Origin of the sequence: Halorubellus sp. JP-L1, from assembly GCF_011440375.1 — an archaeon.
Classification (GTDB): Archaea; Halobacteriota; Halobacteria; order Halobacteriales; family Natrialbaceae; genus Halorubellus.
The window spans coordinates 1228615-1282842 of the sequence record NZ_JAAOIR010000001.1 but is presented as its reverse complement, the minus strand read 5'-3'; the positions used below and the strand labels follow the sequence as shown (position 1 = coordinate 1282842).

66 protein-coding genes and 2 tRNA genes are annotated in these 54228 nt (G+C 67.0%); 40 read left to right on the top strand and 28 right to left on the bottom strand.

From position 1 onward, the window contains the following. Positions 1-62: 62 nt before the first annotated feature. Positions 63-398 (bottom strand): hypothetical protein, encoded by a 336-nt coding sequence (locus G9C85_RS06455; protein ID WP_166038077.1) that lies wholly within the window; start codon positions 396-398, stop codon positions 63-65. 290 nt (positions 399-688) lie between these two features. On the opposite strand from G9C85_RS06455, the gene G9C85_RS06450 reads away from it, so the two are divergent. Together G9C85_RS06450 and G9C85_RS06445 are read left to right on the top strand one after the other, a co-directional pair. Continuing rightward, entirely contained in the window at positions 689-2572 is a 1884-nt protein-coding gene (locus G9C85_RS06450; RefSeq protein WP_166038075.1) for an ATP-binding protein, read from the top strand. Between the two features lie 112 nt (positions 2573-2684). Beyond that, a complete protein-coding gene (locus tag G9C85_RS06445) occupies positions 2685-3197 on the top strand; it encodes a universal stress protein (protein ID WP_166038073.1) in 513 nt (170 codons plus the stop codon). Between the two features lies 1 nt (position 3198). Here G9C85_RS06445 and G9C85_RS06440 read toward each other — a convergent pair whose 3' ends face one another. The 5 genes from G9C85_RS06440 to G9C85_RS06420 form a co-directional block, all read right to left on the bottom strand. Next, positions 3199-4929, bottom strand: a complete 1731-nt coding sequence (locus tag G9C85_RS06440; RefSeq protein WP_166038071.1) for a right-handed parallel beta-helix repeat-containing protein — start codon at positions 4927-4929, stop codon at positions 3199-3201. A 124-nt stretch (positions 4930-5053) separates the two neighbouring features. After that, positions 5054-5545, bottom strand: a complete 492-nt coding sequence (locus G9C85_RS06435) for a hypothetical protein (RefSeq protein WP_166038069.1) — start codon at positions 5543-5545, stop codon at positions 5054-5056. A gap of 6 nt (positions 5546-5551) precedes the next feature. Beyond that, positions 5552-6487, bottom strand: coding sequence for a methenyltetrahydromethanopterin cyclohydrolase (gene mch / locus G9C85_RS06430; protein WP_166038067.1), 936 nt, complete (start codon positions 6485-6487; stop codon positions 5552-5554). Positions 6488-6603: 116 nt separating this feature from the next. Continuing rightward, a complete protein-coding gene (locus G9C85_RS06425) occupies positions 6604-6918 on the bottom strand; it encodes a thiamine-binding protein (RefSeq protein ID WP_166038064.1) in 315 nt (104 codons plus the stop codon). 104 nt (positions 6919-7022) lie between these two features. Beyond that, a complete protein-coding gene (locus G9C85_RS06420) occupies positions 7023-7478 on the bottom strand; it encodes a universal stress protein (protein ID WP_166038062.1) in 456 nt (151 codons plus the stop codon). Between the two features lie 277 nt (positions 7479-7755). Here G9C85_RS06420 and G9C85_RS06415 point away from each other — a divergent pair, with 277 nt between their 5' ends. Continuing rightward, positions 7756-8742 carry a plastocyanin/azurin family copper-binding protein gene (locus G9C85_RS06415; RefSeq protein WP_166038060.1) on the top strand — a complete coding sequence of 329 codons (987 nt, stop codon included), beginning with the start codon at positions 7756-7758 and terminating at the stop codon, positions 8740-8742. A 329-nt stretch (positions 8743-9071) separates the two neighbouring features. On the opposite strand, the gene G9C85_RS06410 is transcribed toward G9C85_RS06415, so the two are convergent. After that, positions 9072-9142 (bottom strand) — tRNA-Gly (locus tag G9C85_RS06410). A gap of 499 nt (positions 9143-9641) precedes the next feature. Between G9C85_RS06410 and G9C85_RS06405 the strand changes: the two genes are divergently transcribed. From G9C85_RS06405 to secY, 25 genes are read left to right on the top strand one after another with little or no spacing between them, the layout of a single operon-like run. Then, on the top strand, positions 9642-10487 hold the full coding sequence (locus G9C85_RS06405) for a putative RNA uridine N3 methyltransferase (RefSeq protein WP_166038058.1): 846 nt from the start codon (positions 9642-9644) through the stop codon (positions 10485-10487). Positions 10488-10491: 4 nt separating this feature from the next. Beyond that, entirely contained in the window at positions 10492-11508 is a 1017-nt protein-coding gene (locus G9C85_RS06400) for a 50S ribosomal protein L3 (protein ID WP_166038056.1), read from the top strand. A 3-nt stretch (positions 11509-11511) separates the two neighbouring features. Further along, complete coding sequence (gene rpl4p, locus G9C85_RS06395) at positions 11512-12264, top strand: 50S ribosomal protein L4 (protein WP_166038054.1); 753 nt, start codon at positions 11512-11514, stop codon at positions 12262-12264. Next, a complete protein-coding gene (locus G9C85_RS06390; RefSeq protein ID WP_166038052.1) occupies positions 12261-12518 on the top strand; it encodes a 50S ribosomal protein L23 in 258 nt (85 codons plus the stop codon). The genes rpl4p and G9C85_RS06390 overlap by 4 nt, the downstream gene beginning before the upstream one ends. Positions 12519-12520: 2 nt before the next feature. Next, the gene (locus G9C85_RS06385; RefSeq protein WP_166038051.1) at positions 12521-13243 is read left to right on the top strand and encodes a 50S ribosomal protein L2; all 723 of its coding nucleotides are present in this window, start codon (positions 12521-12523) and stop codon (positions 13241-13243) included. Next, the gene (locus tag G9C85_RS06380; protein ID WP_166038049.1) at positions 13240-13671 is read left to right on the top strand and encodes a 30S ribosomal protein S19; all 432 of its coding nucleotides are present in this window, start codon (positions 13240-13242) and stop codon (positions 13669-13671) included. Before G9C85_RS06385 ends, G9C85_RS06380 begins: the two co-directional genes overlap by 4 nt. A 3-nt stretch (positions 13672-13674) precedes the next feature. Continuing rightward, positions 13675-14136, top strand: coding sequence for a 50S ribosomal protein L22 (locus G9C85_RS06375; protein ID WP_166038046.1), 462 nt, complete (start codon positions 13675-13677; stop codon positions 14134-14136). Further along, positions 14136-15086, top strand: coding sequence for a 30S ribosomal protein S3 (locus tag G9C85_RS06370; RefSeq protein WP_166038044.1), 951 nt, complete (start codon positions 14136-14138; stop codon positions 15084-15086). The genes G9C85_RS06375 and G9C85_RS06370 overlap by 1 nt, the downstream gene beginning before the upstream one ends. Before the next feature lie 3 nt (positions 15087-15089). Continuing rightward, the gene (gene rpmC / locus G9C85_RS06365) at positions 15090-15296 is read left to right on the top strand and encodes a 50S ribosomal protein L29 (RefSeq protein ID WP_166038042.1); all 207 of its coding nucleotides are present in this window, start codon (positions 15090-15092) and stop codon (positions 15294-15296) included. Positions 15297-15302: 6 nt separating this feature from the next. Next, positions 15303-15698, top strand: coding sequence for a ribonuclease P protein component 1 (locus G9C85_RS06360; protein ID WP_166038040.1), 396 nt, complete (start codon positions 15303-15305; stop codon positions 15696-15698). Beyond that, a complete protein-coding gene (locus G9C85_RS06355) occupies positions 15689-16021 on the top strand; it encodes a 30S ribosomal protein S17 (protein WP_166038038.1) in 333 nt (110 codons plus the stop codon). The genes G9C85_RS06360 and G9C85_RS06355 overlap by 10 nt, the downstream gene beginning before the upstream one ends. Beyond that, on the top strand, positions 16021-16419 hold the full coding sequence (locus G9C85_RS06350; protein WP_166038036.1) for a 50S ribosomal protein L14: 399 nt from the start codon (positions 16021-16023) through the stop codon (positions 16417-16419). Before G9C85_RS06355 ends, G9C85_RS06350 begins: the two co-directional genes overlap by 1 nt. After that, complete coding sequence (gene rplX / locus G9C85_RS06345) at positions 16416-16772, top strand: 50S ribosomal protein L24 (RefSeq protein ID WP_166038034.1); 357 nt, start codon at positions 16416-16418, stop codon at positions 16770-16772. The genes G9C85_RS06350 and rplX overlap by 4 nt, the downstream gene beginning before the upstream one ends. Then, a complete protein-coding gene (locus G9C85_RS06340; RefSeq protein ID WP_166038032.1) occupies positions 16769-17479 on the top strand; it encodes a 30S ribosomal protein S4e in 711 nt (236 codons plus the stop codon). Before rplX ends, G9C85_RS06340 begins: the two co-directional genes overlap by 4 nt. Continuing rightward, positions 17479-18009 carry a 50S ribosomal protein L5 gene (locus G9C85_RS06335; protein ID WP_166038031.1) on the top strand — a complete coding sequence of 177 codons (531 nt, stop codon included), beginning with the start codon at positions 17479-17481 and terminating at the stop codon, positions 18007-18009. The genes G9C85_RS06340 and G9C85_RS06335 overlap by 1 nt, the downstream gene beginning before the upstream one ends. Beyond that, the gene (locus G9C85_RS06330) at positions 18002-18184 is read left to right on the top strand and encodes a 30S ribosomal protein S14 (protein WP_166038029.1); all 183 of its coding nucleotides are present in this window, start codon (positions 18002-18004) and stop codon (positions 18182-18184) included. Before G9C85_RS06335 ends, G9C85_RS06330 begins: the two co-directional genes overlap by 8 nt. A 2-nt stretch (positions 18185-18186) precedes the next feature. Next, positions 18187-18579, top strand: coding sequence for a 30S ribosomal protein S8 (locus G9C85_RS06325; RefSeq protein WP_166038027.1), 393 nt, complete (start codon positions 18187-18189; stop codon positions 18577-18579). After that, positions 18580-19116, top strand: a complete 537-nt coding sequence (locus tag G9C85_RS06320) for a 50S ribosomal protein L6 (protein WP_369680783.1) — start codon at positions 18580-18582, stop codon at positions 19114-19116. 3 nt (positions 19117-19119) lie between these two features. Beyond that, positions 19120-19827 (top strand): 50S ribosomal protein L32e, encoded by a 708-nt coding sequence (locus G9C85_RS06315; protein ID WP_166038023.1) that lies wholly within the window; start codon positions 19120-19122, stop codon positions 19825-19827. Next, entirely contained in the window at positions 19820-20269 is a 450-nt protein-coding gene (locus tag G9C85_RS06310) for a 50S ribosomal protein L19e (RefSeq protein WP_166038021.1), read from the top strand. The genes G9C85_RS06315 and G9C85_RS06310 overlap by 8 nt, the downstream gene beginning before the upstream one ends. After that, positions 20269-20820: a 50S ribosomal protein L18 gene (locus G9C85_RS06305; protein ID WP_166038019.1), complete on the top strand. Its 552-nt coding sequence runs from the start codon at positions 20269-20271 to the stop codon at positions 20818-20820. Before G9C85_RS06310 ends, G9C85_RS06305 begins: the two co-directional genes overlap by 1 nt. Then, complete coding sequence (locus tag G9C85_RS06300) at positions 20817-21473, top strand: 30S ribosomal protein S5 (RefSeq protein WP_166038017.1); 657 nt, start codon at positions 20817-20819, stop codon at positions 21471-21473. Before G9C85_RS06305 ends, G9C85_RS06300 begins: the two co-directional genes overlap by 4 nt. Beyond that, complete coding sequence (gene rpmD / locus G9C85_RS06295; protein WP_166038015.1) at positions 21470-21934, top strand: 50S ribosomal protein L30; 465 nt, start codon at positions 21470-21472, stop codon at positions 21932-21934. Before G9C85_RS06300 ends, rpmD begins: the two co-directional genes overlap by 4 nt. A gap of 2 nt (positions 21935-21936) precedes the next feature. Beyond that, on the top strand, positions 21937-22431 hold the full coding sequence (locus G9C85_RS06290) for an uL15m family ribosomal protein (RefSeq protein ID WP_166038013.1): 495 nt from the start codon (positions 21937-21939) through the stop codon (positions 22429-22431). Between the two features lie 3 nt (positions 22432-22434). Continuing rightward, entirely contained in the window at positions 22435-23919 is a 1485-nt protein-coding gene (secY, locus tag G9C85_RS06285) for a preprotein translocase subunit SecY (RefSeq protein WP_166038011.1), read from the top strand. Between the two features lie 468 nt (positions 23920-24387). On the opposite strand, the gene G9C85_RS06280 is transcribed toward secY, so the two are convergent. The 3 genes from G9C85_RS06280 to G9C85_RS06270 form a co-directional block, all read right to left on the bottom strand. Then, positions 24388-26622 carry an amino acid permease gene (locus G9C85_RS06280; RefSeq protein WP_166038009.1) on the bottom strand — a complete coding sequence of 745 codons (2235 nt, stop codon included), beginning with the start codon at positions 26620-26622 and terminating at the stop codon, positions 24388-24390. After that, positions 26615-27079 (bottom strand): universal stress protein, encoded by a 465-nt coding sequence (locus G9C85_RS06275; protein WP_166038008.1) that lies wholly within the window; start codon positions 27077-27079, stop codon positions 26615-26617. The genes G9C85_RS06280 and G9C85_RS06275 overlap by 8 nt, the downstream gene beginning before the upstream one ends. Before the next feature lie 337 nt (positions 27080-27416). Further along, the gene (locus G9C85_RS06270) at positions 27417-27641 is read right to left on the bottom strand and encodes a hypothetical protein (RefSeq protein WP_166038006.1); all 225 of its coding nucleotides are present in this window, start codon (positions 27639-27641) and stop codon (positions 27417-27419) included. A gap of 12 nt (positions 27642-27653) precedes the next feature. On the opposite strand from G9C85_RS06270, the gene G9C85_RS06265 reads away from it, so the two are divergent. From G9C85_RS06265 to G9C85_RS18820, 5 genes are all read left to right on the top strand, one after another. Then, positions 27654-27797: a hypothetical protein gene (locus G9C85_RS06265; RefSeq protein WP_166038004.1), complete on the top strand. Its 144-nt coding sequence runs from the start codon at positions 27654-27656 to the stop codon at positions 27795-27797. After that, complete coding sequence (locus tag G9C85_RS06260; RefSeq protein WP_166038002.1) at positions 27787-28935, top strand: hypothetical protein; 1149 nt, start codon at positions 27787-27789, stop codon at positions 28933-28935. The genes G9C85_RS06265 and G9C85_RS06260 overlap by 11 nt, the downstream gene beginning before the upstream one ends. A gap of 265 nt (positions 28936-29200) precedes the next feature. After that, positions 29201-29575, top strand: a complete 375-nt coding sequence (locus G9C85_RS06255) for a S24 family peptidase (protein ID WP_205254311.1) — start codon at positions 29201-29203, stop codon at positions 29573-29575. Positions 29576-29684: 109 nt separating this feature from the next. Next, positions 29685-30716 (top strand): hypothetical protein, encoded by a 1032-nt coding sequence (locus G9C85_RS06250; protein ID WP_166037998.1) that lies wholly within the window; start codon positions 29685-29687, stop codon positions 30714-30716. Between the two features lie 170 nt (positions 30717-30886). Next, a complete protein-coding gene (locus G9C85_RS18820) occupies positions 30887-31195 on the top strand; it encodes a tyrosine-type recombinase/integrase (RefSeq protein WP_369680772.1) in 309 nt (102 codons plus the stop codon). A 60-nt stretch (positions 31196-31255) separates the two neighbouring features. Here the strand turns inward: G9C85_RS18820 and G9C85_RS06240 are convergent, their stop codons facing one another. Genes G9C85_RS06240 through G9C85_RS06225 form a run of 4 tightly spaced genes read right to left on the bottom strand, consistent with a single transcriptional unit; the run spans position 31256 to position 33113 of the window. Next, positions 31256-31735, bottom strand: coding sequence for a type IV pilin (locus G9C85_RS06240; protein WP_166037996.1), 480 nt, complete (start codon positions 31733-31735; stop codon positions 31256-31258). A gap of 48 nt (positions 31736-31783) precedes the next feature. Continuing rightward, the gene (locus tag G9C85_RS06235; protein ID WP_166037995.1) at positions 31784-32218 is read right to left on the bottom strand and encodes a type IV pilin; all 435 of its coding nucleotides are present in this window, start codon (positions 32216-32218) and stop codon (positions 31784-31786) included. 4 nt (positions 32219-32222) lie between these two features. After that, positions 32223-32702, bottom strand: coding sequence for a type IV pilin (locus G9C85_RS06230; protein ID WP_166037993.1), 480 nt, complete (start codon positions 32700-32702; stop codon positions 32223-32225). A 3-nt stretch (positions 32703-32705) separates the two neighbouring features. Further along, positions 32706-33113: a type IV pilin gene (locus G9C85_RS06225; RefSeq protein ID WP_166037992.1), complete on the bottom strand. Its 408-nt coding sequence runs from the start codon at positions 33111-33113 to the stop codon at positions 32706-32708. Positions 33114-33535: 422 nt separating this feature from the next. Here G9C85_RS06225 and G9C85_RS06220 point away from each other — a divergent pair, with 422 nt between their 5' ends. After that, on the top strand, positions 33536-34321 hold the full coding sequence (locus G9C85_RS06220; RefSeq protein WP_166037990.1) for a hypothetical protein: 786 nt from the start codon (positions 33536-33538) through the stop codon (positions 34319-34321). Between the two features lie 217 nt (positions 34322-34538). Here the strand turns inward: G9C85_RS06220 and G9C85_RS06215 are convergent. From G9C85_RS06215 to G9C85_RS06195, 5 genes are all read right to left on the bottom strand, one after another. Further along, positions 34539-34609, bottom strand: a tRNA-Pro gene (locus tag G9C85_RS06215). A gap of 62 nt (positions 34610-34671) precedes the next feature. Next, positions 34672-35598: an RNA-guided pseudouridylation complex pseudouridine synthase subunit Cbf5 gene (locus tag G9C85_RS06210; protein WP_166038955.1), complete on the bottom strand. Its 927-nt coding sequence runs from the start codon at positions 35596-35598 to the stop codon at positions 34672-34674. Then, positions 35595-36170: a (d)CMP kinase gene (cmk, locus tag G9C85_RS06205; protein WP_166037988.1), complete on the bottom strand. Its 576-nt coding sequence runs from the start codon at positions 36168-36170 to the stop codon at positions 35595-35597. Before cmk ends, G9C85_RS06210 begins: the two co-directional genes overlap by 4 nt. A 49-nt stretch (positions 36171-36219) precedes the next feature. Then, positions 36220-37140: a DUF106 domain-containing protein gene (locus tag G9C85_RS06200; RefSeq protein WP_166037986.1), complete on the bottom strand. Its 921-nt coding sequence runs from the start codon at positions 37138-37140 to the stop codon at positions 36220-36222. Positions 37141-37272: 132 nt separating this feature from the next. After that, complete coding sequence (locus tag G9C85_RS06195) at positions 37273-37920, bottom strand: adenylate kinase (RefSeq protein WP_166037984.1); 648 nt, start codon at positions 37918-37920, stop codon at positions 37273-37275. A gap of 186 nt (positions 37921-38106) precedes the next feature. Here G9C85_RS06195 and gpmI point away from each other — a divergent pair, with 186 nt between their 5' ends. The 3 genes from gpmI to G9C85_RS06180 all read left to right on the top strand — a co-directional run bounded on the left by gpmI (position 38107) and on the right by G9C85_RS06180 (position 41407). Beyond that, positions 38107-39657, top strand: a complete 1551-nt coding sequence (gene gpmI / locus G9C85_RS06190) for a 2,3-bisphosphoglycerate-independent phosphoglycerate mutase (protein ID WP_166037982.1) — start codon at positions 38107-38109, stop codon at positions 39655-39657. Between the two features lie 178 nt (positions 39658-39835). Beyond that, positions 39836-40459, top strand: coding sequence for a ferredoxin Fer (gene fer, locus G9C85_RS06185; protein ID WP_166037980.1), 624 nt, complete (start codon positions 39836-39838; stop codon positions 40457-40459). 90 nt (positions 40460-40549) lie between these two features. Continuing rightward, positions 40550-41407, top strand: a complete 858-nt coding sequence (locus G9C85_RS06180) for a hypothetical protein (protein WP_166037978.1) — start codon at positions 40550-40552, stop codon at positions 41405-41407. Here G9C85_RS06180 and G9C85_RS06175 read toward each other — a convergent pair. Further along, positions 41404-41838 (bottom strand): GNAT family N-acetyltransferase, encoded by a 435-nt coding sequence (locus G9C85_RS06175; protein ID WP_166037976.1) that lies wholly within the window; start codon positions 41836-41838, stop codon positions 41404-41406. The genes G9C85_RS06180 and G9C85_RS06175 overlap by 4 nt on opposite strands. Positions 41839-41979: 141 nt before the next feature. Between G9C85_RS06175 and G9C85_RS06170 the strand changes: the two genes are divergently transcribed. Beyond that, a complete protein-coding gene (locus G9C85_RS06170) occupies positions 41980-42459 on the top strand; it encodes a methylated-DNA--[protein]-cysteine S-methyltransferase (protein ID WP_166037974.1) in 480 nt (159 codons plus the stop codon). Between the two features lie 60 nt (positions 42460-42519). Here G9C85_RS06170 and nadC read toward each other — a convergent pair whose 3' ends face one another. The 5 genes from nadC to G9C85_RS06145 all read right to left on the bottom strand — a co-directional run bounded on the left by nadC (position 42520) and on the right by G9C85_RS06145 (position 48440). After that, on the bottom strand, positions 42520-43350 hold the full coding sequence (gene nadC / locus G9C85_RS06165) for a carboxylating nicotinate-nucleotide diphosphorylase (RefSeq protein WP_166037972.1): 831 nt from the start codon (positions 43348-43350) through the stop codon (positions 42520-42522). A 2-nt stretch (positions 43351-43352) separates the two neighbouring features. Then, entirely contained in the window at positions 43353-44993 is a 1641-nt protein-coding gene (locus G9C85_RS06160; RefSeq protein WP_166037970.1) for an L-aspartate oxidase, read from the bottom strand. A gap of 3 nt (positions 44994-44996) precedes the next feature. Continuing rightward, complete coding sequence (gene nadA / locus G9C85_RS06155) at positions 44997-46121, bottom strand: quinolinate synthase NadA (RefSeq protein WP_193570664.1); 1125 nt, start codon at positions 46119-46121, stop codon at positions 44997-44999. Positions 46122-46301: 180 nt separating this feature from the next. After that, positions 46302-46769, bottom strand: coding sequence for a hypothetical protein (locus G9C85_RS06150; RefSeq protein ID WP_166037966.1), 468 nt, complete (start codon positions 46767-46769; stop codon positions 46302-46304). A gap of 93 nt (positions 46770-46862) precedes the next feature. Further along, the gene (locus tag G9C85_RS06145; RefSeq protein ID WP_166037964.1) at positions 46863-48440 is read right to left on the bottom strand and encodes an amidohydrolase; all 1578 of its coding nucleotides are present in this window, start codon (positions 48438-48440) and stop codon (positions 46863-46865) included. A gap of 215 nt (positions 48441-48655) precedes the next feature. Between G9C85_RS06145 and G9C85_RS06140 the strand changes: the two genes are divergently transcribed. Together G9C85_RS06140 and hmgA are read left to right on the top strand one after the other, a co-directional pair. Beyond that, positions 48656-51337, top strand: a complete 2682-nt coding sequence (locus tag G9C85_RS06140; protein WP_166037963.1) for a VWA domain-containing protein — start codon at positions 48656-48658, stop codon at positions 51335-51337. A gap of 87 nt (positions 51338-51424) precedes the next feature. After that, entirely contained in the window at positions 51425-52639 is a 1215-nt protein-coding gene (hmgA, locus tag G9C85_RS06135) for a hydroxymethylglutaryl-CoA reductase (NADPH) (RefSeq protein ID WP_166037961.1), read from the top strand. A gap of 42 nt (positions 52640-52681) precedes the next feature. Here the strand turns inward: hmgA and G9C85_RS06130 are convergent, their stop codons facing one another. The 3 genes from G9C85_RS06130 to G9C85_RS06120 all read right to left on the bottom strand — a co-directional run bounded on the left by G9C85_RS06130 (position 52682) and on the right by G9C85_RS06120 (position 54112). Further along, on the bottom strand, positions 52682-53041 hold the full coding sequence (locus tag G9C85_RS06130) for a hypothetical protein (protein WP_166037959.1): 360 nt from the start codon (positions 53039-53041) through the stop codon (positions 52682-52684). A 110-nt stretch (positions 53042-53151) separates the two neighbouring features. Beyond that, positions 53152-53517 (bottom strand): hypothetical protein, encoded by a 366-nt coding sequence (locus G9C85_RS06125; RefSeq protein WP_166037957.1) that lies wholly within the window; start codon positions 53515-53517, stop codon positions 53152-53154. A 64-nt stretch (positions 53518-53581) separates the two neighbouring features. Beyond that, positions 53582-54112 (bottom strand): DUF5817 domain-containing protein, encoded by a 531-nt coding sequence (locus G9C85_RS06120; protein ID WP_166037955.1) that lies wholly within the window; start codon positions 54110-54112, stop codon positions 53582-53584. Between the last annotated feature and the right edge of the window lie 116 nt (positions 54113-54228).

The following is a 54228-nucleotide window of genomic DNA, read 5'->3' as shown; positions in this document are numbered from 1 at the left end:
GCTGGCGTTCGATCGCCGAATTCCGGTGCGTGTAGGCACTTCGACGCCGTCGGCTCCGTCGGTTAGGCGTGCTCGGCTTTCTCGACTGCTACTTCGACCTCGTCGGGGTCGACGCCGATGCGCGCGAACTGGGTGCGGACGTGCTCCCGGGCCGCCTCGACGGCCTGGTCGCGCGTGTCGAACCCGCGCGGCATCGGCGAGTCGAACGCCACGTGGACCTCGCGGCCGTCGACCTCCTGAATGGAGCCGCCGCTCTCGACCTCGTAGAACTCGTCGCAGACCCACACGTACGGCGCGTCCTCGTCGGGTGCGCCCCGGAACTGCGGCGCGCGCTCCCCGCGCTCGTAGACCGTGCCGGTGAGCTCGGTCCCCCCGGCAGCGCCGCGTACAAGTAACATACCCGGACGTTCGACGGCCAGCGGAATAAGGGGCGTGGCTTGCACTGCCCGCACGAGCGTACGGCGGCCGCCAGGCCGGCGTTTCGGCTGCACTGCCCGCACGAGCATACGGCGGCCGCCAGGCCGGCGTTTCGGCTGCACTGCCCGCACGAGCATACGGCGGCCGCCAGACCGTCGTTTCGGGAGAACGCTCTGCCCGCACGAGCATACGAGCTGGCGTGTTGGTGGTTCGTGTACGCGCAGTCAAGTCTTCAACAAGTGGTATGGTGCTCGGCGTCAGAGAGTGCTGCATGACCGACCTCGGGGACTTCGGTGAGTTCACCGAAGACGACGATGCGGGTGGTGATGTTGCGAGTGGTGAGGCTGCGAGTGGGAGGACGGGTTCGTCGGGGAGCGACGGTGGCGGCGCCGACGTGCAGGACGACGACTTCGAGCGCGTGGACGTGTCGCCGGCGGGCGAGGACGACGGAGTTGGGACGGTGGCGGTGTCGGCGGGCCTCCAGATCGCGGAGCGCGAGGAGGACACGCAGCTGCGGGCGTACGTGACGACGGGGAATCGGCCGCGGGTGCGCATCGGGAAGTACTTGCTCGTGCCGTATCCGGACGGCGAGAAGCTGTTCTGTCGCATCACGGGACTGGAGTACGAGCAGGCGTTCGTGAGCGACGACGCGAACGAGATCCACTCGCGGCGGGCGATGCGGCGGGACGGGATCGACGAGGCGGACTACAAGTTCATGGCGACGCTCGAGCCGATGAGTATCATCTTCGAGGACGGCGCGGCGTCGGAGATGCCGCGGGAAGACGGTGACGCCGACGGAAGCGACGGCGAGCTGAAGCGGCGGATGGTCGACCGGGTGCCGAAGCCCGAGACCGTCGTCCGCGAGGCGAGCGACACCGAGGAGATCAAGACCGGGTTGAAGATGCCGGACGACGGCGTGTTCCTCGGGCACCTCTCCGTGGGCGGGGAGAAGGTGCGGACGGCGGCGGAGCCGCCGACGATCGACTACCGCTTGAAGGACGACTACAGCGATGGCGACCCGCTGTTGTTCCGGCACACGCTCGTCGCCGGCGGGACGGGGAGCGGGAAGACTCACGGCGCGAAGAACGTCCTCCGGCAGTTCCTCGCCGAGGACCGCACGTACCCGATGGCGGACGGGCGCGAGTCGCGGCCGGCGGTCGTGATGTTCGACCCGCAGGACGAGTACGCGCAGATGCACGACGACAACCCCGACGTCGACGACGCGTTCCGGCGGCGACTGGAGCGCGAGGGCGTCGCGCACGGCGGCGTGGAGGACTGCAAGGCGTTCGTACCGAAGGTCGGCGAAGCGACGTACGCGGCCGACCACCATCGCGCGGAGCAGGTCGAGTTCACGATCCCGTTCTCGATGGTGCGCTCGCGGCCGTGGCTCGTCGCCAGTGCGGGCCTGAACGACAACCAGTATCCGGCGCTCAAGTACCTCCTGAAGCGTTTCTTCGACGATCACGGTCACTCGGGGACGTACTCGCAGTTCCGGTCGTTCCTCGACGACCCGGCGCTGAAGGAGGAACTCGACGAGGCAGGGCGCGTGCACGAGGCGACGTTCGACGCGATCAAGCGCCGGACGTACGGGTTCGGGGACGTGTTCGACCAGAGCGCGCGCTCGATCACGGACGTCGTCCACGAGTTCGTGCGGCCTGGCGGCATGAGCGTCGTGCCGACGTATCACGTGACGGATTCGCGCCAGACGACGACGGTCGTGCTCGCGCTCGCCAGTCTGCTCGTCGACCAGAAGCTCTCGAACGACCCCGTCCACGACCGCATCAAGGAGACGCCGCTCGTCCTCGGGATGGACGAGGCGCACAACTTCCTCACGGACGCCGAGGACGTGCAGGCGCGGAAGGTCATCTCGAAGTTCACGGACGCCGCCAAGCAGGGCCGGAAGGAACGCCTCGGCCTGTTCCTTATCACGCAGGACCCGCAGGACGTCGCCGACCCCGTGTTCAAGCAGGTGAACTCGACGGTCGTCCTGAACCTCGGCGACGAGGACGCGATCTCGGCGGTGAACATCCCCGCGAACCTCGAGGACAAGGTGCCGTACATGGAGAAGGGCCAGATGGTCGTGTACTCGCCGGACAACTCCGAACCCGTCGAGATCGTCGGGCTCTCCAAGTGCCTGACGAAGCACGGGCGCTGACCGTCGAGCGCGTCGAGCAGGCCGGGCCGTCGGTGGCGTTCGCGCGACGCGAAGCGTTCACGGCGCGTGAACGGTCGAATCCCTTATCCACGGGGCCGTGTTACATGTTACCATGTCGTCTCACGTGCTTGTGGCGTACGACGACTCCCCCCAGGCCGAGCAGGCCCTGTCGTTCGCCCGCGAAGCGTTCCCCGACGCCGATCTGACCCTCCTGACAGTCATCGACCCCGCCGACGCCGGATCGCGACGGCGGCTCTCCCTCCCCCCACTGGGCGACGAGTGGCTCGAACGCGCACGCGAAGACGCTCGCGAACATCTCACGGCCGCCGTCGACCGCGTCGAGGACCCCGACCGCAGCGTCCAGACTGCGATCGAGATCGGGCGGCCGACGAACGCCGTCGTCGACTACGCCGACGCGCACGACGTCGACCACGTCGTCATGGGGAGCCACGGCCGCTCCGGCGTCACCCGCATCCTCCTCGGGAGCGTCGCCGAGAGCGTCATCCGTCGGTCGCCCGTCCCCGTCACCGTCACACGCGGCAAGACGAACGCGCCCGAGGACTCCTCGGACGGTACCTCCGAGAACGGACCGACCGGCGAGACGCCCGAGGGAGGCCCCGCCTGACTCACGCCGAACGGTCCCCAGCCGCTGCTGACGCGATCACCGGTTCGGTCGCCGTCTCGTTCCCGGCCGTGGTGGCGACGACCGTTCGCTCGCCGTCGTGGACGTGCACGACCTCGACGGCCCCCGGTGGCCCCGACAGCGAGACGACGGCCCGGTAGGGGACCTCCGTGATGACCTGTGCGCACGCCGTGTCTGTCGAGGCATTCGCCTGCGTCGCCTCGACGGCCACCGTCAGGACGTCCCCGGCCGAGTCGTACTCGACGGCAGAAAGCGCGGCGGTGTAGCACGCGTTCGGCGCCCAGATCGTGCCCGAGACGGCCACTCGGTCGCCGTCGACGGCGATCGACGCGTCCTCGAACTCCGTACCGGGCGTGCCGTTCTCCGCGGAGAACGAGGTGTTCGTCACGCCCACCGGCCGGCCGCTCCCCCACGACGTCGACAGGTCGACGAACGCGTCCCGCGTGGTGTTCGTCGCGACGACGCCCTGCCCGAGGCCGAAGGCGCCGTCCGCCGGGCTCGCGTCGTCCAGTGCGTCGACGCTCCCGACCGCGACGTCCGCACCGCCGAACGATACCGGTCCCGAGCTACCGTCGACGTCGATCTCGGAGACCGTCACCGCGCCGACGCCCGACGCCTCGGGCCCGGACTCGGACTCGGACTCGGTCTCGTTCGGGCACGTACCGTTCCCGTTCGCGCAGTCCGTGGCGTACACCGCCCACGAGTCGTCGTCGCGCGTCGCCGAATCCAGGACCGTCGCGTTCGACACGCCGACGAACAGGTAGGACGCCGAGAACCCGAAGAGCCGGTCGTCGCCGCCGGACGACTCGACGGTCGAATCGGCGACGACGACGTCCGAGGACTGGACCGCCGCGATGCCGGCGATACCGCTCCCCGAAACCGTCGCGTTCGCCACGACCGGCGCCTCGTTCCCGCCAAAGAAGTTCACGCCCAGAAAGCCGTTCCCGTCGAACGACCCCCCGAGGACCGTCAGGTTCCGCGTCTCGCTCGCGTACAGGCCCGCGAAGCCGTTGTCGTCCGCGGTCGAGTTCGCGACGAGTCCGTCCGCACCGTCGAGGTACTCGATCCCGACGTTCGCGTTCGCGCTCGCGTTCACGTCCACCATCGACGTACTCGACGCGTTCGCGGCGAGCGCGCCGACGGCCCAGTTCGAGAGCGAGAGGTTCGACACCGTCACGTTCGAGAGCGCCGACCCGTTCGCGCCGCGGACGGCGACGCCGACCGGGAACTGCGAGCGCTCGCTCTCGTCGAACGACGACGCGACCGTCGCGTTCTCGGACTCGCTCGGGATCGCGTTCCCCGTCTCGTTCGCGGTCGTGGTCGTCGCGCTCCCGGTTTCGTTAGCGTATCCCTCGCCCTCGAGGACGTGACCGCCACCGTGCAGTTCGACGTCGCTCGACGCGATCAGGATGCACGCCCGGGCCGTGTCGTTCCCCGTCGAGATCCCGGTGTCCTGGGTCGCGCTCGCGTTCAGCACGTCCTCGCCGAGCACGTACACGCCCGGTTCCGCGATACGGGTACAGGAGTCGATCGTCGTCGGGGCGGCATCCGTCGCACTCGCCGTCGTCGCCGGTGCGTCGTCCGTCGCGCTCCCCGTCGTCGGCGTCCCGCCGGACGCGGGGCCCGCCGGAGCGGCGAGCGCGCCAGCCGAACCCGATACCACGAACATCGATGCGACCACGCCGAGGACGACCATTCGCTGCAAGCCACGCATACCGGTACGTCGCGGGTCGCCCCGATAGTTACAACCCGGTATCCCGATCGGACGCCGACGTAAGCCCTCGTTATCCGGCGACCGACGAACGCGACCGCTCCGCTCCGCCCCGCCCGGCGTCGCGCTACGCGAGCGCGTACCGGCCGTCGTCTGATTGCTCGAGTTCGCCCAGCAGCGCGAGCCAGTCGAGTTCGCGCGCGACAGTGTCGCCCCAGACCTCGCGCCACGAGTTCGGGTACTTGTTGCGCTCGTACTGCGGGACCCCGCTCGCGACCGCGTCGAACACCGCGTCCGCGGACGCGGGCTCGTCCGCGTTCGCGACGGCGTCGCGGACCGCGGGCGCGAGGTAGACGCCGTCGAGGAACCGGTCGGCGAGCGCGCTCGCCGGGACGTCCTCGCGCGTTCGCGCGTACCCCGACTCGTGCTCGGCGACGAGACCGAGCGCGCGGAGGAACGTCAACCACTTCGCTGCCTCGTCGCGCTCCGGGAACCCGACGCGCTCCATCAGGCGCGTACAGCAGTCGTCCTGGGTGTCCGGGACGAGCGGCACCGCTCGCCGAGCCTCGAACACGCGGTCGACCGACGCCGGCGCGCGCGGCACGTGCTTGAATCGCATCGGTCGCTACGCGAGGTCGAAGCTCTCCGCGAGCAGTTCCTCGTCCGTCTCCCCGTACGTCTCGGTCGGGCCGCCGCGGACGTCGATCGTGACCTTCGCCGGCGCGAACACGTCCTTCGGGATCTGCTGGAAGTTCCAGTCCTTCTCCTCGAACACCTCCGCGAACGGCTTCCCGTACGTGTCCGCGGCGGTGCTCGCGACCTCGTCGAACCGGTCGAACCCCTGGTCGACGACGACGTGGACTTCGCCGCCGTACGCGAGCGCGTCGTTCGTTCGCGCCATCGCCTCGTCCTCCGTGGGCGCGACCGGCGCGACCGGCGCTTCCGCGGTCACGGACAGCACGGACAGCGGGTCGTAGCCGAGTTCCGCGAGGCGGAACGTCGCGAGTTCCGCGGCGCGCGCCGCCATGCTCACGCTCCCCGCGACGCTCGCCGTCGGGAACGCCAGCAGGAACACGCTCTCGACGTTCGTCTCCGTCAACTCGGCGACGTGCTCGGCGACGGCCTCGCCCGGCAGCGCCTCCGTCTCGATCGCGAGCGCCGTCAGGTCGAACGCGTCGTGGTACCCGATCTGCCGGAACACGTCCTCCTCGCCGACGAGCGCGCGCGCCGGCCCGCTCCCCAGGCCCTCGAAGTCCTCGACGCTGACCTCCCAGCCCGCCTTCTGCGAGCACAGGAGCGCGTACGCCGGGTGGTCCGTCGTCACCTCGACGTGCGTCAACGGCGCCCCGGCGACGTCGCCGAGCGTCGACTGCACCGTCGCCAGCCCCGCGGTCTGGATCTCCGAGAGGAGGAGGCCGGCCTCGATGCCGCCGTCGAACTCCACGCCGAAGTCGAGCACTGTCGCCTCGTTGTCGAGTTCGAACGCTCCCACGTGCAACTGCTCCGCGAAGTCGATGGCCTCGTCGACGAGCTCGATGGCCATCCGGTTCAGGCTCTCCATACCCACGCTAGCGCGCCCTCACGAATAAAAGAAGTTAGTTGGCGCGACGACCGAAGTGAGTCGCTGGCAGTCGCTGTCAGTCGCTGGCAGTCGCTGGCAGTCGCTGGCAGTCGCGTTCAGTCGCGATTCGAGCGGGCTTCGTGGCCGAGTTCTTCTTCGACGCGGTCGACCTTGGACTCGGCGGTGGTGACGGCGGTGCGTTTGTCGTCGACCTTGAGGAACGTGGAGACGCGGTCGCCGTCGACGGCGTCGTGCGCGGCCTGGGCGGCGGCGAATACGGTGGCGGCGTCGTCGGCTTCGATGGTCGTCCCCATCGGCGTCGTCTCGTAGGCGACGTCGAAGTCGTCGAGGGCGGCGACGGCCTTCGCGACCTCGCTCGCCATGCTGTCTTCCGTCACCGGTGCGACCGAGAGGAACGCCACAGTCGTCATGCGAGCCCGTACGCGCTGTGGCGTCGAAAATGCACGGGTCGGGCGTGGCCGCGAGGTCTGCCGGGGTCCGGTCGCGCGGATTCGGGCGCGTAGACGAGCGCGAGTTACTTGTCGTGGAGCGAGACGGTGACCATGCCGTCGAAGTTCAGGAGGAGGCGTTGCGTGACGTCCCCGAAGAACGCCTTCCCGCTCGGCGAGCGGCGACGCCCGGAGACGAACAGGTGATCGCAGTTCCTCTGGTCGGCGACGTCGAGAGCGTCGTCGACGACGTGTCCGACGATCCCGACGAGTTCGTAGTCGACGTCGACGTCCGCGAACGCGTCGCGGGCGGCTTCCTTCGCGATGAACGTCGCCTCGCGTTCGGCCTCGTCTATCGAGAACGTGCCGCCGCCGCTCCCGGTCTCCATGCGGGACCCCATCCGGTCCTCGTACTCGTCTTCGGGCATCACGTGCAGGACGACGAGTTCCGCGTCGACGCCGGCGGCGAACTCGCCGGCTTCGCGGAGGAGTTCGGTCGTCGCGTCGGAATCGCGTCGCACGACTGCGAGTGCTTTGTCCATATCCACGTCCGTCACACGGTTGCCAGAAAAGCGTTTCCAGTACGCGTCACCATATCACGTGGTACCGTCGCTCGTGATAGGTCGCCGCGTGGTAACCCCCGACGACCAAGACCATGCTAGTTATTACCACACGATCGGGAGCATCGAGTAACGCAGGCCGATTCTCCGCGAGGACTCCAGAACCACCGAATAACAACCTGTACGTGCGTTCAATGTCGAAAGTGGGATGTCCCAAGACAATCCGACAGACCGGTTCGGTACCGCACGACGCACCGTCATGAAAGCACTCGGCGCCGGGACGGCCGCCGGCGCGCTCGGGTGGGCGACGCTCGGCGCTGGCGACGAAGGCGACGCAGTCGCCGGCATCGACGAGCACACCGAGGCCGTCCACGACGTCCAGACGCTCATCAGCGTCCCATCGACGAATCCAGACCGCCCAGCGGACTTCTTCTACGAACCCACCGGCCTCCACGTCCAGCCGGGAGACGTCGTCCGATGGCGGTTCACGACGCCGGACCACAACGTCGTCGGCATGCATCCCGCGTTCGGCATGCGTCGGCGCGTCCCGACCGGCGTCGAAGCGTTCTCCTCGCCGCTCCTCGGGTTCGATCCCGACACGATCCCCGGTGACATGATCGAACCACCAGCGCCGCCCGTCGCGGAGGGCGGCGGTGACGGCGGCGAGGGCGAACCGACGAACGCCACCACCGCGACCGAGATGGACGAGACGACGACCGCGACCGAGGACGCCACGACGACTAACGCGAACGCCACGACGACTACCGCGAACGCCACGACGACCGACGCGAACGCGACGATGGCCGAAGACGCCACCGCGACCACCGGCGCAGCGACCGCCGACGAGCAGGCCGGCCCCACACCGGACACGTGGCTGCTGTCGTTCGACACGCCCGGCGTCTACGACATCATCTGCTCGCCCCACGAGGCGTTCGGGATGGCGATGCGGATCGTCGTCGGCGACGAGACCAGCGCCGAGTTCGAGACCAGCGACCCCGAAGCACTCCCCGAACCGAGAGCCGGCCCCGTCGGACTCGCGCGAGTCACGCTCACCGACCCCGCGCTCGAGCCCGAAGCCATCGTCGAAGAAGGCACCGTCTCGTGGTCCGACCTCGAGGCGAACCAGTCCGGCGACGGCGGCGGTGAAGGCGAGGACGGCGGCGAGGGCGACGGCGGCGGTGAAGGCGAGGGCGACGACGGCGACGATGACGAAGGCACCGAGACCGGAACGACGACCAGCGCCTGACTCGCACCGCTACGCGATGCTCGTCGGCGATGTCCGTCGAGACCCAGACCGGGACTTGAACTCGGTCGCACGGTCCTCGCCTCGCCCGGCTGCGTGCCCCCACTCAAATTTTAGCTTCCGGATTTCGACATCTCCGACGACTCGCTACGCTCGTTATCGTTGAAGGTGCGAAAATGCGCAGACTGGGATTTGAACCGAAACCAGACTTGCTCGTTCACTTCGTTCACTGCGCGCGACTGGTAGGATTCAAATCCAGATTCCGACTTCCTCGACGACGTGCGTGACTCGCACCGCTACGCGGTGCTCGTCGGCGTTGTCGTCGAGAGAAGTGCGCAGACTGGGATTTGAACCCAGGTTGTGACCATGGCAAGGTCACGTGATACCACTACACTATCTGCGCTCGGTCGCGCTCTCGCGTACCTAATCGTAGTGGCCGGGCTACAAATAAGGGTTCCGAATCGGGGCGAGTTCGTGACGTGGAACCACCACACTGCGCCGGGGTCCAGACGGAACGATCATACTATTCACCCCGCACGCGAGCGCCCGCGCTGACTACGTCCTCGTAGGCCCCTCGACGACGACAGTCACCGCGTCGACCACGACCCGGTCGAGCACGAGGAGCTCGGCCGCTCCGATCGCTTCGGTCGACTACGAACGCTTCGGCCCACGACGATTACCTTCGCTCCGCGCGCCAGTCTGCCACCGAGCTACCCCACACCTAATCGCGCGCCAGCGTCCCGTCCCACAAACCGACACCAAACCCGTCGCCATGTGAACGCGAAACACGCGGCTAGCGGGCTGAGAGCGCCTCACAACCCGGAACCCATTCCGGCACCCTTTTATGGCGCGTTCGAATATAATCGGCACAGTCTAGTGACGAGACGAGTAAGCGTCACGGCATGACCACCAGCGTGCTCGTGCCGTCGTCCCTCACCCGGGAAGCCGAGGACAAACGCGAGGCAACTCGCAAACTCGGTTACGTCGCCCGCGCGGCGACCGTCTTCCGGGCCGACCGACTCGTCGTCTTCCCCGACGAAGACGGCGAACGGAAACGGGGCGGCGGGTTCGTACGCACCGTACTCGAATACGCCGCAACGCCCCCCTACCTCCGAAAGGAGGCCTGGGGCAAGCGGCCCGAACTGGAGTACGCGGGCGTCCTGCCGCCGCTACTCGCCACGTCACAGACCGGCTCCGAATCAAACGGTTCGGGGTCGTTAAGACAGGGAATCGTGACCGAGGTCGGACCTGAAGGGCGCGTCCGGGTCAATTGCGGACTGCAACACCCGATCTCCCTCAACGTCCCTCCGGCGATGGAGGTGGCTGAGGGAGAGCGCGTCACCGTCAGGGTCTCTTCGAGAAGACCGGTTCGTGCGCGACTCGTCGACGACCCCCTTCCGGGGCTCGACGTCTCGCAATCGACCATCTCGGCAGCACTCGGCCGTGAGGACGCGGGCGTGACGATCGCCGCCTCGCGACACGGAGAGGAGCTCTCCGTGTCCAGGCTGGACACGCTCGCCGGGCGCATTCAGACGGACGGAACGACCGTCGTCTTCGGAGCGCCCGAGAGAGGGCTGCCGCCGATCCTCGGCGTCGACGCCGACGCCGTGGGTACCGACGCAGTCGAATCCGGAAACCGACCCGGGTTCGACCTCTGGGTGAACTCGATTCCGAATCAGGGCAGCGAGGTGGTGCGAACCGAAGAGGCGATGTTCGCAACTCTCGCCTGCCTCACCCTAACGAGGTAACAGCATGCCACAACCAAGCAGACCACGCAAAGGTTCACTCGGATTCGGTCCGCGAGTGCGCGCGTCGAGCGAGACGCCGCGTTTCAACTCGTGGCCCGACGACGATGGACAGCCGACGCTGCAGGGATTCGCCGGCTACAAGGCCGGGATGACACACGTGGTGATGATCAACGACGAGTCCAACTCCCCCCGCGAAGGGATGGAGGAGACCGTCCCGGTCACCATCATCGAGACACCGCCGATGCAGGCGGTCGCGCTGCGAGCGTACGAAGACACGCCGTACGGCAAGCAGCCGCTCACGGAAGTGTGGGCGAGCGACGTCGACGAGGACCTCGACCGCGTCCTCGACGTCCCGGAGGACGTCGACTTCGAGACGTCCGCCGAGGAGTTCCGCGACGCAGTTGCGGACGCCGACGTCGCCGACGTGCGTGCGATCACGCACACGACGCCGTCGAGCGTGCCGTCGGTCCCGAAGAAGAAGCCGGACGTCATGGAGACCCGCATCGGCGGGGGTTCGCTCGACGACCGGCTCGACTACGGGCTCGACCTCCTCGAGGAGGGCGGCGAGCACGAGACGACGGAGATCTTCCGCGAGGGCGAACTCGCGGACGTCGCCGGCGTCACCACGGGGAAGGGCACCCAGGGTCCCGTCAAGCGCTGGGGCGTCCAGAAGCGGAAGGGCAAGCACGCCCGCCAGGGCTGGCGGCGCCGCATCGGTAACCTCGGCCCGTGGAACCCGAGCCGCGTTCGCTCGACGGTTCCCCAGCAGGGCCAGACGGGCTACCATCAGCGGACCGAACTCAACAAGCGCATCCTCGGCCTCGGCGACGGCGACGACGTCAACGTCGACGGTGGCTTCGTCAACTACGGCGAGGTCGACGGGCCGTACACGCTCGTGAAGGGTTCGGTTCCCGGCCCCGACCAGCGACTCCTCCGGCTTCGACCGGCCATCCGGCCGAACGAGCAACCGCGCCTCGATCCCGAGGTTCGGTTCGTCTCCACAGCATCGAACCAGGGCTAAATCATGAACGCGACAATCTACGACCTGGACGGCGAGGAATCCGATTCGCTCGACCTGCCGGAGGTCTTCGGGACGCAGTTCCGCCCGGACCTCATCAAGCGAGCGGTCGGCGTCGCCCAGGCGAACGCGAAGCAGGACTACGGCTCGGACCCGCACGCGGGTCTCCGGACGTCCGCGGAATCGCCCGGCTCCGGGCGTGGCATGGCGCACGTGCCGCGCACGAACGGTCAGGCTGCGCGCGTCCCCCAGGCGGTCGGGGGTCGCAGCGCGCACCCGCCGAAAGCCGAGAAAGACCACGGGAAGTCGATCAACGACAAGGAACGCAAGCTGGCGTTCCGGTCGGCGGTCGCAGCGACGGTCGACGCCGAGCGCGTCGCCGAACGCGGGCACGCGTTCGACGACGAGCTCGACCTCCCGGTCGTCGTTGCCGACGACTTCGAGGACCTCGTGAAGACCAAGGAGGTCGTCTCCTTGCTCGAGGGCCTCGGTGCGTACGACGACGTCGAGCGCGCCGACGAGGGGCGTTCGGTTCGCGCGGGCCAGGGGAAGGCTCGCGGCCGCAAGTACACGGAACCGACGTCCGTGCTCTTCGTCACGTCGAGCGACGCCGGCCCGTCGAAGGCCGCGCGGAACCTCGCGGGCGTCGACGTCGCGACCGCCGCGAACGTCGACGTCGAGGACCTCGCGCCCGGCGCTGACGCCGGTCGGTTGACGGTCTGGACGGCGTCCGCGGTCGAGGAGGTGGCAGAGCGATGAGTGCCGACGTGATTCGGTTCCCGCTCGTCACCGAGAAGGCGATGAACGACATGGACTTCGAGAACAAGCTCCAGTTCATCGTGCACGATCAGGCTGCGAAGCCCGACGTCCGCGACGCCGTCGAGTCGCAGTTCGACGTGGCCGTGGACGACGTGAACACGATGCTGACGATGAAGGGCCAGAAGAAGGCGATCGTCCGACTCAGCGAGGACGACGACGCGCAGGAAGTGGCCTCTCGAATCGGGGTGTTCTAAGAATGGGACGACGCATTCAGGGACAGCGACGTGGCCGTGGCGGCTCGACGTTCCGAGCACCGAGTCACCGCTACAAGGCTGACCTGAGTCACAAGAAACTGGAGGAATCGGACGTCGTCGCGGGCGAGGTCGTCGACATCGAGCACGACCCCGCGCGCTCCGCGCCCGTCGCGGCTGTCGAGTTCGAGGACGGCGATCGTCGTCTCGTGCTCGCGCCGGAGGGCGTCGGTGTGGGCGACGAACTGCAGGTCGGTATCTCCTCGGAGATCAAGCCCGGCAACACGATGCCGCTGGCGGAGATCCCCGAGGGTGTGCCCGTGTGTAACGTCGAACGCCAGCCGAGCGACGGCGGGAAGTTCGCGCGTGCGTCGGGGACGAGCGCCGACCTCATCACGCACGACCGCGACGCCGCGGTCGTCCAGCTGCCGAGTGGCGAGATGAAGCGGCTGTCGCCGGAGTGCCGCGCCACGGTCGGCGTGGTCGCCGGTGGCGGTCGAACGGAGAAGCCGTTCGTGAAGGCTGGGAACAAGTACCACAAGATGAAGTCCCGGGGTGGCAAGTGGCCGACCGTCCGCGGTGTGGCGATGAACGCCGTCGACCACCCGTTCGGTGGCGGTGGCCGCCAGCACCCGGGGCAGCCCAAGTCCGTGTCGCGGAACGCGCCGCCGGGCCGGAAGGTCGGCGACATCGCGTCCCGCCGCACGGGTCGAGGTGGTGACAAATGAGCAGTCAGGATTACAGAACCGGCCGGGACGAGGACGAGGAGTTCACGTACCGTGGCCACACGCTCGACGAACTCCAGGAACTCGACCTGGAGGACGTCGCGGAACTGTTGCCCGCTCGCCAGCGGCGAAGTATCGAGCGCGGCCTCTCCGTCGAGAAGCAGAAGCTCGTCGAGAAGGCCCGCGACGCGACCGAAGAGGAGACCGCGAACGACCCGATCCGCACGCACCTGCGTGACATGGTCGTCCTACCGGAGTTCGTCGACCTGACGTTCGCCGTGTACAACGGCCAGGAGTTCGAGCGCGTTCGAGTGGAGCCCGAGATGATCGGGCACTACCTCGGCGAGTTCCAGCTCACACGGACGTCCGTCGAGCACGGACAGGCCGGCATCGGGGCGACGCGGTCCTCGAAGTTCGTGCCACTCAAGTAAACCATGGGAATCAGTTACAGCGTCGACGCGGACCCGGACACGACGGCGAAAGCCATGCTTCGGGAGCGTCACATGAGCAACAAGCACAGCAAGGCCATCGCGCGAGAGATCAAGGGGATGACCGTCGAGGACGCGCAAGCATACCTCGACGAGGTCATCGCCGGCGACCGCTCGGTGCCGTTCAGGCAGCACAACAGCGGTGTCGGTCATCGAAGCGACATCGACGGCTGGGACGCCGGCCGCTACCCCGAGAAGGCCAGCAAGGCGTTCAAGGAGCTGCTCACGAACGTCGCCGCGAACGCCGACCACCAGGGATTCGACGGCGAGTCCATGGAGATCGCGCACTGTGCGGCACACAAGATCGGTGAGAGCCAGGGACGCAAGCCGCGAGCGATGGGGCGTGCGTCGCCGTGGAACACGCCGCAGGTCGACGTGGAAATCGTCGTCGAGGAGGTCGAAGCATAATGGCTGACGAACACGAATTCATCCAGGACGGACTGCAGCGCTCCCAGATCGACGAGTTCTTCGCGGAAGAGCTCGGTCGCGCCGGCTACGGCGGCATGGAGATGGCGCCGACGCCGATGGGCATGCAGATCGTCCTCAAGGCGGAGAAGCCCGGGATGGTCATCGGGAAGGGTGGGAAGAACATCCGGAAGGTCACCACCCAGCTCGAGGAGCGATTCAACCTCGAGGACCCCCAGATCGACGTGCAGGAGGTCGACGAGCCCGACCTGAACGCGCGCATCGTCGCGGATCGTCTCGCGAACGCGCTCGAGCGTGGCTGGTACTTCCGGAAGGCCGGTCACACGACGCTCGAACGCATCATGGACGCTGGCGCGCTCGGCGCCGAGATCGTCCTGAGCGGGAAGGTCACTGGCGCGCGGTCGCGCGTCGAGAAGTTCAACGACGGCTACATCAAGCACAACGGCGAGCCCGCGGAGACGGTCGTCGACCACGGCCAGGGCGTCGCGGTGATGAAGCTCGGCACGATCGGTGTCGACGTGAAGATCATCCCGCCGGGTGCGGAACTCCCCGACGACTTCGCCGTGCACGCGGACATGGACGTCGACGAGGTCGCGCCGGAGGCCGTCGAGGCCAACGAGGCCGCTGACCTCATCGAGGAGCCCGACGACGACGAACTCGCCGCCATCCAGGAGGAGGCCCAGGGCGACGCGGACGAGGCGTCCGCCGACGCCGACGAGGAGGCCGCCGACGAGGACGTCGAGTCGGTCGACGAGGAGGTCGTCGAGGAAGTCCTCGAGGAGGACGTCGAGGACGTCGTCGACGAGGACGTCGACGTGCCGACCGACGACGACGTCGAAGAGGACTTCGAGGAGCTCGACGAGGCCGTCGAGGCCGAGGCCGAGGAGATGCTCGAAGAGATGGACGACGAAGACGAGGACACGGAGGAGTAAGTCATGGCGATTCTCCACATCGAAGAGATCCGCGACATGACCGCCACCGAGCGCGAGGAAGAGCTGGAGGAACTCGAGACCGAGCTCCTCAACACGAAGGCCGTCCAGGCCGCCGGTGGTGCGCCCGAGAACCCCGGGCGCGTGAGCGAGCTGAAGAAGACGATCGCTCGCATCAAGACGATCCAGACGGAAGCAGGCGACCACGAGTAACTAACGATGGCACTGACGCCCGAGACGCTCCCACGACACGAACTGAACGGCCTCCGCGTTGCGGTGGTCGACGCCGCGAACCCCGACCTCGTCGGGATAGCGGGGCGTGTCGTGCTGGAGTCCACGCGGACGCTGCACGTCGAGGACGTGCACGACGGCGAGTCTCGCGTGCGTCAGGTGCCCAAGGAGTCCGCGGTGTTCGAGTTCCAGCTCACAGATGAAGCCGCCGATCGCGTCAAGCGGTCGGGGACCACGTCGAAACTCGGTCGGGATACTGCCAGCGTTCGCGCTGGTCAGTCCGGGTCGGGCGACGGCGTGGCCTACGTTACGGTGGATGGCGACCGGTTGCTCTCACGACCCGCACTCCGAACGGAAACTGCAGGTGATTCGAAATGGCGATAGGACTGAACGTACCAGAACCGGAGGACTCCTGTTCCGACGAGGACTGCCCGTTCCACGGCTCGCTTGCCGTGCGCGGCCAGACCCTCGAAGGCAGGGTAGCCTCCACAGACATGGACAAGACCGTCGTCGTCGAGCGAGAGTACGACGTGCGGGTCCCCAAGTACGACCGCTACATGAAGCGGCGTTCGCGGGTGCCCGCTCATGCACCGACGTGCATGGAGCTCTCGGAAGGCGACGCGGTTCGCATCGCAGAGACACGACCGCTTTCGAAGACGAAATCTCACGTCGTCGTCGAACGACTCGAGGACGGAGGTGAGAACTGATGGAAGCGCTGAAGGCAGACGTCACGCAGGGCCTCGAGAAGGGCTCGCTCGTGCTGTGTTCTGACAACACCGGGGCGCGCGAAGTGAAGATCATCAGCGTCGCCGGCTACCAGGGCACGAAGAACCGACACCCGAAGGCGGGCGTCGGTGACAAGGTGACGGTCTCGGTGACCAAGGGGACGCCCGAAGAGCGTCGTCAGGTCAAGGAAGCCGTCATCGTCCGTCAGCGCAAGCCGATCCGTCGTCCCGACGGCACTCGCGTCAAGTTCGAGGACAACGCGGCCGTGCTCGTGAACGAGAACGAGGAGCCCCAGGGGACGGAGATCAAGGGTCCGATCGCGCGCGAAGTGGCGGAGCGCTTCGGCTCCATCGCGTCCACTGCGACGATGATAGTATGACACGACAACCATCCAAACAACGCAACCAGACCGAGCGTGCCTCGCTTCACGAGAAGCAAAAGCAGGTCCGGTCGACGCTGAGCGAGGACCTCCGCGAGGAGTTCGACCGTCGTCGCGCCCGCGTGAACGCGGGCGACACGGTCGAGGTGCTCCGCGGTGACTTCGCCGGCGAAGAGGGCGAAGTGCTCGCGGTCGACCTCCGCGAGTCCGTCGTCCACGTCGAGGACGTCACGGTCGAGAAGGCCGACGGCGAGGACGTGCCGCGTCCGCTCGACGCGTCGAACCTCCGCATCGTCGACCTCGATCTCGAGGACGACGTTCGCGAGGCGCGACTCAGAGGTGATGACGAATGACGAAACACCAGAAGCGACTCTCGGTTCCGAAGTCCTGGCCCGTCGAGCGCAAGACCGAGACGTTCACCGTGAAGGCCGACGCCGGCCCGCACGGCGAGGAGGGTGTCCCGCTGGTCATCCTGCTCCGCGACGTCCTCGGGTACGCCGACTCGAAGAAGGAGGCTCGCTACGCCCTCAACGAGGGGTCGGTGCTCGTGAACGGCGACGCCGTGAGCGACGAGCAGCGCCCGATCGGGATGTTCGACATCCTCGGGTTCACCGAGCGCGGCGAGCACTATCGCGTGTTCCCCGACGAAGGCGGCCGGCTCGCGCTGACGCCGATCGACGCCGATGCGGCGGACGCGAAGCTCGGGAAGATCGCGGGCAAGCAGCAGGTCGCTGGGGGCGACACCCAGCTGGCGCTGCACGACGGACAGACGCTCCAGCTCGATGACGCGAGCGAGTACTCGGCGAAGGACTCGGTCGTCGTCGACTTCGAGAGCGCGGAGATCGTCGCGCACTTCCCCTACGAGGAGGGTGCGCTCGTGACGGCCGTCCGCGGCAGTCACGCCGGCGAGATCGGCGAGATCGAGTCGATCGACGTGACGCACGGCAGCGGCTCGAACACGGTCGTCGTCTCGCAGGATGACGGCGGGTACGAGACCGTCGAGGAGTACGTCGTCGTCATCGACGAGAACTTCACCGACTCCACGGGAGGTGAGGACTGATGAGTGAGAGCGAGTCCGCCGAGTTCCACGAGATGCGCGAACCCACCATCGAGAAGGTCGTCGTCCACATGGGCGTCGGCGAAGGTGGTCGCGAGCTCGCGAACGCGGAGGACATCATCGAGGACGTCACCCAGCAGCAGTCGGTTCGCACGAAGGCGAAGTCGACGATGCCGGACTTCGGCATCCGTCAGGGCGACCCGATCGGTGCGAAGGTGACGCTCCGCGGGGACGACGCCCAGGACTTCCTGGTGCGCGCGCTCCCGCTCTCGGAGCTCTCGACGACGCAGTTCGACGACACCGGGAACTTCAGTTTCGGTGTGGACGAGCACACGGACTTCCCGAGTCAGGAGTACGACCCGAACGTCGGCATCTACGGGATGGACGTGACCGTGAACCTCGTGCGGCCGGGCTACCGCGTGGCGAAGCGCGACAAGCGCACGCAGAGCCTGCCGTCGAAGCATCGACTGAATCCCGAGGACGCGGTTCGGTTCGTCGAGTCGACGTTCGACGTGGAGGTAAACGATGAGTGAAAGCGAAACTGAGAGTGAGCAGACCGGAGAGCACGCCGCCAAGCGCACTGGCCAGATGGAGGAGTGCCAGCGCTGCGGTCGAGAGCAGGGCCTCGTCGGGAAGTACGACATCTGGCTCTGCCGACAGTGCTTCCGAGAGATCGCCCGAAACATGGGCTTCAAGAAGTACCGATAACAATGACAGCAAGCGACCCGTTCAGTAATGCGCTCTCCGGCCTCGACAACGCCGAGAGCGTCGGGCATCTCACGCACAACGTATCGCCCGCTTCGAACGAGATCGGTAGCGTACTCGAGGTCTTCTACGACCGCGGGTACATCGACGGCTTCGAGTACGTCGACGACGGTAAATCCGGTGAGTTCGAGGTCGAATTGAAAGGCCAGATCAACGAGTGTGGCCCCGTCAAGCCCCGGTATTCGGTGGGTGCCGACGAGTTCGAGCGCTGGGAGAAGCGGTTCCTCCCCGCTCGGGACTACGGCGCGCTCATCGTGACGACGAGTCACGGCGTCATGAGTCACTACGAGGCTCGTGACGCGGGGATCGGCGGTCAGGTCATCGCGTACGTGTACTGAATCATGCGAGTCGAACTACAGATTCCGGACGACGTAACCGCCGACGTGGACCACCTCGACCTGACGGTCGAGGGGCCCAACGGAGCCGTCACACGACGGCTCTGGTACCCGGACGTCTCCGTCGACGTCGAGGACGAGATGGTCGTCATCTCCTCTTCGGCGGACGACGCGAAGACGACGGCGACGGTCGGAACGTTCGAGAGTCACGTCCAGAACATGTTCCACGGCGTCACCGAGGGCTGGGAGTACGAGATGGAAGTCTTCTACTCTCACTTCCCGATGCAGGTGGCGGTGGAGGGTGAGGAGGTCGTGATCGAGAACTTCCTCGGCGAGAAGGCACCGCGACGAACGACTATCCACGGCGACACCGACGTCGCCGTCGACGGTGAGGAACTCACCATCAGCGGCCCTGACAAGGAAGCTGTCGGGCAGACCGCCGCGGACATCGAGCAGTTGACGAAGGTGTCCGGGAAGGACACGCGCGTCTTCCAGGACGGCGTGTACATCACGCAGAAACCCGCGAAAGGAGGTGCCTGATAGATGGCAGACGAACCCGAGAGTCTCGAGGAGATCAGCGGTGTCGGGCCATCGAAGGCCGATGCACTCCGCGACGCGGGCTACGACTCGATCGAGGACGTCAAGGCGGCGTCCCAGTCGGAGCTCGCGGACGTCGAGGGCATCGGGAACGCGCTCGCTGCGCGTATCAAGGCGGACGTCGGTGACCTCGAGGTTAGCGAGGACACCGAGGCGGAGATCGAGGCCGACGAGTCCGAGGCCGAAGCGGACGAGGAGGACGTGGAGACGGAACTCCAGCCGCGTGGGCTGACCGAGAAGACGCCGGAGCTGTCCGAGACCGAGGAGCGCCTCCTCGACCAGCGCCGTCGCGTCGGCAAGCCCCAGTTCAACCGTCAGGACTACCACAAGAAGAAGCGGACGCCGACCTCGTGGCGGAAGCCGCGCGGCCAGCTGTCCAAGCAGCGACGTGGTATCAAGGGCAAGGGCGACAAGGTCCAGGCTGGCTTCCGGACGCCGAAGGCGGTGCGCGGCAAGCACCCCTCGGGCTTCGAGGAGGTTCGCGTGCACAACGCGGACGACCTCGAGGGCGTGGACGGCGACACGGAAGCGGTCCGTATCGCCTCCGCGGTCGGTGCTCGCAAGCGCGAGCGCATCGAGGAGCAGGCCGAAGACGACGGAATTCGAGTGCTGAACCCGACCTACGTCGAAGTGGAGGTCGATTCCGATGAGTGATCTGTCCGCACAGAAGCGACTTGCGTCGGACGTCCTCGACGTCGGGAAGAGCCGCGTCTGGTTCGATCCCGACGCGCAGGGCGAGATCGCGGAAGCGATCACGCGCGAGGACATCCGCGAACTCGTCGACGACGGCACGATTCGAGCGGAACCGAAGAAGGGCAACTCGAAGGGTCGAGCGCGCGAACGGAAGGCAAAGCGCGCGTACGGCCACCAGAAGGGCCCCGGGACCCGTCAGGGGAAGGCCGGTGCTCGCGAGGACCCGAAGGATGCCTGGCAGAAGCGCATCCGTGCACAGCGAAAGAAGCTCAACGAACTCCGCGGGAGCGGCGAGATCGATCGCACGCAGTACCGCGAGCTCTACAACAAGGCTCGTGGCGGGGAGTTCCGGAGCGTCCAGTACCTGTTGAACTACATCGACAACAACTACGGTGACGAATAATGGCGACAGGACCACGATACAAGGTTCCGATGCGACGTCGCCGCGAGGTCCGTACGGACTACCATCAGAGGTTGCGCCTCCTGAAATCCGGGAAGCCGCGCCTGGTCGCTCGAAAGAGCAACCGGCACGTCACGGCGCAGCTGATCCTGCCGGGTCCGGACGGTGACGACACGCTCGCGGCTGCACACTCGAGTGATCTCGAAGAATACGGTTGGGAGGCGCCGACGGGGAACCTCCCGGCCGCGTACCTGACTGGCCTGCTGGCCGGTCAGCGCGCGGTCGAGGCTGGTCTCGAGGAGGCGGTCCTCGACATCGGTCTGAACACGGCGACGCCGGGCAGCAAGGTGTTCGCCATCCAGGAGGGCGCGATCGACGCGGGCCTGGAGATCCCCCACAACGACGCGGTGCTCGCGGAGTGGCCGCGGAACCGCGGCGAGCACATCGCCGAGTATGCAGAACAACTCGACGAACCGCTGTACACCAGTGAGTTCGACGCAACAGCACTCCCCGAGCACTTCGACGAAGTGCGGGAAACCCTCATGGAACAATGAGTAACGACAACTACAACGACGGCTGGGAACCCGTCACCCGACTCGGGAAGCAGGTACAGGAGGGCGACATCGAGACGATGGAGCAAGCCCTCGCCTCGGGACTTCCGCTGAAGGAGGCCGAGGTCGTCGATCAGCTCCTGCCGGGGCTCGACGACGAGGTGCTGGACATCAACATGGTCCAGCGGATGACCGACTCGGGTCGACGGGTGAAGTTCCGCTGCGTCGTCGCCATCGGCAACCGCGACGGGTACGTCGGGTACGCCGAGGGTCGAGACGACCAGGTCGGTGCCGCCATCCAGAAGGCGATCGACATCGCGAAGCTGAACATCATCGACGTCCCCCGTGGCTCCGGGTCGTGGGAGGACCGGTCGACGAAACCGCACTCGCTCACGCATCGGACGAGCGGGAAGGCGGGGTCGGTCGAGGTCGAGCTCATTCCGGCGCCGCTCGGGCTCGGGCTCGCGGCGAGCGAGACGGTTCGGAACGTGCTCGAGCTCGCGGGCGTCGAGGACGCGTGGACGAAGTCCTACGGGAACACGCGAACGACCGTGAACCTGGCGAAGGCGACGTTCAACGCGCTCCAGAACGCCTCGCAGTCTCGCGGTGCTCGCACGCGCGGGCAGAGCGAGGGTGCGGGAGGGATCGAACAATGAAGGCGGTCGTGCAGCTTCGCGGTGAAGTGGACATGGCCGGCGACATCAAGGACACGCTGGAGATGCTGAACGTCCACGAGGTCAATCACTGCGCGCTCGTTCCGGAGACGGAGAGCTACCGCGGGATGTTGACGAAGGTCAACGACTACGTGGCGATGGGCGAACCCAGCGCGGACGTCCTGGCGACGATCCTCTCGACGCGCGCCGAGCCCCTCGAGGGCGACGCGGACGTCGACGCGGACTACCTCGCCGAGCACACCGAGTTCGAGGACTTCGAGTCCCTCGCTGCGGCCCTGATCGACGAGGAGACGACGCTGCGCGAGCAGGGCCTGGCGCCCTGTCTGCGTCTGCATCCGCCGCGGAAGGGTCACGACGGTGGGAAGCACCCGAAGTCCCGTGGTGGGGCGATCGGGAAGCACGAGACGACCGAGATCGACGAACTGCTCGAGGCGATGCGATAACCATGACGAGCAAGAAACGAAGACAGCGCGGGTCGCGCACGCACGGTGGCGGGACGCACAAGAACCGGCGTGGTGCCGGGAACCGTGGTGGGCGTGGTCGCGCAGGACGCGGGAAGCACGAGTTCCACAACTACGAACCGATCGGCAAACACGGCTTCAAGCGCCCGCAGGACGCGCGCGACGACGTCGTCGAGGTGTCGGTGCAGAAGCTCGACGAGGACGCGGTCCTGTACGCGGCCGAGGGTGACGCCGAGCAGGACGGCGACGCGTACGTCATCGACGCACGCGACGTCGTCGAGGACGGCTGGGAGACCGACGTGGTGAAGGTGCTCGGGAACGGGCAGGTTCGGAACGAACTGCACGTGACCGCGGACGCGTTCACCGCGAGCGCTCGCGGCCTCATCGAGGAGGCCGGGGGCGAGGCGTCGCTCTCCGAGCGCGGCGAGGCGAAGGCCGAATCGGAAGACACTCAGGCATCCGAGGACGACGAGGAGTAACTCATGGGATGGAAGGAGGCTGCGGAACCGGTACTCACGCGGATGCCCTCGGTCCAGCGACCGGAAGGGCACGTCCCGTTCAAGCGCAAGCTACTGTGGACCGGTGGCGTGCTCGTGCTGTATTTCTTCCTCACGAGCGTCCCCATCTGGGGACTGAGTGGGGGAGAACAGGACCTGTTCGGGCAGTTCCGCGCGATCCTCGCCGGTAGTTCGTTCTCGGTGCTGCACCTGGGTATCGGACCGATCGTCACGGCGAGCATCGTGCTCCAGTTGCTCGGTGGAGCGAACTTGCTCGGGTTGGACACGAACGACCCCCGTGATCAGGTGCTCTACCAGGGCCTCCAGAAACTCCTCGTCGTGTTCATGATCGTGCTGACGGGGCTGCCGATGGTCCTCAGCGGGTTCCTACCCGCGGACCCGGGGCTCGCGCAATCGCTCGGTGTCCCGCTCGGGGGTGTGCAGGCGCTGATCTTCCTGCAGATCTTCGTCGGTGGCGTCCTCATCCTGTTCATGGACGAGGTCATCTCGAAGTGGGGCGTCGGCTCCGGTATCGGGCTGTTCATCGTCGCCGGCGTCTCCGAGAGCCTCGTGAGCGGCATCATCGGCCCGCGCCAGGGCTTGCTGTTCAACTGGTACGGGATGATCGTCGGGGACACCGCGATGAACATCGACAACGTCCTCGGGTCCGAGGGACAGATCATCGCGCTCGTCACGACGCTCGCGATCTTCGTGATCGTCGTGTACGCGGAGTCCGTCCGCATCGAGATTCCGCTGAGTCACGCTCGCGTGAAGGGTGCACGTGGTCGGTTCCCCGTGAAACTCATCTACGCGAGCGTCCTGCCGATGATCCTCGTTCGCGCACTGCAGGCGAACCTCCAGTTCCTCGGTCGCATCTTGGTCTCGCAGGCCGGGGCGACGGTGGCCGGTGGTCGAACCGTCATCCAGGTGTTCGGCGTCAACATGCCGTGGCTCGGTGCGTATTCGACGACGACGCAAGGTCCGAGCGAGCCGGTCGGCGGGTTGTTCTACTATCTCGCGCCGATCCGGCAGCCGACGGACTGGATGTGGTGGCTCGCGAGCGGCCCGAGCCAGGAGGTCTGGCAGGTCATCGCTCGCGTCACGACCGACCTGACGTTCATGATCATCGGCGGTGCGATCTTCGCCATCTTCTGGGTGGAGACCGCCGATATGGGGCCGCGTTCGACGGCACAGCAGATCCAGAACTCGGGGATGCAGATTCCTGGGTTCCGCCAGAACGTCGGCGTCATCGAGAAGGTCATGGAGCGGTACATTCCCCACGTCACCGTCATCGGTGGTGCGCTCGTCGGGTTGCTCGCGGTCATGGCGAACATGCTCGGCACCGTCGGGGACGTCTCCGGGACTGGGCTGCTGCTCGCGGTCTCCATCACGTACAAGCTGTACGAGGAGATCGCCGAGGAACAGCTCATGGAGATGCACCCGATGATGCGCCAGATGTTCGGCGACTGACTGCCGGTCCGTTCTCTTCTCCGGTCTTATTTTCCTCTCGCGTCGCGGTCGCTAGGTCGTGGTCTGGAGCGACCGGTTCGGTGCGGAACGACGCTCGTCTCGGTGATCGCTACGTCGGTGTCGTCCTCGTGGACGCCGTCGGCGTCGAAATGCGGTGTTCGTGTCGCCGTCTGTGAGTCCTCGACGGCCGTCCGCGCGATCTCCACCGGCCTGGTTCGGCGGTCGTCCCGGTGGCAGTCCTGTTCTGGTGGTCGGCTCTGTGACAGTCAGGTTCTGGTGGTCGTCCCGGTGGCGGTCACGCTCTAGTGGTCGTCCCGGTGGCGGTTGCACCGCTCGGCAACGCGGAAATGATGGTGCGCGAGCATGGGCGATCGCGTGCAGTGGAGAAGAGTCGTCGAGTACGCGCTAGCTCGGGTGCAGTGGCGAGAGGACCAGGGTGGCGACGCGTCGAGCTGGGAGGGCTCGACGTCAGTCGTTCCCGAGGAGTCGCTCTTTGAGACTGCGGCGGCGCTTCTTCTCGGCGAGTAGTACCGAGCATTCGACGTTGTCGACGACGTCCATGACGAGCGTCCCGCCGAGCAAGCGATCGATGAGACCGCGCTCCGTGGCGCCGACGACGAGCATCGTCGCGTCCCGCGAATGGCGTTCGATCGCCGTCTCGACGTCGCCTTCGTCGACGAGGAACTCGGCGTCCTCGAGGTCGTGCTCGACCGCCCAGTCCGCGAGGAACTCGCCTGCCTCGTCGCGCGTCTGGTCGTCGCTTCGCACGTACAGGAGCGAGACCGTCGACCCGTACTCCGCGCGGAGGTCGCGCGCGACGGCGGCGGACAGGTCGCTGTCCGGGCCGCCGGCGGTCGGGACGAGCAAGTGGTCGGGGTCGAACCCGCGGTCCTTGAGGACGAGGAAGTCACAGGGGACGTCGGTCGTCAGCTCGTCGACGCGGGATTCCGCGCGGCCGTGGGAGTTCGGCCCCCACCCCATGACGACGGTGTCTGCGTCGTACGTGCGGGCGGCGTCGAACACCTCGTCGAACGCGCGATGCGAGAAGATCGTATGCGTCTCGACGTCCACGCCGAACGTCTCCGCGTCCCGTCGCGCGGTCTCGAGGATGTCCCTGTCGCCGTCGTCGAGCGCGTTGACGTTGTCTCGTGCGTGCGCGAGCGTCGTCTGGTCTGGGACGGTGACGATGTGCGTCGCGATGACGGTTCCGTCGTTCTGCTTGGCGAGTGCGCTCGCGAGCGTGATGAGGTCTTTCTCGTGCTCGGGGTTGGCGAGCGGCACCATCACGCGATACTGGCCGCCGTCGGGGGCGACGGATTCGGCTGCGGAGACTGCCGCATCAGGCATCTCGTCGCTCCGCGAGAGGATCCAGTCCGCGAGTTCGCCCGCTTCGGTCGTCCGACTGCGTGCGTACAGGAGGTACCACGCGGCGGCGAACACGACGACGGCGAGGCCGAGGACGCGAACGAACGGCGTGATGTAGACGATGAGTGCGAACGAGAGGACGGCGCCGAGGATGGGCGTGAAGGGGTAGAGCGGGACGGTGAACGACGGGTCGTAGTTCTCGACGTCCGCCTCGCGCATCACGATGAGTGCGAGGTTCAGGAGGCCGTAGATGACGAGGTGGAGGACGCTCCCGAGTTCCGCGAGCGTGTTGATGGGTGCGACGAGGATGAACGCGAGGATGAGGCCGCCGGTGATCCCGATGGCGCGGTACGGCGTCCCGAACCGGTCGTGGATCTCGTTCAATTCGGGCGTGATGATGCGGTCCCGTCCCATCGCGAAGTTGATGCGGGAGGACGCGAGGATGCTCGCGTTCGCACTGGAGGCGGTGGCGAGCAATCCTCCCAGGAGGAGGGCGCCAGCGACGACGCCACCCTGGATGTGTCGCCCGACCTCGACGACCGCGATCTTGTCGGGATCGAGTGAGGCGATGAAGCCGTCGGGGACGGCGGCGCTCATGACGACGAGCACGAGCGCGTACACGGTCGTGACGATGAGGACGCTCCCGATGACGGCTCGCGGCAGGTTCCTGTCGGGGTCCTTGATCTCCTCGGCGACGCTCGTGATCTGGACGAACCCGAGGTAGGACACGAAGATGAGGCCGGTCGTCGAGAGCATCGCGTCGAAACCCTCCGATTCCGGGAGGTTCGCTGGCTGCGCGTTCATGATTCCGATGGCGGTGAAGACGGTGAGGATGCCCAGCAAGACGACGACGATGATGTTCTGCAGGCGACCGGTCTCCTTCGCGCCGACGTAGTTCACGGTGATGAACAGGGCGGCGCCGGCGAACGCCATCGTCTTTACCGTCGGGATGGTGACGCCGACGAGCGCGTACCCGGTGGCGAGCCCGAGGATGTTTCGGACGTACTCGCCGAAGCCGACCATGTAGAACGCGGACGCGAACGCCAGCCCGAGCCAGTTCGCCCAGCCGGCGACCGACCCGAACAGCGGGCCGAGTGCGCGATTCACGTAGAAGTACGCGCCGCCCGAGCGCGGCATCGCCGTCCCGAGTTCGCTCGCGGAGAGCGCTGTGAATATCGCGATGACGCCGCCGAGGACGAACGCGCCACCGGCGAGACTCCCAGACCTGGAGATCGCGTCACCCGGGAGGACGAAGATCCCGGCGCCGATCATCGTCCCGACGCCGATCGTGAGCGCGGCGAGCGGACCGAGGTCCTTCGCGAGGTCTTCCTCAGTCATTCCTCGCCCCGGATGCTGCGTCGTCGACGGTTCGGTCGTCGTCGGGGAGGACGACCACCGGCCGGTCGCTCTCCGTGACGAGGTCGAGCGTCGTCTCGCCCGTGAGGAACTGGAGCCACCGCGACCCTTCGCGTGGCGTGAACACGACCGCGGACGCGTCGACGTCGGCGGCTGCGTCGAACACCGTCTCGGCGACGTCGGTTCCGTAGTCGATTCGCGTGTCGACGTCGACGTCTGCTGCCCGACACCGCGCTCGGACGACGTCGAAGATCTCCTCGGCGCGCTCCTCGCGTTGTTCGACGCTCGCTTTGTCGATTCCACCGCCGGCTTTCTCGACGACGTGACAGACGACGATGCTCGTGCCCGCGTCGAGGCGCGGGAGGAGCGCGGAGAGTGTCGCTTCCGCGTCTGCCTCGCTGGCGACGGGCACGAGCGGCCGCGAGAGGAGATCGACCATCACCCACCACCTCCACTCGGTGTCGACGCCGCGTCGCGAGACGTGGCGGCTCGTGACCGTTCGACCGAACGGTGCGTCCACCCGCGCTGACTGCGGTCGCTCCGGGCGAATCGTAACATACCCGGCTTTCCACGTCCTGCTACGTAATTCTTCGCTCTCGTCGCGACGCCTGCTGAGGGTTCGCGCCGAACGACCCGTCGAGCGACGCGTCGCGGAGGTGGGTCACGGCGGCATGTCGCGGAGGTGGGTCACGGCGGCATGTTCTGAAGGTCTGTCTCAGTGATGCGTCGTCGGTTCGGGACCGCGACCGGCGTCCGGGGGCGAGGGCCACTGGGGGTCAGCGGACCTGCACGTCGCCGATGTGGTCCGGGCCGCTCGGGCCGATGTCCACCCACTCTCGCGACGCGTCGGGGATGCCGCGACAGCGGAGTTCGCGCGTGCCGTCGCACCGCCGGACTTCGACGACCCCGTCGAAGACGTGCGTGAGGCCGTCGAGCGCGCCGTCGGGCGTTTCGCTCGTCGCGATCGGGTACGCGCCGAGTGCGTCCGGGGCTTGAGTCATCGCGACCAACTGGTGCGCGAATCGCGCGACAGTCCTGACGTCGCCGCCGAGGACGTCGGCGACCCCGACGTCTCCGGTGCCGTCGACGACGCCGCGCCCAGCTCGAAGCCCGCGCTCGAAGCCGCCACCGACGGAGGTGAGTCCCGTGGCGAGTAAGAGCGGCAACAGCGACCAAGCGGTGTACGCCGCCGGGCAGGCCCGCGAGTATCTCGCGAACGCCCTCGAGGGCAAGGAGAACACCTGGATCTACGAGTACGCTGGCTACATCCGCGACGGCCGCGTGCTCGACTGGCTCAACTACCGCTGCTCGCTCTACGCCGAGCGTGGCGAGGACTTCCTCGAGACCGAACTCGCGAAGGACGTCATCCGAAGCGCGGCCACGCGCACCGCCGACCACGCCTTCGGCGACGGGAACGCCAGCGAACTCCAGGGGATCGTCGGCCTCACCCGGCACGAGAAGGACGCGAACGACGCGATGGCGGAGATCGTCGACCGTCTCGCCGACGAGGGATGCGTCGCGCTCATCGTCGGCCCGCCCGGTGCCGGGAAGACCGCGACCACGCTCGACGCCGCCCGCGCCTGGGGCGTCCGCACCGGCGGCTACATGTTCGGGAACACGAGCTGGGACGGCTTCGACGGCGTCGTCGGTACGGACGTCGAGATGCTCGAGGCGATGGCCGGCGTCGACGGCCAGACCCTCGGCGTCGTCGACGAGTCCAACCAGAACCTCTCCGGCGAGGGCGCGGACTCGAAGAAGGCACAGACGTTCGTCGACCGGATGACGTTCATCCGGAAGAAGGAGGGCAAGCACGGCCGCCACGCCAAGCGCGGGTCGCTGCTGATCGTCGGGCACACGGAAATGAAGACCGCCGCCGACATCCGCCGCCTCGCCACGCTCGTCATCCAGAACCCCAGTCGCGCAGACCCCGGCAAGGTCGTCCTCTACGAATCCCCCGGCGGACAGGACAAGCGCGACAAGATCGGCGAGTACAAGGGCCTCACCGACACCCGCGAGTCCTACAGCGAGCACGAAGCCAGCCACTTCGACATCGTCCTCGACGATGACGACGACGAGGACGGCGATGCAGTAGACGTCAAGGACGTCGAGAAGCGCAAGGACATCGAGACCGCCATCCGCGCCGTGAAACCCTGGGACGAGGACGCCGGCATGAGCTACCCCGAAGCGGCCGGTCTCGTCCCCTACGCGGACTCGTGGGTCGGGAACCGCGTCCGCGAGTGGAAGGACGGAGACCACCGCGAGATCGTGGGCGAGCCGAGCGGAGGAAATGCATGACGGTGCGCCGCCACCACCAGAACCCCCCCACCCGACGTTATAGTATATACTATACGGGGGCCTTTGGGGCGAGATTCGTGGCGCCCCGTCCCCGAACGGCCCCTCGAAAATCGTGGCGAACCCGAATCTGGCGAGAGAATCGAGGGATGTTCCGCGGACGATGAACGAAACCGCTCTCTCGCTCGCGTGCGTGGCTCTCGTCGTCGCGAGCTCGACGACGGGCGCGCTCGCTGCAACCCACGTCGCCGTGAACTTCGGAACGTCGATGCAGCCGACGCTCTGCGATAACAGCATCCTCGTCGTCGACCGCGACGCGACGCCGGAGATCGGCGACGTCGTTGCCGCCCAGGTCGGCGACCAGCGGACGTATCACCGTCTTGTGCGGTACGCGCCTGACTGGGACGCCGGCCCCGACGGCTTGCCCGTCTGCGACGAGGGCCGCGACCTCGTCCTCCGCGGCGACAACAACAGCGACGACGTCGACGTCACCCACGTCTGGCACGACCCCCACCGCGTCGACTACACCGACACCGAGGACGTCGTCGGCGTCGTCTCTTACATCTTAGACGACGGGTGTGAAGCTAAAATACCGATAATGGGTCTTCGATCTGGCTTTGGAAGCCTAAACAATTCCAACTAGGTAGGTGTGCTGGCAAATGGTTTCTCGGGCCACTATCACTGCCAGAATCAGAAGAGAGAGCATATACTTGAGCACAATTCTCAAGTATCGTCCTGTCTAGTCAATCTGTATGCAAAATGTGTTTAACTCATATAAGAAAACATCAGTAAGTGATGATAATCTTGGTATTTCTGTAGCTATAGGATTATATGAGGAAGACGAAGGAATTGAGTTCTCGCTTTCAAGAACAGAGGTCAGACAGGTTGGAGGGTCGAAAAAAGGCGAGAACAGTAAAGAAATAAGACTTCCTAATCTTTCGCTATCCGAGGTTCTAGAAATCGTAGGACTATTGGAAGACTGGATAGATTCAGAGTCGTATCCAATCATGGATAGGGAACTAAGGGGCATAGAAGGGACTTATACCTATGAAATCCAGGGAATCCGGGGAGAGACGACAGAGAAGACCGAGGGGATTGACACCCTCGCTGTGAGTGTTGGAGAGCAAAGTGTACGATTTCGTCACTGGAACGAATCAGATAGTGAATGGAGAGGGATTTCAATCCCTTCTGCCGAAAGGTTCGATAAAGGTACCCCGCAAGGGATTCAGAACGTGGAGGCGCTCTACCAGACTTTCTATGATTTCTTTACTAAAGAGTATTCTGAGCCGGTTGCCCGATTCCAGAACGAGGAACCCGTTGACGCTGAAAAATCAGCCATCTATCAAATTGAAGAGATATTTAGCAGGTTCGGTGAGATGGTAGTTCCCTTGAAGGACCGTCGAGGCGAAAGACCACCCTTGACGATGGACGATGAATACGATGTCCAATACTTCCTACATTCACTCCTTCTATTGCACTTTGAGGATGTCCGAAGAGAGCCACATACAGAGGAACATAGCGCTGTCTCACCAAGGATTGATTTCCTAATTAAGAAGGAAACCATAGGAATCGAAGTGAAGCGGGCCTCTGAGAGTAGAACTAGGAAGGATTTCCGTGGCGAACTATCGGAGGATAAGGAACAATACCGACTCGACACAGACATCGACACTCTTCTTGTTTTCGTCTATGATCCCGAAAAGCAGATTGAGAATAAGACACACTTCGAAGAGTCATTTGAACAAGACACTCCTCAGATGACGACTCGCGTTACCGTTACCCGGTAGGACAGTTGAGGGGTTAATCGTCTGTCTTCGCCAATACTAGCTCTTCTTTCTCGTCGAAATTGAGGTTGACCAGTTCCGTTTTTCTGCAGAAGCGTGAACCTTAGTTCCGAGACGAGGCGACTCTCGGTTCTCATAAGTACGGGAATGTCGAGGCGCACATCCACCGAATCGTGAACGCCGACGTGAACGAGATCTGCGACCGCGACCCCATCGTCGACAGGTCCAAGCGCACGCTACAGAACTGGGTCGACGCCGCCGCCGCCCAAGCTGCCGACGAGACCGGCGACGACGACTACCGGCGCGTGAGCACGCACGACCTCCGTCGATGCTGGGCGAACCACCTGCTCGTCGAGGAGAACGTGAGTCCGCGAATCGTCATGGCCCTCGGCGGGTGGTCAAGTTACGATGCGATCGAACCGTACCTCGCTGCCTCCATCGAGGAGAACATCAACGCGACGATGGCCAGCATCGACTTGTGACCTCTCAGTGGGCGCCGACGCCCTGCAGCTAGTCACGGAAAAGAAGAGAAGGAAGGCCCTCTATTGGAGCGTACCAGTTCCAAGTACCTGCGACTTCTGGCCATTATCCCAGATCACAGTCACCGTATCACCCTCCGTGAAGGCCCCGGTGTTGGTCTCATTGATACCGAGAGTGTCCCCCGACTGGATTTTCGACGAATCCCACGTCTTCGAGCCATACGTCGTGTATGGCGAATTTGGGCTCCCACCCTCCCAGATGATCGTCCCATCCGCCTTCGCCACAGTAACGTACTTCGACTGCATTCCGTCTCCACCGAGCATTGTGATGTCGACCGTGTCGTACGTTGTTCCGCCAGCCTTCGCCGTGCCCCACTTTGTTTCAACAGACGCTGACGGTGTCTTCTTCGCAGACTCCTCCGCCAGGCCGAGCGCAAACGCCCCCACCGCTGCTGCGAGGATGACCGTCACCGCCACCATCAGCACCACTCCAATTGCTGATGAAACTGCTCCATCCTCTAAAACCACCTTTGTGATTCTCATCTTAGCATGAAAATTGTTATTTAGAGACCTATACGATGGGTGCGGTGATTAGACCTCGAACGATGAGAGAATGCTCGTGGAATCGCTCTGGGAACTCTTCCAGACGAGATTCACCGTGTTATCGGGCGCTGCGCCCGTAATATGGATTGAGCTTCCTGCGCTGAGGGTGTCAGAAGAGGCTGACGAACAATCCGCTCCACCAAGTTCGAGATTATCGGTTTCTATTTCATCGCCACCCTTGTGTTGAACAGTGACGCCAAACGTGGGGGAGCCAGAAAGGGTCCCGGTTCCACATGGATCACCAGTCGTTGAATCATTGTTCCATTCCCAGCTTGCCTGTGGAGTCTGTTCCTGGCTACCTCCGATACCGAGGACGAACGCGCCGATAACGGCTGCGAGGATAACGGTGATCGCGACCATCAGGATTACCCCGATAACTGGCGATACAGCTTCATTATCCGTGAAGAGGTTCTTCAGTTGCATTGGTCTATCTCTGCACCTCACCTTCGCCAATGATGCTGGTTTGATCACTGCCGGGGGCGGACCAGATTAAGGTAATACTGTTACCGTCACTTACCCCGCCGTCATCGTCCTTGATACTTAGCGTATCACCGGCAGTCGCACTCCCACTGAAGCCGGTTGTATTGCCTGAAGCGCCATCGTCCAGAGTCCATCCACTTTGTGCACTACCGCCATCCCAGGCGGTGCTTCCAGCTACGTTAACAGCAAGTTGATCAGTATTGATTTCATCGCCCCCCTTGTGATTTACTTGGATCCAAGCGTGGTTCGGAGAGGTTTCAGTGTTGTAATCCCAACTCGCTTGCGGGGTCTTTTCTTGACTACCGCCGATACCGAGTACGAACGCACCGATAACGGCCGCGAGGATGACCGTGATCGCGACCATCAGGATTACCCCGATGACCGGCGACACCGCCTCCTCATCCGTCAATAAATTCTTGAGATCCATCGGTCAGATCGTCCCTTCAGCGATGATGTTGGATTGATCGCTGCTGGATGAAGACCAGATAACTTGGACATCGTCTCCCGTATTCCAAGTACCTGAGTCAGAAGTAAGCGTTGTTCCAGCGCTCCAGTCAGAGGGCGTTGAGCTCGGCACGACATTACTGTTACCCGAGCCGGAGAACTCGATTCGTGACGCATCTATTTCATCACCACCCTCATGCGTCACCTCGAGAGTATTACTGGCGTCTGCATTATATGAGAAGCTGGCTTGGGGGACCTTTTCTTGACTGCCACCGATTCCGAGGACGAACGCGCCGATTACGGCTGCGAGGATGACGGTGATCGCGACCATCAGGATGACCCCGATGACCGGCGACACCGCGTCCTCGTCCGTGAAGAGGTTCTTCAGTTGCATTGTTGTATTTTCCCACACCGGCTTACGGGTTCACCCACCGTGCCGATGTTACCAATGGCATTAGAAGCAACTGTCTTAATACCGTCGGCCAACCAGTCACTATCCAGTTACTCAGGATTGTCTGGAAAATGGTATAGCAGACGTTTCCAGTATACAATTAGGCCTTGAAGATTGTTCAAAACCGGCGCTGTCTTGTGGTTCGATAGAGACAGAAACAACTCCGCCGGAAACTTATTATATTCTTACAATCACGAATTGATTCTAAGGCGCAGGGGTACATTTATATACTTGTTCCCGGGGCGCGTCTGAAAGCGTGGAGTGCGCGGAAGTGCGCCATCCACGGTGTGGGATACGAGGGATGCCTCCCTCAGCCTATCCCAAAAGCCCCTGACTTATACCACTTATCGCCCATACACGGACTAATGCAACTCCTACACGAGCTTGACTTCATCTCCACCTACGACCGCACCAATCCCAGCGCGCAAACGCTCGTCGACGACTACCGCGAGTACCAGGACTACCGCACCGAGCACCCCGACGAGAGCCCGTACCAGATCTCGAAGGCGCTCGACCAGCCACGATCGCGACTCCGCGAATGGGTCAACGGCTCCAAGCCCGACGCCGTCACCGCCCTCGACGAGATGCACGAGCGCGGCTGGATGGCCGACATGCCGAGTCCCGAAACCCGCGCCCTCAACCACCTCGCCGCCCGCGCCATCGCCGCCGGCTACGTCGTCGCCAACGACTACGCACCCGCCTTCACCGACAAGAAGGAGGATCGAGCAGAGATTCAGGCCCACCTCGACACGCTCGGCTTCGAGTCGCGCATTCAGGACTACGATAGCACCGGCACCGAGATCCGCCCAGGCGGGAACGCCCAGCTGCTCGGTCGCGCGCTCGTCGCCGCCGGCGTCCCACGCGGTCGCGACGAAACCCAACTCCTTGACCTCCCCGAGTACCTCAACTTCGCGACGACGTCGATGCGACGCGACTTCCTCGGGGTCTGGCTCCTCACCAGGAGCGTCGAACTCGAGAACGACGGCCCCTGGGCCGTCCGCGTCGAACTCAAGCAATCCCGCGCCGCCTCCTTCATCGGTGACCTCGCCGCGCTCTTCGAAGCGGAAGCCGGGCGGAGCACCGTCGAGCGCGCGGGACGGCATATCTACCTTACACCCACGGCGATGAATCGCCTCGTCGAAGGCCAGTAAAAGACTGTAGTACCAGAGACTGGGTTTGCGGGTGTTCTCTCTGGGTCTGGTACTCGGCGTCGACGCCGGGCTGGTCGGCGCTCACGCGGACCACCTCGGCACGCGGCGCTCACGCCATGCTAATCGTTCAGCGAACAGGTAACGAACCCGAGAACTGGATTCTCGCCCGTCTCGGGTGCATCTACTCTCCGTTGTTGGAGAGTTACAGAATATCGAGTGGGACCGCCGAGAGTCGAACTCGGGTCCTACGGACCCCATCCGCAGAGGATACCACTACCCCACGGTCCCTGTATCCTGAACCTCGGTCGTTTGGCGTTTAAGGGTGTCGTTTCGGTCGCGCCGTCGGGGGGTTAGACGAGGACGCGTTCGAGCGCGACGACTTCGCCGCTGTCCGCGTCGGGGTCGCCGACGAGGCGGCCGAGGCAGACGACGGCGTCGTTCGGCGTGTAGCACGCGACGATGCCGTCGACGTCGTCGGGGTCCGGGGCGTCGATGACGCCGGGCGCGTACACTGGTGCGCCGTCGGCGACGGATTCGGCGGCGCTCGGCGCGATCGTGACCGACGGGAGGTGGGTGAGTGCGCGTTCGGCGGGGTGGACGAGGTCGCGGAGCGGGCCCTCGTCGTCGTTCGCGAGCCAGAAGTGGAGGGCGTCGACGAACTCGTGGAGGGTGACGAGCGTGGTGTCGTCGAACGGCGTGGTGGCGGTCCGCCGGAGGTGCCCCATGTGCGCGCCCGTGCCGGCGGCGAGCCCGACGTCGTGACAGAGCTTCCTGATGTACGTCCCGGGCTCGCAGCGCACGCGCAGGAGCGCGCGCCGTTGCTCGACTTCGAGGACGTCCAGGTCGAAGATCTCGCGGGTCCGGAGGCGTCGCGAGACCGCGGACTTGCGTGGTGGTTTCTGGTAGATCTCGCCCTCGAACTCGCCGACGACGGCTTCGAGGTCGCTGGGGGCGTCGGCGTGGAGTTCGAGGACGCTCACGTACTCCTTCTGGCCTTCGCCGAATGCTTGCGCGACGCGGGTCGCGTCGCCGAGCAGCATCGGGAGGCAGCCCGTGACCTTGGGGTCGAGCGTCCCGGCGTGCGCCGCCCCCTCGACGTCGAGGTCGTCGCGCGCGCGCTCGTCCGCTTGCGCGTCCGCGAGGGCGTCGCTCGCGGCGTCGCGCACCCACGCCGCGACCTGGTGCGCGCTCGGCCCCGGTGGTTTGTCGAGGTTCACGACGCCGAACGCGAGCAGTTCCGCGGGCGACCGGTCGCCGGGAGCCGAGCGCACCATCAGAACTCGACGTCCAGCGTGACGGGTTCTTTCCCCTCGTCGGCCGACGGGGCGTACGCTTCGACTGCGCCGACGAGGACGTCCACCATCGCGTCCTCGCTCCAGCGCCCGGTGTTCATCGACAGGTCGTAGATCGAGCGGTCGTCGATGTCGATCCCGTAGTACTCCATGTAGCGCTTCGCTTCGCTTCCCTCGCGGGCGGCGGTCTCCTCGGCGGCGGCGTCGGGGTCCTTCCCTTCGCGGTCGGCGATGCGCGCGCCCCTGACGGCGACGGGAGCGTCGAGCCAGAACCGGAAGTCCGCGTGGTCGCCGGCGAGCCAGCCGGCGAGCCGGGACTCGAGGACGACGTCGTCGCGTTCGCGAGCGATATCCTGGAGGCGCGCGTCGAGGTCGCGGTCGATCTGCTCGTCCTCCTCGGCGAGCTTGTTGAACTCGAGGGGCGTGTAGCCGCGTTCGTCGGCGAGCTCGCGGAAGATGTCACCGCCGGAGATGTGCTCGAGGTCGAACGCGTCGGCCAGCGCGGGCGCGGCCGTGCTCTTGCCGCTACCCGGAGGCCCGGAGACGGTCACTAACATACGCGTCCTCCGGTCGTCGCGGTAAAAGGGATTGTGACTTCGCTCCCGGTCAGGACGGCGTCGGCGTGTCGAGGTCGAGCGCCTTCCGCATCACCTGCGTGAAGCCCATCGAGCACAGGAAGTAGAACGCGATCCACGCGGGGAGCGGACCGATGCCACCGCCTTGCCACTCGACGCGGCCCGTGAACGGCATGACCGCCCACGTCTCCATGCCCTGGAGGTGGCCGACGCCGCCGCGCGTCCCGATCATCCAGTACATCCAGAGGAACGCGGGGATGGTGAGGAGCGTGATCCACGCCATCGGACGGAAGTTCTCCTTCATCATGCCCATCTGGTCGCCCATCGCCTCCATGCGTTCCTCCTGGATGCGTTCGACGGCCGCGTCGTCGCCGCGCTCCTTGGCCTTCTTCTCCTTCTCCTGGATCGCTTGCAGGCGGGCCTGGTACGCCTGGACCTTGTCCTGGTCGACCATGTTCGCCTGGAGGAGCGAGGAGTAGAGACCGGTGACGAGCGAGATCGCGAGGATGACCGCGTAGAACGGGAGGGCAGCGTTGAACGGCCCGAGCACGAGGTCGACGGCGTTCCCGACGACCGACCGGATCGGGTCGAAGTAGTAGCCGGCCATGAGGACGAGCGTGAGCACGCCCGCGGCCTTGTCGCGGGTCTTCCAGCTCGACCCGTCGTCCTCGACTTCGGGGACGTCCGGCATCTCGTAGTCGCCGTCGCCGTTCCCGTCGAGGACGTCGGCGACGGCGTCCGCGTCGGCGAACTCGAACCCGTTCTCGCCGTCGACGAGGATGTCCTTCTCGAGGAGTCGCCCCCACTGGCCGGACGTGATGTCGCTCTTGACGTCCACCCACTTGACCTCGCCGCCGTTCTCGTCGGCGACGTCGCGAACGGTCTCGAGCGCCTCCCGCATCTCCGCGCTCTCGTTCGCGAGCGTCGCCGTTTTCTCCGCAGTACGCGCCATTATCGACCCCTAGGCCATCGCCGTTAAAGAACCTTTTACTCTGCGCGCGGCCGGCTATCGGACGGCCTGCCGCGCACGGGCTCGTGATGCGTCTCGGGAACGAGCGGCCGACGCCATCAGATTGGGTCGAACCTAGTTGTGTGCGTCGATGGCGTCGCGGACGTCGGCCCAGACGGCGTCGGGCGCGCGGTCGCCGTCGATCGAGACGAAGCCGTCGTGGTCGCCGTAGTGGTCGATGACGGGCTGGGTGTTCTCGTCGAAGACGTCCAGGCGATTCTTGACGGACTCGGGCTGGTCGTCCTCGCGCTGCACGAGGTCGCCGCCGCACTCGTCGCAGACGCCTTCGGTCTCGGGCTGGTCGAACTCGACGTGGTAGTTCGTCCCGCAGTCGTCGCAGACCCGGCGGCCCGTGAGGCGGTCGACGAGTTCGTCGCGGGAGACGTCGAGGTGGAGGACGACGTCGAGCTCGGTCATCCCCTCGAGTTCTTCGGCCTGTTCGAGGTTCCGCGGGTAGCCGTCGAGGACGTAGCCGTCGGCCGAGGAGAGCGCCTCCTCGACGATGGCGTTGACGACTGCGTCGGGGACGAGGTCGCCCGCCTCCATGTATTCGCGGGGCGTGTCGTACTCGAAGTCCATGTCGCTGATGTCCATGTCCTTGTTCGCGCGGAGCGCGTCGCCCGTCGTGACGTGCTCGACGCCGAACTCGTCGGCGATGCGCGCCGACTGCGTGCCTTTGCCCGCGCCCGGTGCCCCGAGGATGAGGACGTGCGGATCGCTCATACGGGAACTGTCTCGCTCCCGGTTTAAATCGTTGTAGAAATGCGGCCGCGATTACCGGGGGCGTGCGCTTCGATGCGGGACCCCCGGACGCGGTTGCGGGCGATTCGCTGGTTGGGAACTCGGTTGCGGCGGCGCGGTCGTCCGGCGTCCGAGGGCTACTTGAGTCCGGCTGTCGACGGTTCTGGTATGGACGTTGCGCTCGTCGTACTCGACGGCTGGGGATTGAACGACGACCCGGGCGAGGCCCGGGATGCGGTCGCGGCGGCGCACACGCCGGTGTTCGACCGGTTGCAGCGTTCGGGCGCGGCCGGTCGGTTGGCGGTGTCTGGACGGCGCGTCGGGCTCCCGGAGGGGCAGATGGGGAATTCGGAGGTCGGGCACCTGAACATCGGTGCTGGTCGGGTCGTTCGCCAAGAGTACACGCGCATCAGCGACTCGATCGAGGACGGGTCGTTCTTCGAGAACGACGCGCTCGCGTCGGCGTTCGAGTACGCTGCCGACACCGGCGGGCGCGTGCACTTCCTCGGGCTGGTGAGCGACGGCGGCGTGCACTCGAGCCAGGCGCACCTGCACGCGCTCGTGGAGATGGCCGCGGACCGCGGCGTGGACGCTGTCACGCACGCGTTCACGGACGGTCGGGACACCGCACCGACGTCCGGTGAGGGGTATCTCGCGGATTTGGATGCCGTCGTCGACGAGCACGGGACGGGGGACGTCGCGACGGTCACGGGCCGGTACTACGCGATGGACCGCGACCGGAACTGGGAGCGGACGCGGGCGGCGTACGACGCGATCGTGGACCGGGATGCCGAGCATCACGCGGACTCGGCTGTCGAGGCGGTGACGGCGAGTTACGACCGCGGGGACACCGACGAGTTCGTGGCGCCGACGACGGTCGGCGACCACGCGGGGATGGAGCGCGGGGACGCGGCGGTGTTCTTCAACTTCCGCGCGGACCGCGCCCGTCAGCTCACGCGAGCGCTCGCGGACGACCCACCGCACGACGACTCCGTCGAGCGGTCCGGCGTCGAGTGGCCGGACCCGCCAGAGATCCGGCTGGTGACGATGACGGAGTACGACGAGACGTTCGACCTGCCGGTCGCGTACCCGCCCGCGTACCCCGAGGACGTCCTCGGGGAGGTGCTCTCCGACCACGGGAAGACCCAGTTGCGGATGGCGGAGTCCGAGAAGTACGCGCACGTCACGTACTTCCTGAACGGCGGCCGGGAGGGCGCGTTCGAGGGCGAGCGTCGCGACATCGTCGAGAGCCCGGACGTGCCGACGTACGACGAGACGCCCGCGATGAGCGCCGGCGAGCTCACGGACGCGGCGATCGACCGCATCGAGCGCGAGGAACCGGACGTGCTCGTCCTGAACTACGCGAACCCGGACATGGTCGGGCACACGGGCGACTACCGCGCGGCGGTCGAGGCCGTCGAGGCCGTCGACAGCCAGCTCGGGCGGCTCGCCGAGGTCGTCCAGGCCGCTGGCGGCCACCTCGTCGTGACCGCCGACCACGGGAACGCCGACGACATGGGGACCGAAGACGACCCGCACACGGCGCACACGTACAACGACGTCCCGTTCGCGTACGTCGCCCCCGACGGCACGGCCGGCGGGATGCGCGTCCGGGAGGGCGGGTCGCTCTGTGACGTCGCGCCGACGCTCCTGCACCTCGCGAGCGTCCCGAAACCCGCGGCGATGACCGGCGAGTCCCTCCTCGAGGTCGAGGACTGACTCCCGGCGGCGTTCGTGGGTCGCCCCGTTCGTGACGCATCCCGTTCGTGGGTCGCTCCGTTCGTGACGCGCCCCGTGCGTAGAGGAACCCCACGCGTGGAACGCCCAGTACGTGGTGTGCTATCGCGTACCGAACCGCGGTGCGGGAGTTTATTTGATTCCTCTGGCTAGGGCGACTGTGCAGAGTCCGTTCGAGGTGCTCGGCGTCGACCGCGACGCCGACGAGGACGAGGTCCGTCGCGCGTACCGTCAGCGCGCGAAGGAAGCCCACCCCGACCAGGGCGGGACGCGCCGGCAGTTCCGCCGGGTCAAGGCCGCGTACGAGGAACTCTCCACTGGCGGTGGCCGGGACTGGGACGAGGTCGCGACCGACGAGGAGGGCGAGACGCTCTCGCGGACGGAGTCCGTCGTCGAGTACCTCGACTACGACGTGATCGTCGAGCAGGGCTGGACGCTCGACGACGACGACCTGTTCGCGAAGGCCAACCGCGTTCGCCTCGACGACGACGCGCACGGGACGTTCGTCGTCGAGGGCGACGACAGCGTCCTGGAGGCCGCCGAGTCGGCGGGGTTCGACTGGCCGTTCTCCTGCCGCGGTGGGGCGTGCGCGAACTGCGCAGTCGCGGTCCTCGACGGCGAGATGGAGTTGTTCCACGACCACGTCCTCCCCGAGGAGCTCACCGAGCGCGGCATCCAGCTGTCCTGCATCGGGACGCCTGCGACCAGCGAGATGCAGGTCGTGTTCAACGTCAAGCACCTCCCCGAACTCGAGGAGCACCTCCTGCCGCCCCGACCGAGCTAGCCGAACCTCTCGGTTCCCGCCTCCCTCCGGGCCAGGCGACCGAGCGGGGCGACCGGAACACCGAAGATGGATGTCCGCGAACTGGCAGGTGTGTCGCGAGACGTAGCTCAGGCGAGTTCGCGCAGCGGCGACGACCGCTTCCGGCACTCGGTCGACGACGACGCGTCCGACGGCGACGCGTCCGACGACGACGGGTCGCTGACCGGGCCGGACGGCAGCATCGACCGGGACGCGGTGCTCGCCGCGGCGATGCCAGTCCTGGAGCGATGGGAGCGCGAGCGCAGTCTCGACGCTATCCGCGGGCGCGTCCGGAACGTCCTCGTCGCGAGCGCGCTCGTCCTCGCGGTGACGTACTTCTTCGACCCAGGCGGGTTGACGGGTCTCGTCTTCCAGGTCTGGACGCTCGCAAGCCTCCCCGTCGCGGCCGCGAGCGGCGCGGTGTACGCCACGCTCCGGGACCCGACGCGAGCGAAGGAGGTGTGGTGGGACAGCGGGTTCGCCGTCGCGCTCGGTCTCGTCGTCATCGCCGCCGTCGTCCGCTCGAGTGCGACCAGTCCCTACGCCAGGGTCGCCTGGCAGCTCCTCTTCGGCGAGCAGTCGCCGACGGGGATGGACTACGGGTACGACGTCGAAGGGGGCGTCGACGATGCTCGCGTCGCCGAGATCCGCGAGTACGCCAGGTGGGCCGTCCTCGGGACGATCGGTGTCGTCGCGCTCGACGTCGGTGGACGCCTCCTCGCCGCCGACGGCGGACTGACCGCACTCCTCGACCTCGTCTCGAACCCCGGCACCGGTGGGGTCCCCGGCGGCGGCGGGGCTGGCGGTGGTGGACTGCCGGCGCTCCCGTCGGTCCCGACGGACCCCCTCTCCGTCGTGGCGCTCGTCGTCGCTGCGGTCGTCGTCGGATCGATCGTCGGCCTGTTCGTCGCCCTCCGGCGCGACCTCTAGTCCGTCCGGGCGTACATCCCCTTCGACGCCGGCCGCGTCTCCTCGAACCCGAAGCGCTCGTAGAACCCGTCGACGTCCGCCATCAGGTTCACGTACGCGCCCGCCGGCGCCGTCTCCTCGACGTACCCGACGAGCGCGTTCATGACGCGCGTCCCGAGTCCCCGCCGCTGGTGGTCGGGATGCACGGCCATGTCGCAGACGTGGTAGACGGTCCCGTCGTCGCCGACGATCCGCCCCATCCCGACGACCTCGCCGCTGGGCTCGTGCTCGACGACCACCGCGAACAGCGAGTTCGGGAGGCCGCGCTCGACGCCCTCGCGCGGCCGCGACGTCATCCCCGCGGCCGCCCGCAGGCGCTGGAACTCGTCGGGCGTCGGCGCACGCTCGCGGACGACGTACGCGTCCTCGCTCCCGCTCGAATCGCGTTCCATACCCGGGGCTGTCGCCCGCGACGCAAGAAGCCACCTGCTCTCGGTCCACTGCCAGTGCCCCCGAACGACGCCGAAGCCGGTCGCGTCGACGCGAGGGCTTAAGCCCGCTCGCAGCGTCGACTGCGACCGAGAGGAGCCCTCATGCAGGTATCCCTCGTGGAGACGACGATCGAGGTCGACGAGCGCGCGGTCGACGCCCCGACCGAGGAACTCCGCCGCCAGGTCCGCGAGTACGCGCGCGGCGACCGCCGCACGTTCGACCTCGACGTCGATGCCCCCACCGAGTTCGCAGGCGCCGCGATGGCGGCGATGCGCGACATCCCCTACGGCGAGACGCGAACGTACGGCGACCTCGCCGCGGACCTGGACACGAGCGCGGTCGCGGTCGGCGGTGCGTGCGCACGCAACCCCGTCCCGGTCGTCGTCCCGTGCCATCGCGTCGTCGCGAGCGACGGCGGCCTCCGCGGGTACTCCGCGAACGGCGGCGTCGACACGAAGCGCCGACTCCTCGAGTTCGAAGCCACCCACGTCGAGGACGCCACGGTCCAATCCACGCTCGGGACCGACCCAACAGTCCGATCCACGCTCGGGACCGACGCCAGCAACTCGGTCGATCCCTGAGGAGCGCGGGCCTGTGGTCGTCGAGACTGCCGCTCCCCGTAGCCGGCATCCGCTGACCGCTCAGTCGCCGGTGCGGAAGGAGAGGTCGAGACTCTGCGCGGAGTGCGTGAGACTCCCCATCGAGATCACGTCGACGCCGGCGTCCGCGTACGCGGGGACGTCCCCGATCGTGATGCCGCCGGACGCCTCGACGAGGACCTCGCGGCCGGCGTCGGCCGCTGCCTCGCGGACCCCCACGGCCGCGGACGCGGTCTCCGACGGCGTCATGTTGTCGAGCAGGACGACGTCCGCGCCGGCGTCGACGGCACGCGCGGCCTGCTCGCTCGTCTCCGCCTCCACCTCGATCTTCGTGGCGAACGACGCGCGCTCACGGACGTGCGCGACGGCGTCTTCGAGTCCCATCTCGGCGACGTGGTTGTCCTTCACCATCACCATGTGCGAGAGGTCCAGGCGGTGGGTGTCGCCGCCGCCGGCGACGACCGCGCGCTTCTCCACGCCCCGGAGCCCCGGCGTCGTTTTCCGGGTCGCCGCGATCGTCACCTCCGGGTCGACCTCGCGGGCCGCCTCGACCGCGCGTCGCGTCCGCGTGGCGACCCCGGAGGCGTGCCCGACGACGTTCACCGCGACGCGCTCGGCGCGCAACGTCGCCCTCGCCGGCCCCGTCGTCCACAGCACGACGTCGCCGGCGTCGACGTACGTCCCGTCCGCGACGGCGTCCCGCACTGTCACGTCGACGTACTCGAACACCGCCTGGGCGGCCTCGATGCCCGCGACCACGCCGCTTTCGGTCGCGACGAGCCGACCCTCCGTCTCGCCGGGGACGTCGTTCGTCACGTCGTGATGCCCGACGTCCTCGCGCAGCCACCGCTCGACGTCCGCGTCCGTGATCATCCTCACTCCGCCTCCGGCGGCGTCGCCGCTGTCTCCGCGTCGTCTTCGGCCTCGCCGTCCCCGGTCTCGCCGTCCTCGCCGTCGGCGTCGACGCGGTAGTGACAGCCGACGCTCTCGTCGTTCTCCGCGGCGGCCTTCGCGACGATGAGCGCGACGACGGTCGCGTTCCGGAGTTCGAACAGCGAGCGCGCGGTCCGCGTCCGGACGTACGCGTCGACCTCGCCCTTCAGTCGCCGGAGCGCCGGTTGCGCGCGCGCGAGTTCCGTCGGGTCGCGCCGCAGGCCGACGCACTCGCTCGTCACGCGCCGGAGCCGTCGGAACTTCTCTCTCGCGAACCGCTCGGGGAGGTCGGGGTCGCTGTTCCGGTACTCGGGCGGCTCCACGACGAGCGCCTCCGCGCCGAGGGGTTCGCGGTCGGCGGCGTCCCGGCCCGCGCGAAGCCCCCAGACCAGTCCTTCGAGGAGGCTCGTGGACGCGAGCCGGTTCGCGCCGTGCACGCCGGTGCGCGCGCACTCGCCGACCGCGTACAGGCGGTCGAGGCTCGTCCGCCCGGCATGGTCGACGTCCACGCCCCCGCACAGGAAATGCTCGCACGGCCGCACCGGGATGCCGGACTCCCAGTCGACGCCGCGGGCCTCGCACTCCGCGGCGAGCCCCGGGAACGCCGCGTCGAACGGCTCGGCGAGCGGCGACACGTCCAGGCGGACCGCACCGGTCGCCTCGCGCTCCGCGGCGACCGCTCGCGCGACCACGTCCCGCGGCGCGAGTTCCGCATCCGGGTGGTACGCTGGCATGAACCGCTCCCCGTCGGCGTTCCGGAGGACCGCGCCCTCCCCCCGGACCGCCTCGGAGAGGAGGAACGAGTCCTCGCCGTCGAACGCCGTCGGGTGGAACTGCACGTACTCCATGTCGGCGACGTCCGCGCCCGCGAGCGCCGCCATCGCGATCCCGTCGCCCGTCGACCCGGGTGGGTTCGTCGACGTCTCGAACAGGTCGCCGATACCGCCGGTGGCGAGCACCGTCGCGTCCGCGTACACCGCCTCGCCCGCGGGTGCCCGCGGTGCCAGTCCGCCGTCGCCGCCGGCATCCCCGTGCGCGCTCGCCCGCCTGTCGAGGACGGCGCCGTGCACGCGTCCTTCGTCGGTAACGAGGTCGAGCGCTGCGGTGTCCTCCAGTACCTCGACGTTCTCGACGCCCTCGAGGTGACTGAGGAACGGCCGGAGGACGTGCTGGCCGGTCGCCGCGTCCACGTGGAGGATGCGCTCTTCGCTGTGCGCGGCCTCCCGCGCGTAGTCGAGACCAGTCCCGTCCTCGTCGGTGTCGAACGGTACGTTCAGGGCGTCGACGAGCACGTCCATCACTGCAGCCGACGCCTCCTCGACGAGCACGTCCACCGCGGCCTCGTCCGCGGTTCCCGCACTCGCGTCGAGAACGTCCTCCTTGAGGGATTCGGGGCGGCCGCGCGTCGTCGCGATGCCGCCCTGCGCCCAGTCCGAGGACGCGTCCGCGGGCTTCTCCGCCTTGGTCGCCACGAGCACGTCCGCGCCGGCACGCGCCGCGGCGAGCGCCGCCGCACAGCCCGCGATCCCGGAGCCGACGACGAGCACGTCCGCGACGCGCGGACTCGGAGCATCACCGCTCATGTATCACACCTCCAGCATGCGGTCGAGCGCGACCTGCGCGAGTTCCTTCTCCTCGGGCGCGACCGCGACGACGTTGCGCTCGCGGCCCGCGACGAGCTCCTCCAGCACCCACGTCAGGTAGTTCGGGTCGATCTGACGCATCGCGTTGCAGTCCATGCACGCGTCGCCGCACAGGGGGAGTACCTCGACGTCGGGATGCCAGCGGTCGAGGTGCTTCGCGAGGTGGATCTCGGTCCCGATCGCCCACGCGTCGCCTGGGTCCGCGTTCGCGACCGTCTCGCAGATCGTCGCCGTCGACCCGACGACGTCCGCGGCCTCGACGACCTCGCGCCGGCACTCGGGGTGGACGACGACGTTCGCGTCCGGACGATCCGCGCGGAGGTCCGCGATGTGCTCCGCCGAGAAGCGCTCGTGGACCTGGCAGTAACCGTCCCAGAGCACGACGTCGGCTTCCGCGGCCGCCTCGGCCTCGATCCCCTCGGGGTCCCACGGGTCCCACTCCGCGATCGAGTCCTCCATTCCGAGTTCGTACGCGGTGTTCTCGCCGAGGTGCTTGTCCGGGAGGAAGAGGACCTTGTCGCCGCGCTCGAACGCCCACTCGAACGCGTCCGCGGCGTTCGAGGACGTGCAGACGAGGCCGCCCTGCTCCGCGCAGAACGCCTTCAGGTCCGCGTACGAGTTCATGTACGTGATCGGAATGATCTCCGAGTCGGGGGCGGCAGCCGTGATCTCCTCCCACGCCGCGTCGACCTGGAGCGCCTCCGCCATCCCCGCCATCGGACAGGACGCCTCCATCGACGGGAGGATCACGGACTGGTCGTCGTCCGTGATGATGTCCGCGGACTCGGCCATGAACGTCACCCCGCCGAACACGACGTAGTCCGCGTCCGCGTTCGCTGCCTCCTTGCTCAACTGGTAGGAGTCCCCCACGAAGTCGGCGTGCTCGACGATCTCGCGGCGCTGGTAGTTGTGGCCGAGGACGACGACGTCGTCGCCGAGTTCGGCCTTCGCCGCCTCGATGCGCTCCCGGCGTTCGTCCTCGGTCAGGTCGCGGTACGACTCCGGTAACTGCTCGAGGTTGTCGTACTTGAACAGGCTCAACTCGGTCTCGAACGTCGCGGACTCCATCTGTGGCACGCTTGACTCACCTGTGGTTCCTAACCACTCGGAAGCGCGCATTGAAGAACTTTTCTCTACAAAGCACGATACCGGTGGGGTACCACCACTGAATACGGTCTAACTCTACTACAGCGTTGTGTGTGGGCCGTTCGCAGAGGAAGAATACGTCTAAACCGAACCCTGACCGTGTCAATCGGCCTTCTGCGGGCTGGCGGTCGACGCCGCTTCGGGGTCTCGGAGCGACGGATCTCCCTCGCCGTCACCGTCGTCGGCTGGCGACCCCGCGTCGACCGCGACGGTGACGGCGACGAAGAGGAGGACCGCGTACGCGGTCGCGTACGAGACCAGGCCGTCGAGGAGCGGCAGGTCGTCGCCGACGAACGCGAACGCGAGCAGTATCATCGCCCAGTTCCGGAGGAACGACCGGAGCGTGACGCCGTCGTCCCAGTTCGCGGTCTCGTAGTGCGCGAGGTAGTACACCGACCCACCGACGCCGAGCGGGAGGAGCACGTACTCGTAGAGCGACGGGTGCGCGTACGCGACCGCGGCGACGAGCGACGCGACGCCCGACGCCGCGCCGAGGACGAGCGCGATACCGCGGCGGGCGCGGAGGACCCGGATGGGGCCGCGAAGCCAGGTTCGAGGGTCGGGGACCATGGCGGACCGTTCCGCACCTCGACCTATAATCCTTGTGACGTGAACTGGCGGGGACGGATCGTGCGATGACGGTCAGTGCGGTCGAGTCGACGGTCAGCGGGCGTCGTGGACGACGTCGCCGTCGACGACGGTCATCGCGACGTCGACGTCGCGGAGCGCGGACGCGTCGACGCTCCAGGGGTCGTCGTCGAGGACGACGAAGTCCGCGAGCTTGCCGACCTCGACGGTCCCCATGCGGTCCTCGTCGAAGCCGGCGTACGCGCCACCGCGCGTGTACGCCCGCAACGCCTCCGTGACCGAGAGTCGCTGGCCGTCGACGGGCGCGTTCACGGCGTGGTGGACGCCGAGCATGGGGTCCATCGGCATGACGTCCGAGGAGAACGCGAGGTCGACGCCGGCGTCGAGCAGGTCCCGGTAGCGGTTGGACTGCTTGCGGCGGGCCTCGCCGAGGCGCTGGTCGTACAGGCCGCCGGGCTGGGCCCACTGGAGGAAGTTCGGCTGGCAGGACGCGACCACGTCGAGGGCCGCGAAACGCTCGATCTGCTCGTCGGTCACGAGCTCGACGTGCTCGACGCGATGGCGCGAGTCGCCGGGGCTCTCGGCCGTCGCGTACGCGTCCAGTACCGCGTCGATGGCTTCGTCGCCGATCGCGTGCGCGGTGAACTGCAGGCCGAGGTCGTCCGCGCGGTCGACGAACCCCTGGAGTTCGTCGGGGTCGACCACCCACTCGCCCCGACCGTCGTCCGCCGCGTCGGCGTCTCCACTCCCGTCCGCGCCTCCCGCGTCGGCGTCCGCGTACGGCTCGGTGAGCTTCGCGGTGCGGCCGCCGAACGAGCCGTCCGTGAACGACTTCACGGCGCCGACCTGGACGAACTCGCTCCCGTGGTTCGTCGCGAGCCCGGCGTCTTCGAGCGCGTCGAGGTGGTCCGTCCAGTAGTTGAGGCGGACGCGGAGGTCCAGCGCGTCCGCCAGGTCGAGTTCGCGGTACAGCTTCGGAGCGGGCGACTCGCGGACCATGTCGTGGACGGCGGTGACGCCGTGCTCGTGCGCGTAGTCCCGCGCCGCAGCGAGCAACTCGCGGGCTTCCTCGCGGTCGCCTTCGGCGGCGTCCCAGAGCGGTTCGACGGCGTCCTCCACGAGCACGCCCGTCGGCTCGCCGTCCGCCGTCCGTACGTTGGGGTCGGTCGGGTCGACGTCGAGCGCGTCGAGGGCCGCGGAGTTCACCGCCGCGGTGTGCATGTCGACGCGGACGGCCGCGACCGGCTCGTCGTCGCTCACTTCGTCCAGGTCCTCGCGCGTGAGGTAGCGCTTCTCGGCCCACTCGGACTCGTCCCACCCGAACCCGAGCAGCCACTCGCGGTCCCGTGGCGCGTCCGCGTCCAGGATCGCGACCGCGTCGGCCGCGCTCTCGGCGCTGGAGAGGTCCGCGTACACCTGGTACTGGCCGAGCTGGAGCATGTGCGTGTGTGCGTCCACGAAGCCCGGGAGGAGCGTTCGGCCGCCGCAGTCGACCACGTCGGTTTCCGCGCCGACGAGGAAGTCGACCTCGTACGCGCTGTCGACGCGCACGACGCGGCCGTCGCGGACGGCGACGGCCTCGTACGTCTCGTCGGGCTCAGCGAGGGTATGCACGTCCGCGTTCGTGAACACGCGGTCCGCAGGCGTCGTCATGTCGTGGGCCGACGGCACCGGGGAGCAAAGACTTACTGCTCGCGGCCGACGCCGCCCCTGCGTCCGACCCGAGCATCCACGTGGACCGGAGATAGTGTCAAACAGCGCATCTCCCGTGTTCGCTCGCGAAGAGCGCCAACTATGCATATTTCCCGACTATCTAGCGGTAGATTTAAGATTGGTTCGTCCAAAGAATACGTGAAACCAGGGCCACAATGAGTAACGCAACCAACCACACACCACCTGCCGACCGCGGCGTCTCCGAACTCGTCGGCGTCGTCGTCCTGTTCGGCATCGTCGTGGCCGGCTCGGCGATGATATTCGTCTCCGGAACCGCGGTCACCGACGACGTCCGCGCCGAGGGACGCGTCGACGCGGCCGAGACGGCGTTCGTCCAGATGGACTCGAGCGTCCAGTCGCTCGCACAGAACCGCGGCAGCAGCCGCGAAGCCGTCTCCATCGGTACCGTCGACCCGAACAGGGCCGAAGTACGCGACACCGGCCGAATCCAGGTCCAGATCAACGAGGAGAGCGCGTGCACGGCGACGATGGACCTGTCCGCGATCGAGTACCGGGACGAGGGCGGGACCACCATCGCGTACGAGGGCGGCGCCGTCTGGAAGCGGACCGACGCCGGCGTCGTCGCGCAGAAGCCCCCCGAGTTCGGCTACCAGGACGGCTCCCTCCAGCTCGAGGTCGTCCGGATCGACGGGAGCGTCGAGGACGACGACGTACGCATCGACTACGACCGAGCGACGTCCCTCGACGAGACCGAGGCCGTCCACGACCAGCTGTTCGCGACGCCGCGTTGCAGTCGCCCGCGGAACGTCACCATCACCGTCACGAGCGACTACCACGAGGGCTGGCAGGACCACCTCGAGTCCCAGTTGCCTGCGTCCGCGACGGTCGCGACCACCGGGTCCGAGACCGTTCGCGCCCAGATCCCGCTCGACGTCGAGTACGACGTCATCGACCTGCCCGGGTCCGGTCCCGGCGAGGTCGTGGACACGGCGAACGGCGACGGCATCGAGGTCGCTGCCGACGGAACGGGACCGGCGAGCCCGAGCGTCTATCCAGGTACGATGACGTTCCTCGGGAGTTCGAACGCGGCCCTCGAGTCGTACACGACGAACGAGACGACGTGGGACAACGAGACCGTTCCCCAGAACGTGACGGTGTGGGCGAACGAGACGGTGCCCGTCACCGTCGACGAGTCGGTGACGTTCACCGTGAACGACACCGAGTACTACTGGGACAACGAGACGACGACCGTCTGGAACAACACGACGGTCCGCAAGCGCGTGAACGGCACGCCGCCGCTCGAGGTGTCGTTCGTGCTCGACGAGTCCGGGTCGATGCAGAACGACGGGAAGATGGAGCAAGCTCGCGACGCGACCCGGTCGTTCCTCTCCGTGATGAAGGTCGACCAGGGACACCGCGTGAGCGTCACGGGGTACGACTACTGTTCGGAGGAGGTCTACTCGGAGTACTACGGCCAGTGGACGTGCGGCTACGGCGCGACCGAACTGGACGTGACGACGTACCAGTCGTTCACGACGAACCAGTCCGCTGCGAGCGGTGCACTCTCGGAACTCCAGGTCGGTGGTGGCACGCCGATCCCGCAAGCGATCGAGCAGGCGTCAGACGAGTTCCGCGCGAGCGGCAACGAGTCGAACAACCAGGTGCTCGTGCTCCTCACCGACGGGAAGGACGACGACGGGGCGCCCTACCCCTACGAGACTGCACAGGAGGAGGTTCCCGCGAACGTCACCATCTACACGATCGGGGTCGGTGACGACGTGAACGACGAGGTCCTGGAGAACGTCGCGACCACGGGCGACGGCGACGGCGAGTACATCCCCGTGACGGACGCGGGCGAACTCGACGACGTGTTCTCGAGTATCGCGCGCAACGAGACGACGGAGATCGTTCACTACAACAACTCGACGACCGTCGTCGACCCGAACAAGGAGAAACGGACCGTCCAGCGGAACGTGACGGTCGAACCCTCGGAGACGCTCTCGAAGGACGTGAACGTCTCGCGGACCGTCGGCGCGGACGAACCCTACGGCGTCGGCGACGCGGTCTGGGTGAACGCGACGCGGACGGTGGCAGACGGCGAGACGGTCGTCGTGAACCGGACGCTGAACCGGACGATCGAGCACGTGAACGGGACGGAGGTCGTGCCCGTGGCGGTGTCCCGCGAGGTGACGCTCGACGGGTCGCGGACGGTAACCGTGAACGAGTCGGTGACGCTCGGCGAGGAGCGAACCGAGTTAGAGAACACGTCGTCGACGGAGACGACGACGCACGAGATCGTCGTTCGGCGGCCGACGACGCTCTCGACGACGTACAACGATTCGTCGCACTCGCTGTGGGGCGGTCGGAACCTGAACGCGCTCGACCCGGCCGTCGACCGCGGGTCGTTCTCGAACGTCGTCGTCGAGGAGGACTCGACGCTACAGTTCCTGCCGTCGATGCACGCGTGTGCCGACAATACGACGCACGACGAGCAGATCAGTATCGGCGGGACCGACCACAACCTGACGACGTGTACGTCGACCGGGAGCGAGGTCGACCTCGACGAGGAGGTGTCCGTCTACACGAACGGCGAGACGTTGCCCGCGGGGTCGGCGCCGGACTGGCAGGCGAGCCTCCGCGAGATGCTGACGGTCGACGGCACCCACTACTACGCGGACGAGGACGGGACGCTGGTTGCGTCGAACCTGTCTTCGAATCAGGCGATCGTGGTCGTCGAGGCGTCGGACGCGGCTGGCCGCGACAGTAACAACGTGGTGTTGCTCGTCGAACTCGGGCAGTCGACGGAGACGAGCAGCGAGCACCTCGTGTCCGTCGAGGTGACGTCGGTGTCTGCGAGCTCGGACGACGACGACTGACCGGGGTCGAGACGCTCGGTTCGGCGACCGGCGACGGAGTGCGCGGGACTAGAAGGGCTTTTTTCGCGGGGGTCTGTGCGTCTTCGTATGACCGATGCCGAGTCCCTGGCGGCGCGAGTTCGCGACGGCGACCTGCGACTACACGAACTGGAGGAACACGCCGACGCGGAGACGGCGGCGACGGCGCGGCGACTGTACGTGGAAGCGGCGACGGGCGCGGACCTGTCGGTGACCGGCGACTACGCACTTTCCGCCGAGCAGGCGTCGGCGTCCGCGATCGAGAACATGGTCGGTGCGACCCAGGTCCCGGTTGGGGTCGCGGGCCCGGTCGAGGTCGCTGGTGGGGACGCCGACGGCGAGTTCTTCCTGCCGCTGGCGACGACTGAAGGTGCGCTGTTGGCGAGCGTGAACCGCGGGCTGTCCGTGATCCGGTCCGCTGGTGGGGCGAGTGCGCGCGTGACGAAGGAGGGGATGACGCGAGCGCCCGTGTTCCGCGTCGACGGCGTCGTGGAGGCGGCCGAGACCGTCGAGTGGGTGCGCGAGCACGTCGACGAGTTGCGGGCGGCCGCGGAGTCGACGACGAGTCACGGCGAACTCTTGGACGTGACGCCGTACGTCGTCGGCGACTCGGTGTTCCTCCGGTTCCGGTACGACACGAAGGACGCGATGGGGATGAACATGGCGACGATCGCGACGGAGGCGGCCTGCGACGTGGTGACGGCGGAGACGCCGGCGAGTCTCGTCGCGCTCTCGGGGAACATGTGTACGGACAAGAAGCCGGCGGCGATCAACGCCGTCGAGGGCCGCGGGCGGTCGGTGACGGCGGACGTCGAGATCCCCGGCGAGGTCGTCGAGGAGCGCCTGCACACGACGGCGAGTGCGATCGCGGAGGCGAACACGCGCAAGAACCTCGTGGGGAGTGCGAAGGCGGGGAGTCTCGGGTTCAACGCGCAGGCGGCGAACGTCGTGGCGGCGGCGTTCCTCGCGACCGGTCAGGACGAGGCGCAGGTCGTCGAGGGCGCGAACGCGATCACGACCGTCGAGGAGCGCGACGGCGACCTGTACGCGTCGGTGTCGCTCGCGAGCCTCGAGGTCGGTACCGTTGGCGGTGGAACGAAGCTGTCGACGCAGGCGGAGGCCCTGGAGGTGCTCGGGTTCGCGGGCGGCGGCGACCCGCCGGGGTCGAACGCGCGTGCGCTCGCGGAGGTCATCGCGGTCGGTGCGCTCGCCGGCGAACTGTCGCTGCTGGCGGCGCTGGCGTCGAACCACCTGGCGTCGGCCCACGAGGACCTCGGTCGCTGAGCGCCGATCGGCGCTGCGGTAGTCGCGGGAGCTGCGACAGCGCTAGCGGTCGAGAACGGCGTGCAGTCGGTCGCGGTCCACGCGGAGGCGGGCGCTCGCGAGCGCGATGGCGGTGGCGGCGGCGAGCGCGACTGGATTTGCGGTCGCGAGTGCGAGCGCGACGGCGACGCCGAGCCCGAGTTCGCCGACTGCGGCGTGGCGGTCGACGTGGTCGGCGGTACGGAGTGCGCCGAGTGCGGCGCCGACGACGACGAGACCGGCGCCGAGGACGGCGTGGGGCAGGCGAACGCCGGCGAGCGAGACGGGGTCGACGGTGCGCTCCGTTGCGACGAGGACGAGGGCGAGGGCGACGACGACGACCTCGCCGGCGAGGAGCGCGAGTCCTTCTCGACGGTGCGTCACGAGCGAACGGTCGGGACGCGGCGGCAAGTAGGGTGCGTCGAGTTCGAGCGTCGTTTCGAGCGCCGAGTCGTCCGCTCGCCTGGGATGTTCCCTGACGCTGTCGGCTGGCGCTAGCCCGCCGACGCGCTGGCGTCGCCCGTCCGCCACGCTCGCAGGGCGCGATAGCAGAGCCCGACGCCCGCGACGGCGAGCAGCGCGACGCCGACCCGCCCCAGGAGTGCGTTCGCGAGCGCGCTCCCGGCGAGCACGCCGGTCCAGCCGGCGACCGCCGCAGCGTGCAGCGCGACGCCCGCCCGGTCGCCACGGGAACGCGCCGCCATCGCGCCCAGCGCGAACCCGAGCGCGAACAGCCCGCTCCCGAGCACGAACGGATCGACGATACCGGGAACGCCGACCGCCGCCGCGAGCACCGCCACCGCGCCCAGCGCGACGCACACGCCCTCGAGCGCCATCGCCACCGACTCCCAGTCGTCCATGCCCACCGCTGGTGGTGGGAGTGCGAAAAAGCCGGCGGGCCGGGCGCCCCCGTTCCGGCAGGCGTCAGAGCTGGCGGTACGTGCCCTCGGACTGGGAGACCTCGCCGGCGCGTTCGAGCTTCCCGAGGGCGCGTTCGACGTACGCGCGGTCGACGCCGCGGTCCGCGGCGTACGCGACGACGTCCTCGAGGGAGGGGTCGTCGAGGTCGGACAGCGCGTTGAGGACCGTGTCGCGCTTGCTCCCGCCGCTCGTGCTCGCGAGCCCGGTCTCGGCGCGGTCGGCGGCTTCCCTGGCGGCGTCGGCGTCCACGCCGCTGCGTTCGAGGAACTCGTCGTCGTCGACGACGCTCTCGGCGACCGCGTCCTCCATCTCAGCGAACGAGTCGACGGTCGCGAACACCTCGCCCTCGCCCTGGCGGTTCGCGAGCATCGACGCGCGCACCTCGCGTGCGTGATCGATGTCTTCGGTCGACACGAACTGCTTCAGTTTCGAGAACTGCTTGCTCGCGCCACAGCGCGTGCACGAACTCCGCTCCGGGCGACCCTCGACGATGCGGAGCGCGCTGCACTCGCTGCACCCGACGACGTGGTACACGTCCACCCTTTCGAGCGCGTTCGTACCTAACGGTTCGGATGTCGAGTCGACTCCCCGGCGACGACTCGCCGACCCGACGGCGACAACCTTTATTCCGCCTCCACGAGCCGTGCTCG

Coding starts and splice junctions, on each gene's coding strand:
- G9C85_RS06455 (WP_166038077.1), bottom strand. CDS start 398: ATGTTACTTGTACGCGGCGCTGCCGGGGGGACCGAGCTCACCGGCACG.
- G9C85_RS06450 (WP_166038075.1), top strand. CDS start 689: ATGACCGACCTCGGGGACTTCGGTGAGTTCACCGAAGACGACGATGCG.
- G9C85_RS06445 (WP_166038073.1), top strand. CDS start 2,685: ATGTCGTCTCACGTGCTTGTGGCGTACGACGACTCCCCCCAGGCCGAG.
- G9C85_RS06440 (WP_166038071.1), bottom strand. CDS start 4,929: ATGCGTGGCTTGCAGCGAATGGTCGTCCTCGGCGTGGTCGCATCGATG.
- G9C85_RS06435 (WP_166038069.1), bottom strand. CDS start 5,545: ATGCGATTCAAGCACGTGCCGCGCGCGCCGGCGTCGGTCGACCGCGTG.
- mch (WP_166038067.1), bottom strand. CDS start 6,487: ATGGAGAGCCTGAACCGGATGGCCATCGAGCTCGTCGACGAGGCCATC.
- G9C85_RS06425 (WP_166038064.1), bottom strand. CDS start 6,918: ATGACGACTGTGGCGTTCCTCTCGGTCGCACCGGTGACGGAAGACAGC.
- G9C85_RS06420 (WP_166038062.1), bottom strand. CDS start 7,478: ATGGACAAAGCACTCGCAGTCGTGCGACGCGATTCCGACGCGACGACC.
- G9C85_RS06415 (WP_166038060.1), top strand. CDS start 7,756: ATGAAAGCACTCGGCGCCGGGACGGCCGCCGGCGCGCTCGGGTGGGCG.
- G9C85_RS06405 (WP_166038058.1), top strand. CDS start 9,642: ATGACCACCAGCGTGCTCGTGCCGTCGTCCCTCACCCGGGAAGCCGAG.
- G9C85_RS06400 (WP_166038056.1), top strand. CDS start 10,492: ATGCCACAACCAAGCAGACCACGCAAAGGTTCACTCGGATTCGGTCCG.
- rpl4p (WP_166038054.1), top strand. CDS start 11,512: ATGAACGCGACAATCTACGACCTGGACGGCGAGGAATCCGATTCGCTC.
- G9C85_RS06390 (WP_166038052.1), top strand. CDS start 12,261: ATGAGTGCCGACGTGATTCGGTTCCCGCTCGTCACCGAGAAGGCGATG.
- G9C85_RS06385 (WP_166038051.1), top strand. CDS start 12,521: ATGGGACGACGCATTCAGGGACAGCGACGTGGCCGTGGCGGCTCGACG.
- G9C85_RS06380 (WP_166038049.1), top strand. CDS start 13,240: ATGAGCAGTCAGGATTACAGAACCGGCCGGGACGAGGACGAGGAGTTC.
- G9C85_RS06375 (WP_166038046.1), top strand. CDS start 13,675: ATGGGAATCAGTTACAGCGTCGACGCGGACCCGGACACGACGGCGAAA.
- G9C85_RS06370 (WP_166038044.1), top strand. CDS start 14,136: ATGGCTGACGAACACGAATTCATCCAGGACGGACTGCAGCGCTCCCAG.
- rpmC (WP_166038042.1), top strand. CDS start 15,090: ATGGCGATTCTCCACATCGAAGAGATCCGCGACATGACCGCCACCGAG.
- G9C85_RS06360 (WP_166038040.1), top strand. CDS start 15,303: ATGGCACTGACGCCCGAGACGCTCCCACGACACGAACTGAACGGCCTC.
- G9C85_RS06355 (WP_166038038.1), top strand. CDS start 15,689: ATGGCGATAGGACTGAACGTACCAGAACCGGAGGACTCCTGTTCCGAC.
- G9C85_RS06350 (WP_166038036.1), top strand. CDS start 16,021: ATGGAAGCGCTGAAGGCAGACGTCACGCAGGGCCTCGAGAAGGGCTCG.
- rplX (WP_166038034.1), top strand. CDS start 16,416: ATGACACGACAACCATCCAAACAACGCAACCAGACCGAGCGTGCCTCG.
- G9C85_RS06340 (WP_166038032.1), top strand. CDS start 16,769: ATGACGAAACACCAGAAGCGACTCTCGGTTCCGAAGTCCTGGCCCGTC.
- G9C85_RS06335 (WP_166038031.1), top strand. CDS start 17,479: ATGAGTGAGAGCGAGTCCGCCGAGTTCCACGAGATGCGCGAACCCACC.
- G9C85_RS06330 (WP_166038029.1), top strand. CDS start 18,002: ATGAGTGAAAGCGAAACTGAGAGTGAGCAGACCGGAGAGCACGCCGCC.
- G9C85_RS06325 (WP_166038027.1), top strand. CDS start 18,187: ATGACAGCAAGCGACCCGTTCAGTAATGCGCTCTCCGGCCTCGACAAC.
- G9C85_RS06315 (WP_166038023.1), top strand. CDS start 19,120: ATGGCAGACGAACCCGAGAGTCTCGAGGAGATCAGCGGTGTCGGGCCA.
- G9C85_RS06310 (WP_166038021.1), top strand. CDS start 19,820: ATGAGTGATCTGTCCGCACAGAAGCGACTTGCGTCGGACGTCCTCGAC.
- G9C85_RS06305 (WP_166038019.1), top strand. CDS start 20,269: ATGGCGACAGGACCACGATACAAGGTTCCGATGCGACGTCGCCGCGAG.
- G9C85_RS06300 (WP_166038017.1), top strand. CDS start 20,817: ATGAGTAACGACAACTACAACGACGGCTGGGAACCCGTCACCCGACTC.
- rpmD (WP_166038015.1), top strand. CDS start 21,470: ATGAAGGCGGTCGTGCAGCTTCGCGGTGAAGTGGACATGGCCGGCGAC.
- G9C85_RS06290 (WP_166038013.1), top strand. CDS start 21,937: ATGACGAGCAAGAAACGAAGACAGCGCGGGTCGCGCACGCACGGTGGC.
- secY (WP_166038011.1), top strand. CDS start 22,435: ATGGGATGGAAGGAGGCTGCGGAACCGGTACTCACGCGGATGCCCTCG.
- G9C85_RS06280 (WP_166038009.1), bottom strand. CDS start 26,622: ATGACTGAGGAAGACCTCGCGAAGGACCTCGGTCCGCTCGCCGCGCTC.
- G9C85_RS06275 (WP_166038008.1), bottom strand. CDS start 27,079: ATGGTCGATCTCCTCTCGCGGCCGCTCGTGCCCGTCGCCAGCGAGGCA.
- G9C85_RS06270 (WP_166038006.1), bottom strand. CDS start 27,641: ATGACTCAAGCCCCGGACGCACTCGGCGCGTACCCGATCGCGACGAGC.
- G9C85_RS06255 (WP_205254311.1), top strand. CDS start 29,201: ATGCAGCCGACGCTCTGCGATAACAGCATCCTCGTCGTCGACCGCGAC.
- G9C85_RS06250 (WP_166037998.1), top strand. CDS start 29,685: ATGCAAAATGTGTTTAACTCATATAAGAAAACATCAGTAAGTGATGAT.
- G9C85_RS06240 (WP_166037996.1), bottom strand. CDS start 31,735: ATGAGAATCACAAAGGTGGTTTTAGAGGATGGAGCAGTTTCATCAGCA.
- G9C85_RS06235 (WP_166037995.1), bottom strand. CDS start 32,218: ATGCAACTGAAGAACCTCTTCACGGATAATGAAGCTGTATCGCCAGTT.
- G9C85_RS06230 (WP_166037993.1), bottom strand. CDS start 32,702: ATGGATCTCAAGAATTTATTGACGGATGAGGAGGCGGTGTCGCCGGTC.
- G9C85_RS06225 (WP_166037992.1), bottom strand. CDS start 33,113: ATGCAACTGAAGAACCTCTTCACGGACGAGGACGCGGTGTCGCCGGTC.
- G9C85_RS06220 (WP_166037990.1), top strand. CDS start 33,536: ATGCAACTCCTACACGAGCTTGACTTCATCTCCACCTACGACCGCACC.
- cmk (WP_166037988.1), bottom strand. CDS start 36,170: ATGTTAGTGACCGTCTCCGGGCCTCCGGGTAGCGGCAAGAGCACGGCC.
- G9C85_RS06200 (WP_166037986.1), bottom strand. CDS start 37,140: ATGGCGCGTACTGCGGAGAAAACGGCGACGCTCGCGAACGAGAGCGCG.
- G9C85_RS06195 (WP_166037984.1), bottom strand. CDS start 37,920: ATGAGCGATCCGCACGTCCTCATCCTCGGGGCACCGGGCGCGGGCAAA.
- gpmI (WP_166037982.1), top strand. CDS start 38,107: ATGGACGTTGCGCTCGTCGTACTCGACGGCTGGGGATTGAACGACGAC.
- G9C85_RS06175 (WP_166037976.1), bottom strand. CDS start 41,838: ATGGAACGCGATTCGAGCGGGAGCGAGGACGCGTACGTCGTCCGCGAG.
- G9C85_RS06170 (WP_166037974.1), top strand. CDS start 41,980: ATGCAGGTATCCCTCGTGGAGACGACGATCGAGGTCGACGAGCGCGCG.
- nadC (WP_166037972.1), bottom strand. CDS start 43,350: ATGATCACGGACGCGGACGTCGAGCGGTGGCTGCGCGAGGACGTCGGG.
- G9C85_RS06160 (WP_166037970.1), bottom strand. CDS start 44,993: ATGAGCGGTGATGCTCCGAGTCCGCGCGTCGCGGACGTGCTCGTCGTC.
- nadA (WP_193570664.1), bottom strand. CDS start 46,121: ATGGAGTCCGCGACGTTCGAGACCGAGTTGAGCCTGTTCAAGTACGAC.
- G9C85_RS06150 (WP_166037966.1), bottom strand. CDS start 46,769: ATGGTCCCCGACCCTCGAACCTGGCTTCGCGGCCCCATCCGGGTCCTC.
- G9C85_RS06145 (WP_166037964.1), bottom strand. CDS start 48,440: ATGACGACGCCTGCGGACCGCGTGTTCACGAACGCGGACGTGCATACC.
- G9C85_RS06140 (WP_166037963.1), top strand. CDS start 48,656: ATGAGTAACGCAACCAACCACACACCACCTGCCGACCGCGGCGTCTCC.
- hmgA (WP_166037961.1), top strand. CDS start 51,425: ATGACCGATGCCGAGTCCCTGGCGGCGCGAGTTCGCGACGGCGACCTG.
- G9C85_RS06125 (WP_166037957.1), bottom strand. CDS start 53,517: ATGGACGACTGGGAGTCGGTGGCGATGGCGCTCGAGGGCGTGTGCGTC.